Origin of the sequence: Bacteroides sp. AR29, from assembly GCF_900217715.1 — a bacterium.
Classification (GTDB): Bacteria; Bacteroidota; Bacteroidia; order Bacteroidales; family Bacteroidaceae; genus Bacteroides; species Bacteroides uniformis.
The window spans coordinates 1-57,671 of the sequence record NZ_OBMS01000015.1; the positions used below are offsets into that span (position 1 = coordinate 1).

At 47.8% G+C, this 57,671-nt stretch carries 46 protein-coding genes, 1 pseudogene and 1 riboswitch; of the genes and pseudogenes, 21 read left to right on the forward strand and 26 right to left on the reverse strand.

Going from position 1 to position 57,671, the window contains the following annotated elements:
* Positions 1-282 (forward strand): transposase (locus CSD97_RS10850; protein ID WP_143272418.1); only part of this gene is annotated, 282 nt, incomplete at its 5' end.
* Positions 283-297: 15 nt separating this feature from the next.
* Here the strand turns inward: CSD97_RS10850 and CSD97_RS10855 are convergent.
* The 4 genes and pseudogenes from CSD97_RS10855 to CSD97_RS10875 form a co-directional block, all read right to left on the reverse strand.
* Positions 298-801, reverse strand: a pseudogene (locus CSD97_RS10855) (AraC family transcriptional regulator); the annotation flags it as partial.
* A 139-nt stretch (positions 802-940) separates the two neighbouring features.
* Positions 941-2,317 carry an MATE family efflux transporter gene (locus tag CSD97_RS10860; RefSeq protein WP_098032381.1) on the reverse strand — a complete coding sequence of 459 codons (1,377 nt, stop codon included), beginning with the start codon at positions 2,315-2,317 and terminating at the stop codon, positions 941-943.
* 636 nt (positions 2,318-2,953) lie between these two features.
* Positions 2,954-3,163: a winged helix-turn-helix domain-containing protein gene (locus tag CSD97_RS10870; RefSeq protein ID WP_098032383.1), complete on the reverse strand. Its 210-nt coding sequence runs from the start codon at positions 3,161-3,163 to the stop codon at positions 2,954-2,956.
* Positions 3,164-3,397: 234 nt separating this feature from the next.
* The gene (locus CSD97_RS10875; RefSeq protein ID WP_098032384.1) at positions 3,398-3,847 is read right to left on the reverse strand and encodes a hypothetical protein; all 450 of its coding nucleotides are present in this window, start codon (positions 3,845-3,847) and stop codon (positions 3,398-3,400) included.
* Positions 3,848-3,974: 127 nt separating this feature from the next.
* Here CSD97_RS10875 and CSD97_RS10880 point away from each other — a divergent pair, with 127 nt between their 5' ends.
* Positions 3,975-4,790 carry a helix-turn-helix transcriptional regulator gene (locus tag CSD97_RS10880; RefSeq protein WP_098032385.1) on the forward strand — a complete coding sequence of 272 codons (816 nt, stop codon included), beginning with the start codon at positions 3,975-3,977 and terminating at the stop codon, positions 4,788-4,790.
* A 76-nt stretch (positions 4,791-4,866) separates the two neighbouring features.
* Positions 4,867-5,274, forward strand: a complete 408-nt coding sequence (locus CSD97_RS10885; RefSeq protein WP_005835009.1) for a pyridoxamine 5'-phosphate oxidase family protein — start codon at positions 4,867-4,869, stop codon at positions 5,272-5,274.
* A 48-nt stretch (positions 5,275-5,322) separates the two neighbouring features.
* Here the strand turns inward: CSD97_RS10885 and CSD97_RS10890 are convergent, their stop codons facing one another.
* Complete coding sequence (locus CSD97_RS10890) at positions 5,323-5,865, reverse strand: hypothetical protein (protein WP_005835008.1); 543 nt, start codon at positions 5,863-5,865, stop codon at positions 5,323-5,325.
* Positions 5,866-5,994: 129 nt separating this feature from the next.
* On the opposite strand from CSD97_RS10890, the gene CSD97_RS10895 reads away from it, so the two are divergent.
* Positions 5,995-6,237: a hypothetical protein gene (locus CSD97_RS10895; protein WP_005828479.1), complete on the forward strand. Its 243-nt coding sequence runs from the start codon at positions 5,995-5,997 to the stop codon at positions 6,235-6,237.
* Positions 6,238-6,362: 125 nt separating this feature from the next.
* Here CSD97_RS10895 and CSD97_RS10900 read toward each other — a convergent pair whose 3' ends face one another.
* Positions 6,363-7,214: a mechanosensitive ion channel domain-containing protein gene (locus CSD97_RS10900; RefSeq protein ID WP_009037240.1), complete on the reverse strand. Its 852-nt coding sequence runs from the start codon at positions 7,212-7,214 to the stop codon at positions 6,363-6,365.
* Positions 7,215-7,337: 123 nt separating this feature from the next.
* Positions 7,338-7,434, forward strand: a riboswitch (TPP riboswitch).
* Positions 7,435-7,467: 33 nt separating this feature from the next.
* On the opposite strand from CSD97_RS10900, the gene CSD97_RS10905 reads away from it, so the two are divergent.
* The 3 genes from CSD97_RS10905 to CSD97_RS10915 are packed head-to-tail and all read left to right on the forward strand — an operon-like array spanning position 7,468 to position 11,115.
* Positions 7,468-9,780: a TonB-dependent receptor gene (locus tag CSD97_RS10905; protein ID WP_005834991.1), complete on the forward strand. Its 2,313-nt coding sequence runs from the start codon at positions 7,468-7,470 to the stop codon at positions 9,778-9,780.
* Positions 9,780-10,430 (forward strand): nicotinamide riboside transporter PnuC, encoded by a 651-nt coding sequence (gene pnuC / locus CSD97_RS10910; RefSeq protein ID WP_005834990.1) that lies wholly within the window; start codon positions 9,780-9,782, stop codon positions 10,428-10,430. The genes CSD97_RS10905 and pnuC overlap by 1 nt, the downstream gene beginning before the upstream one ends.
* Positions 10,431-10,437: 7 nt before the next feature.
* Positions 10,438-11,115 carry a thiamine diphosphokinase gene (locus CSD97_RS10915; RefSeq protein WP_005828487.1) on the forward strand — a complete coding sequence of 226 codons (678 nt, stop codon included), beginning with the start codon at positions 10,438-10,440 and terminating at the stop codon, positions 11,113-11,115.
* Here CSD97_RS10915 and CSD97_RS10920 read toward each other — a convergent pair.
* On the reverse strand, positions 11,075-11,983 hold the full coding sequence (locus tag CSD97_RS10920) for a DMT family transporter (protein WP_034525647.1): 909 nt from the start codon (positions 11,981-11,983) through the stop codon (positions 11,075-11,077). The genes CSD97_RS10915 and CSD97_RS10920 overlap by 41 nt on opposite strands.
* A 69-nt stretch (positions 11,984-12,052) precedes the next feature.
* Here CSD97_RS10920 and CSD97_RS10925 point away from each other — a divergent pair, with 69 nt between their 5' ends.
* Together CSD97_RS10925 and CSD97_RS10930 are read left to right on the forward strand one after the other, a co-directional pair.
* Positions 12,053-12,220, forward strand: a complete 168-nt coding sequence (locus CSD97_RS10925) for a hypothetical protein (protein WP_165860120.1) — start codon at positions 12,053-12,055, stop codon at positions 12,218-12,220.
* Positions 12,205-12,528 (forward strand): type II toxin-antitoxin system RelE/ParE family toxin, encoded by a 324-nt coding sequence (locus tag CSD97_RS10930; protein ID WP_005828493.1) that lies wholly within the window; start codon positions 12,205-12,207, stop codon positions 12,526-12,528. Before CSD97_RS10925 ends, CSD97_RS10930 begins: the two co-directional genes overlap by 16 nt.
* Positions 12,529-13,013: 485 nt before the next feature.
* Here CSD97_RS10930 and thrC read toward each other — a convergent pair whose 3' ends face one another.
* From thrC to thrA, 3 genes are all read right to left on the reverse strand, one after another.
* Entirely contained in the window at positions 13,014-14,315 is a 1,302-nt protein-coding gene (gene thrC, locus CSD97_RS10935; RefSeq protein WP_005834984.1) for a threonine synthase, read from the reverse strand.
* Positions 14,316-14,385: 70 nt separating this feature from the next.
* Positions 14,386-15,645: a cofactor-independent phosphoglycerate mutase gene (locus tag CSD97_RS10940; RefSeq protein WP_008665992.1), complete on the reverse strand. Its 1,260-nt coding sequence runs from the start codon at positions 15,643-15,645 to the stop codon at positions 14,386-14,388.
* 21 nt (positions 15,646-15,666) lie between these two features.
* Positions 15,667-18,099, reverse strand: a complete 2,433-nt coding sequence (thrA, locus tag CSD97_RS10945; protein WP_005828504.1) for a bifunctional aspartate kinase/homoserine dehydrogenase I — start codon at positions 18,097-18,099, stop codon at positions 15,667-15,669.
* A gap of 448 nt (positions 18,100-18,547) precedes the next feature.
* Here thrA and CSD97_RS10955 point away from each other — a divergent pair, with 448 nt between their 5' ends.
* Entirely contained in the window at positions 18,548-19,585 is a 1,038-nt protein-coding gene (locus tag CSD97_RS10955; RefSeq protein ID WP_005834979.1) for an asparaginase, read from the forward strand.
* A gap of 10 nt (positions 19,586-19,595) precedes the next feature.
* Here the strand turns inward: CSD97_RS10955 and CSD97_RS10960 are convergent, their stop codons facing one another.
* Positions 19,596-20,138, reverse strand: a complete 543-nt coding sequence (locus CSD97_RS10960) for a carbonic anhydrase (protein WP_005834976.1) — start codon at positions 20,136-20,138, stop codon at positions 19,596-19,598.
* A gap of 121 nt (positions 20,139-20,259) precedes the next feature.
* Between CSD97_RS10960 and radA the strand changes: the two genes are divergently transcribed.
* The 5 genes from radA (at position 20,260) to CSD97_RS10985 (ending at position 30,763) form a co-directional block, all read left to right on the forward strand.
* Positions 20,260-21,627, forward strand: coding sequence for a DNA repair protein RadA (gene radA / locus CSD97_RS10965; RefSeq protein ID WP_005834974.1), 1,368 nt, complete (start codon positions 20,260-20,262; stop codon positions 21,625-21,627).
* Between the two features lie 5 nt (positions 21,628-21,632).
* Complete coding sequence (locus tag CSD97_RS10970) at positions 21,633-23,255, forward strand: FAD-dependent protein (protein WP_098032386.1); 1,623 nt, start codon at positions 21,633-21,635, stop codon at positions 23,253-23,255.
* Between the two features lie 93 nt (positions 23,256-23,348).
* Positions 23,349-27,341, forward strand: coding sequence for a two-component regulator propeller domain-containing protein (locus tag CSD97_RS10975; RefSeq protein WP_098032387.1), 3,993 nt, complete (start codon positions 23,349-23,351; stop codon positions 27,339-27,341).
* Positions 27,342-27,430: 89 nt separating this feature from the next.
* Complete coding sequence (locus CSD97_RS10980) at positions 27,431-28,042, forward strand: LuxR C-terminal-related transcriptional regulator (RefSeq protein WP_005828517.1); 612 nt, start codon at positions 27,431-27,433, stop codon at positions 28,040-28,042.
* A 264-nt stretch (positions 28,043-28,306) separates the two neighbouring features.
* Positions 28,307-30,763 (forward strand): TonB-dependent receptor, encoded by a 2,457-nt coding sequence (locus CSD97_RS10985; RefSeq protein WP_098032388.1) that lies wholly within the window; start codon positions 28,307-28,309, stop codon positions 30,761-30,763.
* 112 nt (positions 30,764-30,875) lie between these two features.
* Here the strand turns inward: CSD97_RS10985 and CSD97_RS10990 are convergent, their stop codons facing one another.
* The 5 genes from CSD97_RS10990 to metA all read right to left on the reverse strand — a co-directional run bounded on the left by CSD97_RS10990 (position 30,876) and on the right by metA (position 35,538).
* Positions 30,876-31,238 carry a type II toxin-antitoxin system VapC family toxin gene (locus CSD97_RS10990; protein WP_005834963.1) on the reverse strand — a complete coding sequence of 121 codons (363 nt, stop codon included), beginning with the start codon at positions 31,236-31,238 and terminating at the stop codon, positions 30,876-30,878.
* A gap of 37 nt (positions 31,239-31,275) precedes the next feature.
* Positions 31,276-31,563, reverse strand: a complete 288-nt coding sequence (locus CSD97_RS10995) for a hypothetical protein (protein WP_005828523.1) — start codon at positions 31,561-31,563, stop codon at positions 31,276-31,278.
* A gap of 76 nt (positions 31,564-31,639) precedes the next feature.
* Positions 31,640-32,695, reverse strand: coding sequence for a hypothetical protein (locus CSD97_RS11000; protein ID WP_005828525.1), 1,056 nt, complete (start codon positions 32,693-32,695; stop codon positions 31,640-31,642).
* A 41-nt stretch (positions 32,696-32,736) separates the two neighbouring features.
* Positions 32,737-34,602, reverse strand: a complete 1,866-nt coding sequence (locus tag CSD97_RS11005; protein ID WP_098032389.1) for a U32 family peptidase — start codon at positions 34,600-34,602, stop codon at positions 32,737-32,739.
* 18 nt (positions 34,603-34,620) lie between these two features.
* A complete protein-coding gene (gene metA / locus CSD97_RS11010; RefSeq protein ID WP_005828529.1) occupies positions 34,621-35,538 on the reverse strand; it encodes a homoserine O-succinyltransferase in 918 nt (305 codons plus the stop codon).
* Positions 35,539-35,878: 340 nt separating this feature from the next.
* Here metA and CSD97_RS11015 point away from each other — a divergent pair, with 340 nt between their 5' ends.
* The 5 genes from CSD97_RS11015 to CSD97_RS11035 all read left to right on the forward strand — a co-directional run bounded on the left by CSD97_RS11015 (position 35,879) and on the right by CSD97_RS11035 (position 41,929).
* A complete protein-coding gene (locus CSD97_RS11015; RefSeq protein WP_098032390.1) occupies positions 35,879-37,786 on the forward strand; it encodes a fimbrillin family protein in 1,908 nt (635 codons plus the stop codon).
* 91 nt (positions 37,787-37,877) lie between these two features.
* A complete protein-coding gene (metF, locus tag CSD97_RS11020) occupies positions 37,878-38,831 on the forward strand; it encodes a methylenetetrahydrofolate reductase [NAD(P)H] (RefSeq protein ID WP_005834956.1) in 954 nt (317 codons plus the stop codon).
* Between the two features lie 72 nt (positions 38,832-38,903).
* Positions 38,904-40,031, forward strand: a complete 1,128-nt coding sequence (holB, locus tag CSD97_RS11025) for a DNA polymerase III subunit delta' (RefSeq protein WP_005834952.1) — start codon at positions 38,904-38,906, stop codon at positions 40,029-40,031.
* A gap of 58 nt (positions 40,032-40,089) precedes the next feature.
* Positions 40,090-41,466, forward strand: a complete 1,377-nt coding sequence (gene ricT, locus CSD97_RS11030; protein ID WP_005834950.1) for a regulatory iron-sulfur-containing complex subunit RicT — start codon at positions 40,090-40,092, stop codon at positions 41,464-41,466.
* Positions 41,444-41,929 carry a gliding motility lipoprotein GldH gene (locus CSD97_RS11035; protein ID WP_034523064.1) on the forward strand — a complete coding sequence of 162 codons (486 nt, stop codon included), beginning with the start codon at positions 41,444-41,446 and terminating at the stop codon, positions 41,927-41,929. The genes ricT and CSD97_RS11035 overlap by 23 nt, the downstream gene beginning before the upstream one ends.
* 317 nt (positions 41,930-42,246) lie before the next feature.
* On the opposite strand, the gene rodA is transcribed toward CSD97_RS11035, so the two are convergent.
* The 9 genes from rodA to CSD97_RS11080 all read right to left on the reverse strand — a co-directional run bounded on the left by rodA (position 42,247) and on the right by CSD97_RS11080 (position 55,584).
* Positions 42,247-43,704: a rod shape-determining protein RodA gene (gene rodA, locus CSD97_RS11040; RefSeq protein WP_098032391.1), complete on the reverse strand. Its 1,458-nt coding sequence runs from the start codon at positions 43,702-43,704 to the stop codon at positions 42,247-42,249.
* Between the two features lie 84 nt (positions 43,705-43,788).
* On the reverse strand, positions 43,789-45,657 hold the full coding sequence (gene mrdA, locus CSD97_RS11045; RefSeq protein WP_034523063.1) for a penicillin-binding protein 2: 1,869 nt from the start codon (positions 45,655-45,657) through the stop codon (positions 43,789-43,791).
* Between the two features lie 19 nt (positions 45,658-45,676).
* Positions 45,677-46,180 (reverse strand): rod shape-determining protein MreD, encoded by a 504-nt coding sequence (gene mreD, locus CSD97_RS11050; protein ID WP_005828540.1) that lies wholly within the window; start codon positions 46,178-46,180, stop codon positions 45,677-45,679.
* Between the two features lie 106 nt (positions 46,181-46,286).
* Positions 46,287-47,132 carry a rod shape-determining protein MreC gene (mreC, locus tag CSD97_RS11055; RefSeq protein ID WP_005828542.1) on the reverse strand — a complete coding sequence of 282 codons (846 nt, stop codon included), beginning with the start codon at positions 47,130-47,132 and terminating at the stop codon, positions 46,287-46,289.
* Positions 47,132-48,154 carry a rod shape-determining protein gene (locus CSD97_RS11060; protein ID WP_005828544.1) on the reverse strand — a complete coding sequence of 341 codons (1,023 nt, stop codon included), beginning with the start codon at positions 48,152-48,154 and terminating at the stop codon, positions 47,132-47,134. The genes mreC and CSD97_RS11060 overlap by 1 nt, the downstream gene beginning before the upstream one ends.
* A gap of 129 nt (positions 48,155-48,283) precedes the next feature.
* Positions 48,284-49,807 carry a bifunctional phosphoribosylaminoimidazolecarboxamide formyltransferase/IMP cyclohydrolase gene (gene purH, locus CSD97_RS11065; protein WP_009037258.1) on the reverse strand — a complete coding sequence of 508 codons (1,524 nt, stop codon included), beginning with the start codon at positions 49,805-49,807 and terminating at the stop codon, positions 48,284-48,286.
* Between the two features lie 160 nt (positions 49,808-49,967).
* The gene (locus CSD97_RS11070) at positions 49,968-52,004 is read right to left on the reverse strand and encodes a M13 family metallopeptidase (protein WP_061412075.1); all 2,037 of its coding nucleotides are present in this window, start codon (positions 52,002-52,004) and stop codon (positions 49,968-49,970) included.
* Between the two features lie 20 nt (positions 52,005-52,024).
* Positions 52,025-53,986 carry a ribosomal protection-like ABC-F family protein gene (gene abc-f, locus CSD97_RS11075; RefSeq protein ID WP_008665967.1) on the reverse strand — a complete coding sequence of 654 codons (1,962 nt, stop codon included), beginning with the start codon at positions 53,984-53,986 and terminating at the stop codon, positions 52,025-52,027.
* A 104-nt stretch (positions 53,987-54,090) separates the two neighbouring features.
* Positions 54,091-55,584 (reverse strand): ATP-binding protein, encoded by a 1,494-nt coding sequence (locus tag CSD97_RS11080; RefSeq protein WP_005828554.1) that lies wholly within the window; start codon positions 55,582-55,584, stop codon positions 54,091-54,093.
* Positions 55,585-55,804: 220 nt separating this feature from the next.
* Between CSD97_RS11080 and CSD97_RS11085 the strand changes: the two genes are divergently transcribed.
* Positions 55,805-56,653, forward strand: coding sequence for a helix-turn-helix domain-containing protein (locus CSD97_RS11085; RefSeq protein WP_057097266.1), 849 nt, complete (start codon positions 55,805-55,807; stop codon positions 56,651-56,653).
* A gap of 74 nt (positions 56,654-56,727) precedes the next feature.
* On the opposite strand, the gene CSD97_RS11090 is transcribed toward CSD97_RS11085, so the two are convergent.
* Entirely contained in the window at positions 56,728-57,504 is a 777-nt protein-coding gene (locus CSD97_RS11090) for a class I SAM-dependent methyltransferase (protein WP_057097267.1), read from the reverse strand.
* Positions 57,505-57,671 lie beyond the last annotated feature (167 nt).

Below are 57,671 nucleotides of genomic sequence, written 5' to 3' on the forward strand. Positions count from 1 at the left end.
AAATTCCCAAGACTCTGCAAGATACTTGCTGACGGAGGTTATCAAGGGGATTTGGCTATGTGGACAAAACAAAAGTTCGGATGGGACTTGGAGGTTGTACTCAGACCCAAAGAAAACCCCAGAAAATTCAATGTAGTACCTAAACGATGGATTGTTGAAAGGACTTTCTCATGGTTGGAAAACTATAGAAGGCTCACTATTGATTACGAATTCCTGACGGAAACGGCAGAAGCAATGGTAACGGTGGCATTTATACAAATACTCCTTAAGAGATTTTTCTAAGCATTTCAAAACAAATTCTAAGAAATGTATCAATTTACTCCATACTGTTTCATAAGGTTCTTCCTCTCCGTACTTACCCCATATACGGATATATACTAAATTTAATCCCTCGAAATTGTAGACTTCAGAATGCAATTCGCACTCCTTTCCATCATGTTCGCACTCTTTTAATCGCATCCTTAATCTGCTGATATATGTTTTGGGAGAGATACCAAATTGTTTCTTAAATGCTTTGGAGAACGATTGCGGATTATCGTAGCCGACTAACCCAGCCAAATTCTGTAAACTCATGTCTTCAGTTTGCATATATAGTACAGCTCGTTCTACTCGTTGCCTCGCCACATAAGAGTATAATGGTTCATCCAAAGCAGAACTCATCATACGGAGCAATTGCCGTTGAGACATATTTACTATGTCGGCTATTACATTCAATTGCAATGGCTGATGCAGATTAAAATTTATGTAATCAATTACTTGATTGACTTTCTGTTTGTATATATTTTCAGTGCTACTTTTCATCTATAACGATATAATTTGCAAATATATAGAGTTCATACAAATGTATGATTGTCCAATCTCGCCAATTTTAGAAATCTTTGGTTACGGTTTTAGGAGGTTATGTCAAAACGTTGGCACAACCTCGTTTTTTTAAAGGCATCTACGACGTAATGAGTTGGCTGGAAACTTTATAAGCATACCGATGCTTCAGAACAAAAAGCAGAATCACAATGATTGTCAAAGCCTCCGAGAGTGGCATTGCCAACCAGATTCCCGACACACCCAAGAACTTCGGCAACAGAATAAAACTCGGAATAAGGAAAACAAAGCCACGCAACAAAGCAAAAATCGTAGCCGGCTTTATTCTTTCAACACTCTGAAAATAACCTACCACAGCAATATTCACAATGAAAAAGACAAAGCCGCTTGCAAAATAGGGGAAACCGTGTATCGCTATCTTCGCCGCTTCACTGTCAAGACTGATGAAAAGACCGACCAGCAGATAAGGATAAACAGTGAATGCCACCGTTGCAACCACACCGCAGACCACAGCCGTCAGCAACGCAATACGTTCCGCCGCCATCACTCTTTCCTTGTAGCCCAGTCCGAAATTATAGCTGATAATAGGTTGGGCAGATTGTGCAATAGCATTACCTACCATGAAAACAAAAGGAATATAATAGCACGCTATACCGAATGCCCCTACGCCATCGTCCCCCAGATAGGACATAAATGCCTGGTTCCCGACGAACATAAGAACAGCAAGCGTCGCCTCTCCCAATAAGGCAGAAGAACCGATACGGCACTGGTAACCAATATTCCGCACGGAAAGCCGCAGGCTCTTGACACTCCATTTGAGTGGTTGTAAACGCAAATGCCGAGCATAAAACAGTAGATAGACCATCGCCACCAGTCCGCCGGCCATGATGCTGATGGAAGTGGCAAATGCCGCTCCCATGACTCCCCAGCCAAAAGGAGAGATAAACAGCCAGTCGAGCACCACATTGATTACAGCCGTAATCAGGCTGCACACCATAGCCAGCTTTGGAACACCGTCCAGACGAATGACGAACAGCGACACCGTTATCCATATCTGAAAGACCCATGACGGAACAAACCACAGCAGATAATCCGCCACCATAGGCAACAGATGTTCGGAAGAGCCGAGCATCCGGGCTGTTTCTGCCGGAAAAGCCATCATCAAAACAGAGGGTATCAAAGCTACAATCGTTACAAACAGTAATGCTTGTGTCACATTCAACCGAGCAGACTTGCTTTTGCCTCTCGACAATTGGATAGAAGCGACCACAGAACACCCGGCACCAACCATAAGCCCGATTCCCGTAAAAAGCATCAGTAAAGGGACACAGATATTTACGGCCGCAATCCCGTCGCTACCTACTCCATGCCCGACAAATATCCCGTCAATCGCTGTTACGGCCGACATACTGAGCATACCCAGCAACGTAGGAACAAAATATTTCCGAAACAATGTAAACACATTCAGTGTACTCAAATCAATTGCATCTCTTTTCATGTTCAACTATATTTATAGGTTATTGTCTTGCACAAAAGCAAAAAAATGCCGGATAAAATGATTGGTTTTACCCAGTCATCTTATCCGGCATTTTTACAGCCCTCCGATGAGGATTACAAAACTCTTTTGGTTTTCTAATTCGCGTGCAAAGGTGGGACTTATTTTTCAAGTATCCAAATACTCATGATTTCTTTCACTGAAAAAGCAGCAAAACATGAACATTATCCACTACCATATCACTCTTTTGAAGGTAAACACACAGCCAATGAAAGACAGTCTATCAGTCTTTCATTGCTCTAACATAGGCTGTCAATACACTGAATAAATGATAGTTAGGCATGCGCACTATTGTGGTACGACTTCTCCACAAGCATGAAAAAGCCGTACCACAATAGTGAAGAAACTGCATCACAACCGTGCACAATAGTCATTAATAAGCTTTTAGTAGAAGAAAGAGCTGTTCTTTGCGGAAAGAAGACCAGCCATTTGCACAAGAAAAAACAGCATGCAAGCAAAGTTTGCCTACATACTTGCATAGCGTCTGCTTACATATCGTAAAACGCGGTATAACAAACAATTAGAAAGCGCCATGCAAGCATGTAAGCAAAATGTGTGGTAAACCTATTGTATATCTTTTCATTTTGCGACGACTCCATAGTAAACCATGTTATCAATACGCTTCTGATAAATCTGGTTATTCTGCAGCAGATACCCCAAGGCCAAACACAAATCCACATCCCTGAACTTCGTCAGTTTCTGTAATTCAAAGATTGTACACTTCTTAAGATTGCACAGAATGGAATATACCATTTTCATATTATTGGTCGCCTTCTCAATACTCTTCATATTATTATCTTATTATTAGTTCCTTTCTTAAAATGATATCCTATATTATCTACTCAAATATAAGATAAAGACAGAGCAATGACAAACATTGCCCATTCTTTTCATTTCAGATAACATTCTTTGAACTACATATACCTAAAATCTGCAAAAAATATAGAACTTTATAAATATCAGCACTTTATAGAAAGGTATATTCACATTATACTATATCCGGGAACGATTATGCTGGTATAATCAAGGTACTATTATATGCTTGCCTTCGGGAGTGACTACTACCGAGCCCATTTTGATGTAATGTTTCCCTTCCGGCGAAACTATTACCTTTGTTTCGCTACTCTTGTCGGAAGATTCTTTTTTCTCATTCATGAAACTCTTGTCCCGCGAAGTGGTAACCGGATAAGTATCCTCCAGATAGCTCTTCATTTCGTCCACTTTTCCGTCTTTGAACCACACCTTGACAGCCGACCACCCCGCAGGAGTATAAGCACGGAATGTCCAAGCCTCTCCCTCCTTATTCAAATCTCTAAATGCAGGCTCTCCTAAAATGGTACACACCTCTTTAAAGCTCATACCACGTTCAATGCTGCTCAACTGCTTATAATCAAACCCGTAGCTCTCATAAATGCCACAGCCCATCACCAAGACAGCGAATAACAAGCCTAAAACAACTGACATCTTTTTCATAATAGAAAGTTTTAGTATTTATCCATACAGCAAATGTAGTATGATAAAAACCTCCTTTTCCGTGATTCTCTCTATTTATACATAGGGATTTCCCTATCTTCGAAGTTTATTCCTATCTTTACAACCTATGTACAAAGAATATCATCCCAGCCCCCTGCTCTCCCCCTATATTGGCAAATATTGGGAGTTTAAAGGACAACCCGGATACGGCATGCATATCAATATCCTGCCTGACGGATGCACTGACTTTATATTCACGTTGGGTGAAGCCCCTAAGGCCGTACACGACAGCCTCGTTATGCAGCCCTACCATGCCTACTTCATTGGAGCCATGACCAAATATTCCGAATTGGTGACCCATACGGTAACAGTCCATATGCTGGGAATCCGTTTTCTGCCTTGCGGAATACTTCGCTTCATGGACCTCCCTTTGCAGGAGCTCACCAACTTACGGTTAAACGCCGATGAGCTTACAAGCCTCTTTACCCACTCTTTTGCAGAGAGACTGGGCGAACTGGGAACCATTCAAGAGCACCTGGTCTTTATTGAAAACTTCCTGCTTCAAGCCTTATGCCGATACAGTCCAAAAGCAGAACGGAGCATGCTGTTCGCCATACAGCAAATCAATCGATGCAAGGGTGACTTGTCACTCCTCCGGTTAGCGGAGGAGACTTGCCTATGCCAACGCCATTTCGAACGGAAATTCAAGCAGCACACCGGACTTACACCCAAAGAGTACAGTCGGATTATGAAGTTCAAACATGCTGTAGACTTGTTGCGAAGTACCTCTTTCGACAATCTGCTGTCCGTTGCCATCAAAGCAGGATATTATGATGTTTCCCATCTCTCAAAAGAAATCAAAAAGATGTCCGGCAACGCGCCAAGCCAGCTTCTCACCTCCGCTCCATTGGAAGAAGGGACTTTGAGTTATGTGAAAACATAAAAGTCGATTTTTTACAATAGCTCTTCCTATTACCATGCCTATATTTGCAGCAATCAAATCAATAAAAACATCCAATATGGCAACATTAATCGAGAAAGCAGCAGAAATCTTGGCAAGATGCGAAACCGTCGTCATCACTTCCATCAACCAAGAGGGATATCCCCGCCCCGTTCCAATGAGCAACATCAAGTCGGAAGGGGCCACAACCGTATGGTTGGCGACCGGCAAAGACAGTCTTAAAACAAAGGAGTTTGCAGCCAATCCGAAAGCAGGTTTGTGCTTTCAGGAAAAAGGAAACAGCGTAGTGCTCACCGGTGAGGTGGAGATTATAGAAGACGAAGCCACCAAGCAGGAAATGTGGCAAGAGTGGTTCAGCGCACACTTCAGCAAAGGCCCGACAGATCCCAATTATGTATTACTGAAATTCAAAGGACACCATGCCACCATTTGGATTGACGGACATTTTGTACGCAGAAATCTTTAAGAAGAGCATTCAGTTCCTCATCTGATGTCTTGCATGGGGGGATGAAAACTATAGCCCCTTCGTTATCACCGGCAATCCGAAACCTCCTTTCTGCAAAGTCAGAACTTTCGGTTTGCCTTTTCGTGCTTTGTTGTATGTGGCTGTGGAAACATGCAAGGTCTCTATCGCTCCATCCTCGAAAGCCACCTTTAAGTAATACTCCTTACGTACTCCGTCCGACACATAACGATGCTTGCCTACTTTACGTCTCTTTTCATGTTCTTTTATCAGCTTCTCAAGTACGGTGACCGTCACCTCCTTTGTCGAAGCAGGAGCCGCCATCTGATAATTCCCTACCAGAAAAAGCGAACAACTGATGACACCCACGCACACCACATGACACAATATATTCACTGCCTTTTGCTCCATCGTTGTCAGCCATATCCATTTTTTATATAGAGGAAGTGTAACGACTGCCACCACAAGTCCTACCCCTACGGGTATCCACACAGCAGCCAACGTATCTTCATAGATGTTATATCCGATGCAGCCCAAAGCTACGACCAGTACAAACATCAGAAAACGGAGTATTTTTATAAACAGTTCTTTCATTGCCGCGCTTATATTTTTGGCAAATATAAAAAGAAATATCGTTCGGTCGACTGTCAAGTCTGTTCAATCTACATGAACTAACTTGCTTGATAGAATGTTATAACTACAATAACTAAAACAGAAAATATCATGGAAAAGAGCTTAATTCATAGTAATGAACTGCATTTTATCAGTAAGAAACGCATTCATCAAGCAGTAGAGAAAATGGTTGAGTCATTGGATTTGGCTGCGGGTTCCACAACCGGCTTCAACATCTATGCAGTAGTGGAGAGCTATTTCACGGATTTGGAAAAACGAAAAGAAATCAATCAGCTGCTCAACCTGGAGCAAGATGTCTGCGAAGAAATAGAGGCAGAATTAAGTTATAAATAAATTACGGAGTTACCGACTACTATTAAGTTACGGGCTACAAGTGTCCTGCAGTATGATAATGCAGGACACTTGTAGCCCGTAACTTATAGTAGCTGATAGCCAGTAAATTGAAACTTGTAGCCCACTCAGTCTTTCGCCTGATGCACCGTCAACTGCGGGAATGGGAAGTCGATACCTTCCTCGTTGAATACGGAGTAAATCTTCTTGTTCATATCAAAATAAACGCCCCAGTAGTCTCCGCTCTTCACCCAAACACGGATAACTACATTCACGCTGCTGGCATCCAAGGCATGGAGAGCTACAAACGGTTCGGGAGTATTCAGAATACGGCTGTCTTCGGAGATGATACGACGCACGGTGCTTTCTACCTTGTCATAATTCTCACCATATTCCACACCAATCACCCAATCCACGCGACGGGTGTCCTCGCGGCTGTAATTGGTCACGGTGCCACTGCTCAACGCACCGTTAGGGATATAGATTACCTTATTGTCGGCTGTGGTCAGAATCGTATGGAAGATTTGAATCTCACGTACCGTTCCGGACACTCCCTGGCTTTCAATCCAGTCGCCTACCTTGAAAGGACGGAACAACAGTACAATCAATCCACCCGCAAAGTTCTGCAAGTTTCCGGAAAGTGCCATACCGATAGCCACACCGGCAGATGCCAACAAAGCTGCAAATGAAGTAGTTTCCACTCCCAATTTGCCGATAACGGCAATAATCAGCAGAATGGTCAGCAAGATATTGACTAAACTTTTCACAAAGCTCTGGATACTGGCATCCACATGTCTTTTTGCCAATAACCTCGCCAGCATTTTCCTAAGAAAGGAAATCAAGAACCGTCCTACCACAAAGATGATGACAGCTCCAATAATACGTCCACCGGCACTTACGCCCCAATCTATCAATTGCTGAAGGAATATCTGCAGTTTGCTGAAACCATCGTCAGCAACTTGGGCAGCAAAGGCTGCCATGAATAAAGATGATAACATAACTATACTCTTTTTTTAAAATTAATGCTGCAAAATTAACAAATAACTCTGACTTTCGTTCACTTAACTTGCCACTTTCGACGAAAACTCCTACCTTTGCTCCCGATTTCAACTAAGGGGTGCCCTAATACGACGGGCTGAGATCATACCCATTAACCTGATCCGGGTAATGCCGGCGGAGGGAAAAGAAGAAAAGTTCCCCTTTTCTGTATTCATCTAAACGAAACAATTGCAAATGAAGAGACATGCAATGGCGACCTGCCTCCTTATGGCAGCACTGGGTGTCTGTGCGCAGACACAAGAGCAAGACAGTCTGCGGGTGATAAACCTGCAGGAAGTGGAAGTCATCTCCACACGTGCCACAAACAGCACACCGGTGGCATTCACCAATATAGGCAAAGAACAACTGAAAAAACAGAATTTCGGACAAGACCTGCCGTATCTGTTGAGTATGACACCCTCCGCCATTACTACCAGCGACGCCGGTGCCGGGGTGGGTTACACCACACTGAGAGTCCGCGGAACAGATGGCACACGCATCAACGTCACCGCTAACGGTATTCCCATCAACGATGCGGAAAGCCACACGGTATTCTGGGTCAACCTGCCGGATTTCGCCTCCTCCGTCAAGGATATGCAGGTGCAACGCGGAGCTGGTACCTCAACGAACGGTGCAGGAGCTTTCGGTGCCAGCATCAACATGCAGACGGGTGATTTCTCCATGAAACCCTATGCAGAATTCAACGGTTCCTACGGCTCCTTCCATACGCACAAGGAGACGGTGAAAGTGGGAACGGGACTCATCAACAATCATTGGTCGTTCGACGCGCGGCTCTCCAACATCAGTACAGACGGATATATAGACCGGGCGTCTGTGGGACTGAACTCCTATTACCTGCAAGGAGGGTACTACAATGACAACACCTCTATCAAGCTGATAACCTTTGCCGGCAAAGAGCGCACTTACCACGCATGGAACTATGCCAGCAAGGAAGAGATGGAACGTTACGGACGGCGTTATAATTCCTGCGGATTCATGTACGCCACCGACCGGGACGGCCATGTATACAACAAAGAATATTATAAAGACGACAACGGCGAGAAGCATTACCTCACGGACGAAGGAGGTGCACTGCATTTCTATGACGACCAGACCGACAACTATACGCAAAAGAATTACCAGCTGCTATTCAACCACAATTTCACCCCACAATGGAACCTGAATATCGGCCTGCACTACACCAAAGGCGACGGATACTATCAAGAATATAAAGGTGAACGCTCGTTAGCAGAGTACGGCATGTCTCCTTTCGAATACAATGGCGGCAAGGTAGAAGTAAGCGACCTTATCCGCAAGAAGGCAATGGACAACTGGTTTGGCGGTGGAATCTTCTCCGTAAGCTACAAAGCCGACCGTCTGCATGCCTCGCTAGGCGGTGCACTGAACCGCTATGACGGCGACCACTTCGGAAAAGTGCTTTGGGTAAAGAACTATATCGGCGAACTGAACCCCGACCACGACTACTACCGCAACAACGCCACAAAGAACGACGGAAATATTTATCTGAAAGTCAATTATGAACTGGTAAGCGGCCTCAGCGCCTACCTCGACCTGCAATACCGCCACATCAACTACAAGATAAACGGACTGAACGACAAGTACAACTGGACTGCCGCCACTCCGGGAATGCAAAAATTGGACATTGACGAAGATTTCGACTTCTTCAACCCGAAAGCCGGACTGTCCTGGCAAATCGACCGCAACCACCGCCTATACGGTTCGTTCAGCGTAGCCCATAAAGAACCTACGCGCAACAACTACACCGACGGCTACTTCACCGAACATCCCAAGGCTGAGCGTTTGTTCGACTACGAACTGGGATATACCTTCGCCAACTCATGGATCCATGCGGGTGCCAACTTCTACTATATGGACTATAAAGACCAGCTGGTACTGACGGGAGAGCTGAACGAGATAGGCGAAGCCATGGCCAGCAACGTGCCCGACAGCTACCGTACGGGTATTGAACTGATGGCTGGCATCAAACTGGACTGCGGCTTGCAATGGGACATCAATGCCACACTCAGCAAGAACCGTGTGCAGAACTTTACCGAGACACTTTTTGAAAACGAGGAGGCTGGGTCGGAAGCATGGGTCATCAAACACGGGGATACCCCCATCGCATTCTCTCCCGACTTCATACTGAACAACCGCTTCGGCTATACGTTCAAGGGATTCGAGGCCTCGTTGCAGTCACAATATATCAGCAAGCAATACATGAGTAACGCCAAGCGAGAGGAGTGCACACTGGATGCTTATTTCGTAAGCAACCTGAATCTGTCCTATACCTTCAAGTTGCCTAAAGTAAAGTCGGTAACCGTAGGGTGCACCATCTACAATCTGTTCAATGAAGAATACGAAAACAACGGATACGCAGGCAGCGGATACTATCACGACGACAACGGAGGAAAAGTCCGTTACAACTATGCCGGCTACGCTGCCCAGGCGGGAACGAATGTATTGGGACATATAGCAATCAATTTCTGATGGAACATACTCTTGAGATTATAGGCACTGTGGTCGGGATTCTCTATCTCTGGTTGGAGTACCGGGCAAGCATTTATCTTTGGATAGCGGGCATCATTATGCCTGCCGTCTATATTTTTGTCTACTATGATGCGGGGCTGTATGCAGACTTCGGCATCAACATCTATTATCTGGGTGCTGCCATCTACGGCTGGATGATGTGGAAGTACGGAGCATTTCTGCGCCGGACTATCTTGCGGCGGAAAGGTGCAGGACAGAAAGGAGAGGACACAAGAACAGAAGAACAAAAACTGGAACTTCCTATCACCCATATGCCGGCGCGCTACTTGCTGCCGCTTACCGCCGTATTCATCGCCGCTCTGCTTGGCATTGCCTGGATATTGATAAACTTCACGGACAGCAATGTGCCCTGGCTGGACTCCTTCACCACCGCACTGAGCATAGCCGGCATGTGGATGCTGGCACGGAAATATGTAGAGCAATGGTGGGCATGGATTGCGGTAGATGCCGTTAGCGCCGGACTGTACATCTACAAAGGACTTGATTTTACAGCCGGACTATATGCCCTTTACACAATTATAGCTATCTTTGGCTACTTCAAATGGAGGAAAATGATGAACAAGGATGAAGGATTAGAGATTAGGGATTAAGAAAGACATGAAAGACGAACTATCAACGAGCAACGAGCAATTATTAACTATTGATGCCGTAGTTTTGGCGAATGGGGAATATCCTGCAAGTCCCCTACCTTTAAAGATATTGGCGGAAGCGCCTTACGTGGTTTGTTGCGACGGCGGAGCGGACGAATACATCCGCCGGGGCCATACTCCCGACGTAATCATCGGCGACGGTGACTCCCTCAGTGATGAAAACCGCCGGAAGTTCGGACATATCCTACACCGTATCAGCGACCAGGAGACCAACGACCAGACTAAAGCCGTCAACTTCCTGCTGGCGAAAGGCAAACGCCGTATCGCCATCATCGGTGCCACGGGCAAACGTGAAGACCATACACTGGGAAATATCAGCCTGCTCATCGACTATCTCCGTGCCGGAGCCGATGTACGTACCTATACCGATTACGGCATCTTCATCCCCTGCCGGGGTACCCGCACCTTCCCAAGCCATCCCGGACAGCAAGTATCCATCATCAACTTCACTGCACACGGTCTGCATGGCAAAGGACTGGTCTATCCCCTCAGCGATTTCACCAACTGGTGGCAAGGCACACTCAACGAATGCACCAGTACAGAATTCACCATCGAGGCGGAAGGGGAATACCTGGTATTCGTCACTACTTCTTCGCTTCCGCCACTTCAACAAAGTACACGCTGATACAAATCATGGCAATGGCAGCGGCTTGCGTCCAACTGAAACGGTCTTGCCCCAAGGTGAGGGAAACAACGGTAGTCACCACCAGTATCAGATAGCTGTACATGGCTACAACCGTCGTCTTGAGATACTTCAAGCCCACCGGAACCAGAAAGTAACTGAGGTAAGTAGGGAAAACCAGCACAAACGCCAACACCGCCCACGGCACCCAGTGCCACTTCCCATGCAAGGCATCCGTAAGCAAGGGTGCATCCCAGCCTATAATGGACGACACAATCAATCCCGTTACTGCCGCACCGCCAAAGATGTACTTCATCATCGTCACTACCCCGACCTCTTCCAGCAGTTTCTTGCTCACAATCAGGTAAACGGCAAAGACCAGCGAGCTCACCATGCAGAGCATGTTGCCCGTAAACGCATCGTGCGCCAGGTCATCACTGCCTTGCGTAAGGATGCACAACAACGCACCGCCAAAACCCAGCGCTATGCCGATTATCTTCATCAGCGTAGCCTTTTCGTGCAGGAAAAAGACAGATATCAGAAAGACCCAAATGGGCTGCATGGAGTTGAAGATGGCACTGGAAACCGGAGTCGTCTTACTGATGCCCAGCAGATAGCAGAACATGAACCCGTAGAGTCCGAAAGCTCCCAGACAGAACAGCCCTATCCGCTGCCGCCTTGTGACCGGTGCCTCCTTTACAAACCAGCTTGTTATCCAAAATGCCACGGCAGCAAAGACACAACGCACCGTGACACCTGTCAATGCACCCAGCCACAAAGGGAGCAGAAATTTCAATCCATTCATATTCAACCCCGCCATGACGCGCGATGCAACCATACTGAGATTGGCTTCCAGTTTCTTATCTTTCATCAGCTTCGTATTTTTCCCCTCAAACAATTCATTACTTTGAAATGTTTTAAGGAAAAAGGAGATAACGTTATGGCAAAAGTTAAAGAAGAGCAATCGTCCCAGCAAACAAAGCAAGTCCTCGCATTCTCCACCCGGCTACGCCATGACCTTAAGAAAGCCTGCCGGCAACTGGATGAGGGAGAAGGACAAGAGGATGTCACAATCAGTAAGGAGGTGGAAGCATGGCTAAACAAATAATCTGGTCGCCACTTGCCAAAGAAGCTCTGAAGGACCTGCTGATTTCCTCGCAAGAAAGAGATGGCAACAAACGGTGTGGCGGGGCTCTGTACACCTTGTTCCAAAATGCATTGTACCGTGTCACGCTGAATCCGTTTATCGGACAGCCCACCGAAGCAGAGAACATACGGTACATCATTCCGCATCCCGACTATACGCTTCTTTACCGGCACAGTCTCCGGAAGATTGAAGTGCTTGTGCTATGGAACAACCATCATAAGTTGGGCAGCATGATAAACATCATCCGGGAAGAACCCGATACAGAATAAAGCAGCCAATCTTGTCAAGAGCAGATTTATGGAAGATTAACGGAACAGACGCATGATCGTCCGTTCATATAGCCGGAACAAACCATGTATCCGTCCCGAACATATCATCCGTTTATCCTCGACACACCATCTGTCAGCGCTGAACATATCATCCGAAAGCTCGGAGCTTTTCATCCGAAACATCCGGACTTTTCGTCAAAAACATCCGAGCTTTTCGTCAAAACCGCCGGGATTTTCCAAGCAAATGCCCACCATTCCGCTTGCTGAAGTGGAGGATTAAATCTGCAAAGCACTGGTTTAGGAGAGTAGACCCTAAGGTTTGGCAAATGAAGTGACGGAAGAACACAACAAAAAAGGAGAAGCGATGCCTCTCCTTTTATGCTAATTTAAAATTGAATCTGAACTAAGATTGCAGTTACAAAGATACAACATCCGAAAGGCAATGTCAAGTAATCCGGTGTTTTTCTTTACTGACGTCCCATTCTTTATACATGCATCAGATATTGCTTGAAGTCCGCAAAGTCCTTCGACATTGGCAGGCTCTTCTTCTCGCCGCGCATAAAGGCCTGAAGCTTGGCAGGTATTTCTACGGCTTCACCGATAATCTTCTCCACTGTATCCTTGAACTTCGCCGGATGGGCCGTTTCCAAGAATACGCCCGTTTCGCCGGGTTTCAGTCCTTCGGCCAGGGCCCGGAAGCCGCAGGCTCCGTGCGGGTCGAGCAGGTAATGGTCCTTCTTCCACACTTCCCGCATGGTTTCGGCAATCTGCTCGTCGGTATAAGTGGCACCGCTGATTTCGGCAGAGATGGCGGCATGGCTGCCTCCGTAAAGGTCGAGTACGCGGGCAAAGTTGCTCGGGTCGCCCACATCCATCGCGTTAGCAATGGTAGCGATACTGGGACGCGGTGTATAAACACCCGTCTGCAAATATTGGAAGAAGATATCATTGCGGTTGTTGGAAGCGATAAAGCGTTCCACAGGTAGTCCCATACGCTTGCCGAAGAGGCCGGCAGTGATATTGCCGAAGTTACCACTGGGTACACAAATGACGGCATTGTCTCCCTTACCGGCACGCTTCAGTTGAGCATAGGCATAAAAGTAATAGAATGCCTGCGGCAAGAAACGCGCCACGTTGATGGAATTGGCGCTGGTCAGTTGCAGGTGCTCGTTGAGTTCCCCGTCCATAAAAGCGGATTTAACCAGAGCCTGGCAATCGTCGAACGTGCCATCGACCTCAATGGCCGTGATATTCTGCCCTAAGGTAGTAAACTGTTTCTCCTGGATTTCACTGACTTTTCCCTTCGGGTAGAGCACATAGACGTGTATGCCTTCCACACCGAGGAAACCATTGGCAACAGCACTCCCCGTATCACCGGAAGTAGCAACGAGAACATTGACTTGCTTCTTGCCCTCTTTCTTGATAAAGTATCCCAGCAAACGCGCCATGAAGCGACCGCCCACATCCTTAAAGGCAAGCGTCGGACCATGGAACAGCTCAAGCGAATAAATATTCTCCGTCACCCGGACCAGAGGGACATCGAAACTGAGTGTGTCATAAACAATCTGTTTCAGCGTATCGGCAGAAACATCCTCGCCAAAGAAAGCATCTGCCACGCGATAGGCTATCTCCTGAAAGCTGAGTGTATCGATGCTATCGTAAAACTCTTGTGGCAGAGTTTTGATTGTAAAGGGCATGAAAAGCCCCTTGTCTGCGGCAAGCCCCTTTACCACGGCCTCTTCAAGAGTGGCTTCGGGGGCTTGTTTGTTGGTGCTATAATATTTCATTGCGGTATTTTTTTATTCACCACAGAGTCTCACAGAATTCTCTATAAATAAAACCCCGTGAAACTCTGTGTTACTCTGTGGTGGAACTCATAAATTCATTAATAAACTCGTCTTCTTTCATCAGTCCGTAACTGCCTTCGCAGGCTGCCACTTCATCAAATGTCCGTACTTCGTCAGCCTCGATACCCGGATGCCAAATGAGGAACGGGATAGGTTCGGCCGTATGCGTACGGAGTTCGCAGGGAGTGGGATGGTCGGGCAATACGGAGATAGCAACGGGTTCCTCCCAATCCTTCACAGCCTCGTAGATAGGACCTACGGCACGGCTGTCCAGATTCTCAATCGTCATAATCTTCAAGGGGACATTTCCTTCGTGACCGGCCTCATCACTGGCCTCGATATGCAGGTAGACAAAATCATCCGTCCGCAATGCATCAAGGGCGGCAGCCACCTTATTCTCATAGTTGGTATCATAAAGCCCTGTCGCACCTTCTACGGTGATGCGCCGCAATCCGGCATAGTAGCCGATGCCGTTAATCAAATCCACGGCAGAAATCACAGCACCACGCTTCACCTGCGGGAACTTGTCTGAAAGGCGCTCCATCTGCGGACGATAACCGGGACTCCACGGCCAGATGCTATTGGCAGGGTCCTTACCCTCGGCCTTCCGCTTCATGTTGACCGGATGGTTTTCCAGCAACACTTGCGAACGGAGAATCAAATCATTAATCAAATCGGCAGTCTGCTTCGGAGTAAGCTCTGCACCGCCTTCGGGGACCGAAATATTCTCCGTACCCTCCATCGGCTTCACCATCAACGGACGGAAAGGCCTCAAAGGGACATCGTGGGGCGGCGTACAGTCAATGCGCTTGTCCCCTCCTTTTATTACCAGCAGATGGCGGTATTGCACGCCCGTATGGAAATGCACGCGGTCATCACCCAAATGCTCCTGAAGGTATTTTACCAACACATCCGCTTCCTCTGTAGTAATGTGCCCGGCAGAATGATTCTTGATATTGTCTCCCTCGATGCAGATAATGTTGCAGCGCATCGCCATCTCACCCGGCTGCAAGTCCACACCGATACTCGCCGCCTCCAATGGACCGCGGCCTTCGTACACCTTCGGCAGGTTATAGCCCAGAACGGACATATTCGCCACCTCACTGCCGGGATGAAATCCCTCGGCCACCGTCACCAGCCTTCCCACACGTCCCATGCGTGCCAGCTTGTCCATATAGGGAGTTGCAGCCGCCTGCAGCAAGGTTTTGCCTCCCAGAGCCTTCACGGGCCAGTCGGCCATACCATCACCCAATATAATGATGTGTTTCATCTTTCTATATTACGATTTGGATTAAACGTTTGCAATGCTCATAATATCCGCAAATACCCCCGCAGCCGTTACACCCGCACCGGCTCCGTAGCCTTGTATCATCATCGGATATTCCTTATAACGTGCCGTGGTCAGCAGGATGATGTTATTGCTGCCTTCCAGCCCGTAGAACGGATGGTTGGCGCCGACTTCCTGCAAACCGACAGATGCTTTGCCATTTTCCAGTTTGGCTACGAAACGCCAATGCTTGTTCTCGGCTTCCAACACCTTGCGGCGGGCTTCGAAATCGGCATCGAGGCTCGGCACTTTCTTCCAGAAGTCATCCAGGGAGCCTTCAAAGAAGTCATCGGGCACAAAGAGGTTCTTCTCAACATCGCTCTGTTCCAAACAGTAACCGGCCTCGCGTGCCAGAATCACCAGTTTGCGGATAACATCCTTTCCGCTGAGGTCGATACGCGGATCGGGCTCGGAGTAACGTTCCTCCTGCGCCATCTTAATGGTCTTGCTGAAAGGAATGTCGGCACTGATTTTATTGAAGATATAGTTCAACGTACCGCTCAGCACGGCTTCAATCTTCAATATCTTATCACCGCTATGGATAAGGTCGTTAATGGTATTGATGATGGGGAGTCCGGCGCCTACATTGGTTTCAAACAAGTACTTCACACCGCGTTGGCGGGCAATCTGTTTCAGTTCACGGTAGTTCTCGTATTCGGAAGAAGCAGCAATCTTGTTAGCAGCCACTACCGAAACATTGTGCAGCAGCAAGTCCTTGTAAAGGGAAGCCACGCCTGCACTTGCCGTACAGTCCACAAAGACAGAGTTAAAGATGTTCATACCGATAATCTCATTACGCAGCGTTTCCAGAGAGCTGTCCTTTCCCTTCTCCTGCAGTTCTTCACGAAAACGTCCCAAATCGAAACCTTCGCGGCTGAACATGGCTTTGTTTGCATCGGCAATGCCCACTACATTCAGCTGCAGGCCGTTCTCCTGCATCAGCTTCTGGCGCTGGCTGTGGATTTGCTCTATCAAGCTGCCGCCTACGGTTCCTATGCCGCAGATAAAAAGATTCAGTACCTGATATTCCGACAAGAAGAAAGAATCATGGATGACATTCAGCGATTTGCGCAATGATTTGCTGTCCACTACAAACGAGATGTTGGTTTCCGAAGCACCCTGCGCACAAGCAATCACATTGATACCGTTACGCCCCAACGTACCGAACAGCTTTCCGGCAATACCCGGTGTATGCTTCATGTTCTCGCCTACGATGGCCACGGTAGCCAGGTTCTTTTCTGCCTGAATAGGAGAAATTTCTCCCATCTCTATTTCTTTGGCAAACTCCTCGTTCAGCACCTCGCAAGCCAGATCAGCATCCGCATTGCGCACACCGATAGACGTTGAATTCTCCGAAGAAGCCTGGGACACAAGGAACACACTGATGCCATTCTTTGCCAGCGCCTTGAAGATACGGTAGTTCACACCGATGACACCTACCATACCAAGGCCTTGCACTGTAATTAGGCTCGTATCATTGATGGATGAAATACCCTTGATGGCCTTGCTTTGCGGGTCGGAAACCTCTCGCTTGATGACAGTTCCCACACCCTCCGGATTGAAGGTATTCTTCACCAGAATGGGGATATTCTTGTGGCAAACCGGATAGATTGTAGGCGGATAGACCACTTTCGCACCGAAGTTACAAAGCTCCGTAGCTTCCACATAGCTCAATTCATTGATAGTGTATGCCCTGGAAATCACACGCGGGTCAGCTGTCATGAATCCGTCTACATCCGTCCAGATTTCCAGACTGTCGGCATCCAGTGCAGCAGCAATGATTGCCGCCGTATAGTCAGAGCCACCTCTACCCAGGTTCGTTACCTCTCCCGTCATTTTGTCTGTGGAGATAAAACCCGGAACCAATACGCGTTTGGGCAGGCTACTGAATGTCTCGCGCACCAACGAATTTGTCAGCTCCGTATCCAGCACATGCTTGGAATGCTTCTTTTCCGTCTTGATAAACTTGCGTGAGTCAAACCACTCCGCTCCCGTCAACTGGGCAACGATGATAGATGAAAGACGTTCGCCATAGCTCACAATCGTATCGGACGTCTTCTGCGAAAGGTCCTTTATCAGATAAATGCCCTGAAAGATGTCCTTCAGCTCGTTGAGCAGCTCACCAATCTGGCGTTGCAAGGCAACCTGCGCCTCGCCTGCCGGAATCACTTCCTTAATCATTTCCACATGACGATAGACAATCTCCCGGAACTCATTCTCGTAAGAAGCATCACCGGCTGCCGCCATTCTAGAGGTGTTTATCAACTTGTCCGTGATGCCGCCCAATGCGGACACCACCACGATAACCGGTTCATCGACTGCTTCTACAATTCTCTTGACGCTCAAAATACTGTTCACGGAACCTACGGACGTTCCGCCGAATTTCATTACTTTCATTTCTCTTTATATTGTTGAGATGGTTGATACAATGTGTCGGAAACAAGCTGCTACGGCTTGCATTGACTTTAATTAAATGGAAAAACTGCTTGAAAATGGTGTAACACATAGAAACACAAAATACTATCCCTAACCCCTAAGGGTCATGGTCCACATGGATGTGACTGTATGTTGATAGTACTTGTTCATAGTCTCTTGTTTCTATCATTTATGATAAGTGTTGCAAAAGTAACAATAAAAACATTCAATCTATCACTTTTTGCGACTTTTTTGCGATAAAAATACAGAAAGCCTCTAAAAAGGCAAGAAATATGCACAACTTACGGCTTACACTTTCACACTTTCCATACCTTTTTTCTGTATATCCGTTTATTCTTTTCTAACATTTTGCTATCATTCTCAATATATATCATTATATTTGCATGGAAAACATGAAAGAAAAGTGCGCATGAACCCAGAAAACACTTCCGTTTTGCTAATATACACCGGTGGAACTATCGGAATGATAGAGAATGCAGAAACCGGCGCCCTGGAAAGCTTCAACTTCGAGCAGTTGCAGAAACATGTTCCCGAACTTCAGAGATTTGCGTTCCGTATCGACACTTATCAATTCGACCCGCCCATGGATTCCTCGGACATGGACCCCGATGCCTGGCGCAAACTGGTACGCATCATCAGCAACAACTACAACCAATATACAGGCTTCGTCATCCTGCATGGCACAGACACCATGGCCTACACAGCTTCTGCACTCAGCTTCATGCTTGAAGGGCTGAACAAGCCCGTCATCCTAACCGGCTCGCAACTGCCCATTGGCGTGCTCCGCACAGACGGCAAGGAAAACCTGCTGACCAGCATCGAAATAGCCACCGACCGCCACTCCAACGGACAGCCCATCGTACCCGAAGTCTGCATCTTCTTCGAAAACCACCTGATGCGCGGCAACCGTACCACCAAAATGAACGCGGAGAACTTCAATGCTTTCCGTTCCTTCAATTATCCGGTACTCGCTTCCGCCGGTATACATATTAAATATAATAATGTGCAAATTCATACGCACGGCACTCCCCACGAACTGGAGCCTCATTATCTGCTTGATACCAACATCGCCATACTGAAGCTTTTTCCAGGTATTCAGGAAAATGTCGTGGCAGCCATACTTGCCACTAAAGGACTGAAGGCCGTAGTCCTCGAAACCTACGGTTCCGGCAACGCTCCCCGAAAGGAATGGTTTCTACGCCGCCTGCATGATGCCTGCGAACAAGGCATCATCATTGTCAACGTCACCCAATGCAGTGCCGGCACTGTTGAAATGGAGCGCTATGAAACCGGTTACCAACTGATGCAGGCAGGAGTTGTCTGCGGATATGACAGCACAACGGAATCTGCCGTAACCAAGCTGATGTTCCTTCTGGGGCACGATTATCCACCTGCCGAAATACGCGAACTGATGGGACGACCGCTGGCAGGGGAAATTACCGTGTGAAGCACAACTATCACTGCACCGGGGTCAATTCTCCCGTCACAGAATCTATTATGAAACCGCTGACATTGATATCATTCGGTATCAGCGGATGATTGATAATAGCTTCCACCGTACCTTTTACCGATTTCTCCGTATCTTCGAATCCATACAGCCAAGACTCGAAATCCACTCCGCAGAAACGAATCATATCAATCGTCTCCTGCTTGATGCCCCGGGCCTTCATATGCTCTATCATCTGGGCGCTGCTCATGTGGCACGCACCGCAATCGGAGTGGGCAATAACCATCACTTCCGTCACGCCCAACTCGTAAATGGCCACCATCAGGCTACGAATGACACTACCGAACGGATGTGAAATGATTCCACCCGCATTCTTTATCATCTTCACATCGCCGTTCTTGATGCCCAAGGCTGCCGGCAGTAAAGCGGTCAAACGGGTATCCATACAAGAGAGGATGGCAATCTTCTTATCCGGGTATTTATTCGTGATGTATTTCTCATACCCCTTCTCGGCTACAAAACGCTTGTTGTATGCAAGAATATCTTCTATCATGGCTTTTATAACATGTTATTGTTTTCTACTCACAAAAATAAAAAAACTCTATGGGAGTCTGCAAGCCCTGCATCGAAAAATTGTACCTTTGGGCAATCATTTTAGAAGAGAATGCACAACTATGGCTAAAGAGAAGACGGTTTATGTATGCAGCAACTGCGGACAAGACTCTCCCAAATGGGTAGGCAAGTGTCCGTCGTGCGGAATGTGGAACACGTATGTGGAAGAGGTGGTACGGAAAGAAGTGGTGAACAAGCGTCCCGTATCGGGCATAGAGACCGCCAAAGCCAAACCCATAACCCTCCATGAAATTGTAGCCGATGACGAACCGCGCATCGACCTCCATGATGCCGAACTGAACCGGGTACTAGGTGGTGGTCTTGTACAAGGATCTCTTGTTTTGATTGGCGGCGAACCGGGCATCGGGAAATCCACCCTGGTGCTACAAACCGTACTCCGTATACCGGAGAAACGTATCCTCTACGTCTCCGGCGAAGAAAGTACCCGTCAGTTGAAACTGCGTGCCGACCGTTTGACAAGTGCTTCCAGTGATTGCCTCATCGTGTGCGAAACTTCCCTGGAACAGATTTACGTCCATATCAAGAACATCCGCCCGGACATCGTCATCATCGACTCCATACAGACGATTTCTACTGAAACCCTTGAATCGTCGCCGGGAAGCATCGCCCAGGTACGGGAATGCTCCGCCTCCATCCTGCGTTTTGCCAAGGAAACGCATACGGCGGTCATCCTTATCGGGCATATCAATAAGGAAGGAAGCATAGCCGGCCCCAAGGTACTGGAACATATCGTGGATACCGTACTCCAGTTCGAGGGCGACCAGCACTACATGTACCGCATCCTGCGCAGCATCAAGAACCGCTTCGGAAGCACTGCCGAACTGGGTATTTACGAAATGCGGCAAGATGGATTACGGCAGGTGAGCAACCCATCCGAACTGCTGCTGAGCCAAGACCATGAAGGTATGAGCGGCATAGCCATCGCCTCCGCGATAGAAGGCATCAGACCGTTCCTCATCGAGACGCAGGCATTGGTCAGCAGTGCCGTATATGGTAACCCACAACGCTCTGCCACAGGGTTCGACATCCGCCGCATGAATATGCTGCTGGCCGTATTGGAAAAACGTGTAGGCTTCAAACTGGCACAGAAAGATGTATTTCTCAATATTGCCGGCGGATTGAAAGTGAACGACCCGGCAATAGACCTTGCCGTCATCAGCTCTATCCTCTCCAGCAACATGGACACGGCCATAGAGCCGGAGGTGTGCATGGCGGGAGAAATAGGTCTGTCAGGTGAAATCCGTCCAGTGAACCGCATAGAGCAGCGCATCGGAGAAGCAGAGAAACTTGGATTCAAGCGATTCATACTTCCCAAGTATAATATGCAAGGACTGAACACGAAGAAGATTAAAATGGAATTGATACCGGTACGGAAGGTGGAAGAAGCATTCCGTGCCCTATTCGGATAATCATTATGATACAAGAATACCAACTGCGCGTATTGCCCGAAGTAGCGGCAAACGAGCAACGCCTGAAAGAGTACTTAGTACATGAGAAAGGACTGAATACACGGGAGATAACAGCAACGCGCATCTTGAAGCGCAGTATCGATGCCCGCCAACGGACAATCTATATCAACCTCAACGTACGGGCATATCTGAACGAAATGCCGAAAGAGGACGAATATCAACATACCTTATATAATAATGTAGAAGGAAAGCCCCAAGTAGTAGTGGTAGGCGCCGGTCCCGGAGGACTCTTCGCCGCCCTGCGACTGATAGAGCTCGGTCTGCGCCCCGTCATTGTGGAGCGTGGAAAGGACGTACGGGAACGCAAGAAAGACTTGGCGCAAATCAGCCGCCAGCAACTCGTCAACCCGGAGTCCAATTACAGCTTCGGAGAGGGAGGTGCCGGAGCTTACTCGGATGGCAAGCTGTACACACGCAGTAAGAAGCGTGGCAATGTAGACAAGATTCTGAACGTCTTCTGCCAACATGGAGCCTCCACTTCCATTCTGGTAGATGCACATCCGCACATAGGTACAGACAAACTGCCGCGTGTCATCGAAAACATGCGGAACACTATCATCCAGTGTGGTGGCGAAGTCCACTTCGAAACACGCATGGACGCCCTACTCATAGAGAAGGATGAAGTCAAAGGCATTGAAACAAATACCGGCAAGACTTTCCTTGGCCCGGTGATACTTGCCACCGGTCACTCTGCCCGGGACGTATACCGCTGGCTTGCCGCCAACAATGTAGAGATTGAAGCTAAAGGCATTGCCGTAGGCGTACGACTAGAACACCCTGCCACCTTGATAGACCAAATACAATATCACAACCGGAACGGACGGGGAAAATATCTGCCTGCCGCCGAATATAGTTTTGTAAACCAAGTGGACGGACGAGGAGTATATAGCTTTTGCATGTGTCCCGGCGGCTTCGTTGTGCCCGCCGCCAGCGGTCCCGAGCAGATTGTAGTCAACGGGATGAGTCCCAGCAACCGCGGTTCCCGTTGGAGCAATTCGGGAATGGTGGTAGAGCTACGCCCGGAAGACATAGAGCAATTTACTATTGACAATCTACAATTTACAATTTCTATGCAGCACGACAGCACGACTAATTGTCAATTGCCAACCGTCAACTCCCAATTAAGCATGATGTATTTTCAAGAGTATCTGGAGCGCCTCTGCTGGCAACAAGGCAATATGAAGCAGACAGCACCGGCACAGAGAATGGCAGACTTCACTAAGAAAAAACTGAGTTACGACCTGCCGGAAACTTCGTATGCACCGGGACTGGTTTCCTCACCTCTCCACTTCTGGATGCCTTCTTTCATTGCAGAACGCCTGAGCAAAGGTTTCCAGCTATTCGGGAAATACAGCCGTGGTTTCTTGACGAACGAGGCGACAATGATTGGAGTGGAAACCCGTACTTCGGCGCCGGTACGCATAACAAGAGACAAGGAGACACTGCAACATGTACGCGTAAAAGGATTGTTCCCTTGCGGAGAAGGCGCCGGATATGCCGGAGGCATTGTTTCTGCCGGAATTGACGGCGAACGATGTGCGGAAGCGGCAAAGGCATTCTTTGATTAAGCTATAATATTTACATCCAAATTTTGATTTTTCACTTTTTCTCGTTTAATTTGTAAACTATTATCACATATATATTGTTATATTGTATTTATTATGAGGTTCATCATAAACATTGTATGCTTTCTATTCCTTTTGCCTCTCATAGCTACGGCGCAAACATATAAATACATAGGGGTGGAAAACGGATTGAGCAACCGCAGAATCTTCGACATTCAAAAGGATTCGGTAGGTTACATGTGGTTCCTCACCAACGAAGGCATAGACCGGTACAATGGAAAAGACATCAAGCATTATAAATTAATAGAAGAAAACAAAGAGTCAAGTTTCCCCATCCATCTCGGTTGGCTATATTTTGAAGAGAAAGGGAAATTATGGGTCATAGGTAAAGCCGGTCGCATTTTTCAATACAACCAAGAACACGATGTGTTCAACAGAGTATATAAACTGCCCAAGACACCGGTCAATATCAGCTACGGCTATATGGACTGCAATCACAGGATTTGGCTCTGCAGCAGATACAGCATCGCTCTCTACGACACACAAACCGGAGAGGTCCATCAAATGTCCAATGAACTGAAAAGCAGCATTACAAGTATCGAACAAGTGGACAATAACCACTTCTTCATGGGTACCGACAAGGGATTGCGATATGTCAAACTCGAAAATGAGACATTGCAGATTGTCCCTCTTGAACCTCTTGACAAAATCCAGGCCCAAATCAGTTCACTCTATTTCCACCAAGAATCACAAAGACTTTTCATCGGTACTTTTGAAAAAGGAGTCTTTGCCTACGACATACGGCAACAACGGATTATACACTCCAATACGGATTTGAGCGATGTAAACATTGCCCGAATCAAGCCTCTGAACCAGACAGAGCTATTGATAGCGACAGAAGGTATGGGTATACACAAAATCAACATGAACTCGTGTATCTCGGAACCGTACATCGTCTCCAGCTACAAAAGCCACAATGAGATGAACAGCAATAACATCAATGACATTTATATTGATGAAGAAAAGCGGATATGGATAGCCAACTACCCGGAAGGAATTACCATTATAGACAACCGGTACAAAAGCTACAACTGGATAAAGCATTCTATCGGAAACAGACAATCGCTGGTCAACGACCAGGTACACTCTGTCATTGAAGACAGTGACGGAGACCTATGGTTCGGAACAAGTAACGGAATCAGCCTTTATCAATCGAAAACCGGGCAGTGGCATTCATTCCTGAGCTCCTTCGACCATCAACTGAAAAACAAGAATCACATCTTCATTACGCTATGCGAGGTATCACCCGGCATTATTTGGGCAGGAGGATATACTTCGGGAGTATACAAAATAAATAAAAGGACACTCTCGGTAGAATATTTCTCCCCTTACCTGCTCAATCCGGACAACATTCGTCCTGACAAGTATATCCGCGACATCGTAAAAGACTCCAAAGGATATATCTGGTCCGGAGGGTTCTATAATCTGAAGTGCTTCGATTTGTCCCTGAATTCCGTCCGTCTGTATCCCGGAATAAATTCCGTCACCGCCATTACAGAAAAGGATGACGGACACATGTGGATTGGGACAAGTGCCGGACTGTATCTGCTGGACAAAGAGTCGGGTAGATTCCAATATGTCGCCTTGCAGGAAGAGACGACCTACATCAACACACTTTACCAAGCGGAAGACCTCTCTCTATATATAGGAACAAACGGCTCCGGAGTGGTTGTCTACAACGCAAAGGACAGTACGTTCAAGCATTATCACAAGGACAATTGTGCCTTGATTTCAAACAACATCTACACCATACTCCCCGAGTCGGACGGGCATATCCTGATGAGTACCGAAAACGGAATCAGCTGTTTCCACCCTACGGAGAAGACATTCCACAACTGGACTAAAGAGCAAGGGCTGATGTCCTCCTGCTTCAGTGCCTCTTCCGGAACGCTACGCAAGAACAAGGGTTTTGTCTTTGGCAGCACAGACGGAGCCATCGAGTTTCCCGAAGGAACCCGTTTGCCCAAGTACATCTACTCTCCTATGATACTCAGCGATTTTCAGATACTCTATCAGACAGTCTTTCCCGGCAGTCCGAATTCCCCCTTGAAGGAAAACATCAACCAGACAGACCGGTTAAAGCTGAAATATAACCAGAACACTTTTTCCCTCAGTATTTCATCCATCAATTATGACGCGCCGGACAATGTCACTTTCTACTGGAAGCTGGAAGGCTTTTACGATGACTGGAACCGCCTGGGTGAAGAAGGGCATCTCCGCTTCACCAACCTTGCCTCGGGCGATTACAAACTTTACATACGGGCGGTATCCAAGGAAGAGCCTTATCTTTATTTTGAAGAGCGAAGCATCGACATCAGCATTGCGCGCCCCGTCTGGTTCAGTTTTTGGGCCATAGCCTGCTATGTCCTGCTGACAGTACTGATGTCCGTTGTCGGTTTCCGTGTCATGGCACTGAGAAAACAGAAAAAGATATCCGATGAGAAAACCCGTTTCTTTGTCAATACCGCGCATGATATCCGCACGCCATTGACACTGATAAAGGCACCTCTGGAAGAAATGCTTGAAAACAAGACACTGAACGAAGCCGAGACCAACAATATGCACATGGCACTGAGAAATGTCAACTCCCTCCTGCGCATGACTACCAATCTGATAAACTTTGAACGGGCAGAAGTATATTCCCCTCATCTGTACATAGCAGAATATGAATTGAATACTTACATCAAGGAGATATACAACAATTTCCAGACCTATGCCACCATAAAACATATCACTTTCAGATACGAAAGCAATTTCAGCTACATGAATGTATGGTTCGACAAAGAGAAGATGGACTCTATCCTGGAAAATGTCATATCCAATGCTCTGAAGTATACTCCCCAAAATGGCGATATACTCATTTCTGTTTATGACATGAAAAGCTCCTGGAGACTAGAAGTCAAAGATAATGGAATAGGAATTCCCGCCAAAGAACAAAGAAAACTGTTCAAGATGCACTTCCGTGGAACAAATGCCATCAACTCCAAAATAACGGGAAGCGGTATCGGTCTGATGCTGGTGCGGAAGCTGGTAAGCCTGCACAATGGAAAAATATACATTGAGAGCACCGAATGCCAAGGCAGTACTGTCAGAATCATCCTTCCCAAAGAGAAAGAACAGTTCAAGAACTTCACTCTGTCCGTTAAGGATAAGAAGACCTTCTATGAACCGGATGTCCCCACCGTTCCTTTGAAACTTGCCGGAGAACTCCGGACTGAAGACAATGACAAACTGCATCGCATCTTGATTGTAGAAGACAATGACGAGCTGCGCAACTATCTCTTCCAGTCGTTCTCTCCGATTTACAATGTACAAGTATGCAACAACGGCAAGGAAGCGCTGACCATTGTAAAACAATTCTGGCCGGGACTGATTCTTTCCGACATCATGATGCCGGAAATGCGAGGCGACGAATTATGCATCGCCATCAAGAACGATATTGAAACATCCCACATCCCGGTAGTACTGCTGACGGCACTGGGAGATGAAAAGAACATTCTCGAAGGACTCCATATCGATGCGGACGAATATATTGTAAAACCTTTCAGCATAAACATACTGAAAGCCAGCATTGCCAATCTGCTTGCCAACCGCGCATTGCTGCGCAAGAGATATGCGAATTTGGAAATCAATACAGAAGAAGAGCCCTCCACAACTACCACTTGCTCCAACAGTCTCGACTGGAAATTCATGTCGAATGTAAAGAGACATATCGAGGAGAACATGGATAATCCCGATTTCACAGTGGACGTATTGTGCTCGCTCCTGAATATGAGCCGTACCAGTTTCTACAGTAAACTGAAAGCGCTGACCGGCCAGGCACCGGCAGATTTCGTACGGAATATCCGTTTGAAACATGCTACCGAGCTATTGAAAGAAGGGAAATATTCCGTGACTGAAGTAGCAGAAAGAACCGGTTTCTGCGATGGGAAATACTTCCGGGAAGTCTTTAAGAAATATTTCAATGTCAGCCCCAGCCAATATGCGAAAGGAGACACTCCCCGCTCCCCAAAAGGAGAGGGAGAATAGTTCTGCATAGGAGAATTTTTCATTTTGCAGCCCCGCACAGACAAACCCTAAAAAATAATCCGTATTTTTGCAGAAACAAAAAAACGAGAATGACTCCTGAAATAGCAATCGTCGACTCCAACACCCTCTCCTGTCTGGGACTGCAGAACTTGCTGGAGGAAATCATCCCGACAGCCATCATCCGCTCTTTCCGTTCCTTTGGCGAACTGATGGATGATACGCCTGACATGTATGTACATTATTTCATCTCTTCACAGATTTACTTCGAGCATACCGCTTTCTTTCTGGAGCGCAAGCCCAAAACCATTGTGCTGGTCAATGGTGAAACCGTCCCCCAACTGTCGGGCATGCCGACGCTAAACATCTATCAGGACGAACAAAATCTGGCAAAAAACATTCTGCAGCTGCGCCAATACGGAAACCAATACAGACAAAACCACGGAAAGCCGGCACCCGCCAGACACTCGGATATGGCAATAAATACAGCCGCCGGGCACGACCTTTCCGCCCGCGAAATAGAAGTGCTGGTGCTGATTACCAAAGGTCTCATCAACAAGGAGATTGCCGACAAACTGAACATCAGCCTGACCACCGTCATCTCACACCGCAAGAATATCACCGAGAAGCTGGGTATCAAGTCCGTGTCCGGGCTGACTATCTATGCCGTGATGCACGGATATGTGGAAGCGGACAGAATATAATCCTACAACCGGATACATCAGAAGCGAAGTCTTTTCAGAAAAACTTCGCCCCAATTAGTGTGCTAATGTGCTAACATCTAATCGTTCCTCCGTGGGGTAAAAATCGTTCCACCATGGTGGAACGATTTTTACCCCACGGAGGAACGATATTTTCCGCATGATGGAACGATTTAAGATTAGCACTCCAGGAACGAAATCCTAATAAATGAGGATTGTCCCTTCCGCAAGAATCCCTTTACTTTGCAGGCGCTAAAAAACCAGTTTATGAATAGATATAGAATTTTGACCGGTATCTTCTGCCTCCTGGCAACCGGCAACGTACTTGCCGAAGAGGCAGACACCTTGAAAGTGGTGGATGTAGAGGAAATAACCGTCATTGCCGCCCCCAAAGAAAACCGGAAACTGCGCGAGCAGCCCGCCGCCGTCACCCTGCTTTCGCAGCAGGACATGCAGAACGCACAGGTGAACTCCATCAAGAATCTGACATCCGTAGTGCCCAATATGTTTATCCCCGACTACGGCTCGCGACTGACTTCGGCAGTCTATATCCGCGGCATCGGCTCGCGCATCAACACTCCCTCCGTAGGACTTTATGTAGACAATATACCTTATATAGACAAGTCAGCCTTCGACTTCAGCTATGCCGACGTAGAGTGCATCGACGTGCTACGCGGTCCGCAGGGCACGCTCTACGGGCGCAATGCCATGGGCGGATTGATTAAGGTGCACACCAAATCGCCCTTCTCCTACCAGGGGACGGACTTCCGCATGGGGGCAGGTACGTACAATGCCTATAATACCTCGCTGACCCACTATCACCGCCTTTCGGAACGGTTCGCCTTTTCCACCGGAGGTTTTTACGATTATCAAGGAGGATTCTTCCGCAACACGGTGAGGGACGAGAAAGCGGACAAGGGGCAATCGGCAGGCGGACGCATCCGCGCCATCTACCTCCCCTCGGACAACTGGAAGGTGGACCTAAACATCAACTACGAATACAGCGACCAGGGTGGCTACCCGTATTTCTACCAAGGCAGCCTGGCCCCCGAAGCACAGAGCGAGCCGCTGAAGCCCTACATCGGAAAAATCTCCAATAACGCCCGCAGCAACTACTACCGCAACCTGCTGAACACGGGTCTGAACCTGGAATACCAGACACAGCACTTCACGTTGAGCATGGTCACCGGCTACCAGTTTCTAAAGGACTGCATGGACATAGACCAAGACTTCACCGCCAACGACATCTATACCCTGCAACAGAAACAACGCTCCCACGCACTGAGCGAGGAAATCATCTTGAAGAGTAAAAGCGGCAGCCGCTGGCAATGGACCACCGGCGCCTTCGGCTTCTACCAATGGCTGAATACGGAAGCTCCCGTCACTTTCAGGGAAGCCGGAATGGGGATGCTGAACCAGATGTTGGGCAGTGTCATCCCATCGCAAATACAAGTAGAGATGGGACCGTCCATGAGCATGAATATCCTGCCCTCACTGGGCATCAGCAGCCGGACCATGCCCATCGGGGGCAGTTTCGACACTCCGCTGCTGAATGGGGCACTCTTTCATCAATCCACCTTCAGAGATTTATTCGGGCTGAAAGGAGTGTCGTTCACTGCCGGGTTACGCCTGGATTATGAGCGTATGAAGATGGATTACAACTCCGGCACCAGCCTGGACTACAAGGTGGGCATCAAGGGAGAAATGAAGCGGGGCGACGTCGTCATCCGCGAAATAGAGATGATGCCGGAGACGGCGCTGACCGTAGAGTCGCGCTACCAAGGAAACATTGATAAGGATTATCTTCAGCTGTTGCCCAAGTTTGCTTTGCAGTATGACTTTGCGCGAAACAGAGGAAATGTGTATGCAACGGTCAGCAAAGGTTACCGTTCGGGAGGCTACAACGTGCAGATGTTCTCCGACCTGCTGCAATCCAGTTTGAAGAATGACATGATGCGGCAAAGCAAAGAGGCGATTATGCCCAACGTGCCGGATGCCTACAAAGAGCTGGTGGGCAAATACTTCCCCGATGCGGGAGAGAATCCGGATGCAAAATCCGCCACCGTCTACAAGCCCGAACAGACCTGGAACTACGAAATAGGAACACACTTGAATCTGCTGGACGGACGTCTGCATGCCGACGCCGCCATCTTCTGGCTGGAAACCCGCGACCAGCAGATTTCACGCTTCGCCCCAAGCGGACTGGGACGCGAAACGGCAAATGCCGGCAAAAGCCGCAGCCAGGGGGCAGAGGTTGCCTTGACGGCTGCCGTTGCTACGGACTTCACGCTGAATGCAAGTTATGGTTATACCTATGCCACCTTTAAGGATTACATCACCAACGAGAAAGTGAATGGGGAGCTTCAGGAAATCAGCTACAACGGCAAGCACGTACCCTTTGTTCCCAAGCATACCATGAACGTGGGCGGTCAGTACATCTTCCGCATCCGTCCGGGACACTGGCTGGACCGCATCCAGCTGAACGCTAACTACACCGGTGCCGGGCGCATCTACTGGACCGAGAAGAATACCGTGAGCCAAGCCTTCTACGGCACGCTGAACGGACGTATCAGCTTCCAGAAAGGACATGGACAGATTGATTTCTGGGTGCGCAATGCACTGGACAAAGAGTATGCTTCGTTCTATTTTGAGAGTATGGGGAACGGATTTATGCAGAAAGGACGGCCTGTGCAGGCGGGAATAGAGTTGAGGTGCAGGTTCTGATTGGAGAGCTTTGTCCCTCCGAAAGTAAAGGAAAATAGAAACGGTCGTTCGGGTACTTACACATTGCATACCCGAACGACCGTTTCTATGTTTCTATCTGACAGAGGAGAAGTTATCCTCTATGTACCCAGTTTTCAATTTCAATATTAGGTATTCTTTCCAGATGTTTCTTGTTTTCAGTAACCATTATCATTTGGTTAGCCACCGCTGTACATCCTATAAATAAGTCCAAATCCTCAATGGGAGTTCCTTGACTATATAAGGCAGCCTTACTCCAGGCATAACAACATAAAGCCGAGGACAAAGGTATTACCTTGATATCTTGGCAGAAATCAGTAACAAGCTGCAAGTTTCTCTCCACATTATTACTTCGCTCTGCACCGAACAACAACTCTGCTACCGTAACCTCCGAAATGCAACAATGTTCCCAGCCCACCTTTTCAATATGTTCGTCTACTCCAAATTTCTGACGCATGAAGTGAACACAAATATTAGATCAAGCAAATATCGTTTCATTCGTCAAAGGGGCTAAAGTTTTCTTCTTTTCGAGAAAGGCGTGATGCATATATATCATCATTGATTTCATCAGAATCACGATTGTCCTTCCAACTACCGGCATACTTTGCAAGCATACGCTTAGTCAGCAATTTGCTATCTGCCGCTGTCGGAATGGAATGACTATTCTTATTCAAAACCTCCTTCATATATTTTCTGAGGCTCTCCAATGCAGTACTGCTATTGATATTGACTATCTCACGAATCAACTCCAATTTTCCGGCTTCCAACTCCAAACTACTCATAATCAATTCCTCCTTTTAAAAGTTCAACTACAAAGTTACATTTTCCTACTGAATATGGAAAAGTTACAAAGCTTTTTTATTCATTGATAGCTCCGCAATGTGGGCAGACTCCCTTCTCCCTCAGTTTCTGCCCGCATCTGCCGCAACGATAGCGTGAAGCCAGCAGCGAAATGCGAAGCCTTTTGAGGAATACCCATACAAAAGCGGTCAAAAACAAGTATCCGACGTAGATAGATGTAGTCAGGATAAAGAAAAAATAACAGAAGATGCAGCAGGAGGCCAGCCCCAACAGATAGAATACGGCCGCCGCCGGACTTAACTGGCGAAACAAATCGTCGAGTACCGCCAGCAACACCACTATAAACAGCCAGATACCCATCAGAAAAGCAGAAAGCACAAGCGGTACCTTGAACGGCGACAAGGTAGGATTAAAATAGAAGTGTTGCCACGTCTCCGGCGCAAACACTTGTATAGATTCGTAAATAGTGGCACAGAACGCCATCAGCAGACATAGCAACAACGGATAGAGACTGTCTATATCATTAAAGTACACCATCCTCAACTGCTTGCGCCGAAAAGCCCGGAACAGCCAGACTGCCACAAACAAGGCAAAAATAATGATAAAATAAGAGGCATGGGTATCACTGAACAAGTAGATGGCCTGCGAAATGCTGTCTGTAGGAACAAAGGCATGCATCATTTCGGACTCCCGCAACCAACCCTGCACTTCCTGCGAATGGGCAAGCTTCACCCATACACTATCCACACTGTCGGCAGGATGGATGGCGAACTCGGCAACCACCACGCGGTCTCCCCGATAAAGCATATTATAGCAGTCCTTCACGGGCAGACAAGCCAAATTCACAGAATCTGCCAGCACTTCCAGATTGGTATTCCAAGTATAATGCCGCTCAAAAAGATAGGCCAGCGAATCACGCGTCTCCTTAGACAGATGTTCATCTTCAAGATTAGGACGGGAATAATGGCAGGAAACTAAAGCAATGAAGCATGAAAAATAAAGAATGCAGAATAGGAGGGAACGCAGTGAACGCAAAGGATGTTTGTCCCTGCCCGCTTCCCGGTACCGGTCATTTGCCAGCCTTTCATTATGTGCCCGTTCCTCACTCCTCATTTTCAAGTCTTTATTAGTAATTCCTCATTCTTCGTCCTTCATTAAAGCGGCTCTTCATGAGCAATGACTTTCATCTGGCAATTCTTGCAATCAAAAGACAAGCGGAAACGCTTGCCGTCCGTCCCAACCAAATAATAAGGTTCCCTATAAGGAGAATGTCCTTTCTGATAGGTGGGACACCATCCCATACTGAAACGCAGGCAATGTTTGCAGAACATGAGTACAGCATCCGGAACCGCTTGTGCCTCGTAGGCAGGTGCTATAGACGAAAGTCCATGCTCACGGTAAAAACTCCGGGCAGCACTGTTCATCACATTGCCCAGATAGGTCAGTGAAGTAGCAGGGAAAGCATGGCTTGTCGGTTTCCAGACAGCCAACTCACGACGATAAGTAACACGCCGAGCCACAATCAGCCTATCTATCACCTGCCGACGCCAGTCTGCCACCACGGAAGCAGGAAGAAACCAGTTTTCAGAGAGATTGAGCCTGATACCCGACGCCTCTTCTGATAAATGCCCGGCTACCTCGAAAGGGGTATTCCCCAACTTAGCCAGTTGGCTGCGCAGATTATCCGCCTGTGGCGTGCGTGCCGGTTCTTTCGGATAAGGGAAAGAGAGTGTCACGCGGTTATCATCTTCGTCCGCAGCCGTCAGGCTGAAACCGAAAGAAGTATCTGCCAACTCCCAACAAACACCGATTTTGCGTTCGGAGGATTTACGGGTAAGGATACGTTCAAACTCCTGGTCGAAATTGCGATAAAGCCGTGTACGAGGTTTGATGCGAGGCACTTCCCCTGCCGGATAGAGTTTGTTACCGTCCACCCGGTTGATACGGAAACCCTGCAAACGTCCTTGCTCGTCCAAAAAACAGACGCCGTCTCCGTTGTGGAAAGGCTTCACGCCTGCCACCGTAATATATCCACCGCGCTGTTCCTTCAAAGTGCCCATCTCCTCTCCTAAAGATTTGGGCGTATCGAATGAAGTGATTTCCCCTCCCCTGCCTTGTAGGAAGTAATGCGTGAAACCACGGCTGAAGCTCTTGTCCAACTGTGGCTGGAAATCGAAACGGCAGGTGCCCGAAGAAGCACGGGCATATTCCTTGCGACGGGCAAAAATGGCATCGAGCTTCCTACGGTAAGCCGCCGTCACATTCTTCACATAGGTCACATCCTTCAAGCGGCCTTCTATCTTCAGCGAAGTGGCTCCGGCATCCAGCAGTTCTTCCAACACCTCGCTTTGGTTGAGGTCCTTCAAAGAAAGCAGATGCTTATTACGCACAATGGTCTTGCCATCGGCATCTACCAGACTGAAGGGTAAACGGCAGAATTGCGCACATTCCCCCCGGTTGGCACTCCGTCCGAAACAAGCCTGGCTGACATAGCACTGCCCGCTATAACTGACGCAAAGAGCCCCGTGTACAAAGACTTCGAGCGGCACGTCGGGACACGCCTCATGGATACCGCGTATCTCCTGCAAAGAAAGTTCGCGTGCCAACACCACCTGACGGAAACCGGCATCGGCAAGGAAACGTACTTTCTCCGGCGTACGGTTATCCATCTGCGTACTGCCATGCAACGGAATGGGCGGCAAATTCAACCGCGTAATCCCCATATCCTGTACAATCAGTGCATCCACACCGATGCGGTACAGCTCCCAAATCATCCTCTCCGTCTCTTTCAGCTCTTCTTCTTTCAGAATGGTATTGACCGTCACATAGATACGGGCATTATACAGATGGGCATGCTCCACCAAAGCGGCAATATCCTCCAAAGAGTTGACAGCAGCCGCACGCGCACCGAACTTGGGTGCACCGATGTATACCGCATCTGCCCCATGATTCACTGCTTCTATGCCACACTCCAAATTCTTGGCAGGAGCCAGCAGCTCTATTTTACGTTGCTTTATCATCGTTTAGTTACGAGTAACTCACCCTATTTCATTAATATTATACGGCGTCTCCTGATATACAAAATAATTCAGCCAATTGGAGAACAACAGATTGGCATGGGCACGCCAACGCACCAGCACTCCTTTGTCCGGGTCATCGTCCACATAGTAGTTACGGGGTATCTCAATGGGCAGGCCCTTATTCAAGTCACGGCGATACTCTGTATCCAATGTCAGCGGGGAGTATTCCGAATGGCCGGTCACGAAGAACTCACGCCCTCCACGGGCCACCGCCATATATACACCAGCATCCTCCGACTCGGAAAGCAGCGTCAATTCCGGAACCTTCTGTATATCTTCCCGGCGCACTTCCGTGTGGCGGCTATGCGGCACATAGAACATATCATCAAATCCACGGAAAATGGGATGCAACGGTTGCAAGGTACGATGTTCAAAGATACCGAACATCTTCTTATCCAGTGCATACTTCGGCACTCCATAATGATGATAGAGCCCTGCCTGCGCCGCCCAGCAGATGTAGAGCGTAGAGGTGACATGCGTACGCGCCCAGTCGAAGATTTCAGTAATCTCATCCCAATAAGTCACCTCCTCAAAATCCATCTGCTCTACCGGAGCACCGGTGATAATCATGCCATCGTACTTTTCACCGCGCATCTTGTCGAAATCCGTATAAAATGTTTTCATGTGTTCTATCGGAGTGTTCTTGGAAGTATGGCTTTTTATCTTCATGAACGAGATTTCCACCTGAAGCGGAGTATTGGAAAGCAGACGCACCAGGTCCGTTTCCGTTGTAATCTTTAGCGGCATCAAGTTCAGAATCACGATACGCAGCGGACGGATATCCTGCTGGGTTGCCCGGGAATTGTCAATGACAAATATATTCTCCTCTTTCAGCAACTCGATAGCGGGTAGTTTATCGGGTAAATTTAAAGGCATGAGTTTATATCTATGGTTTAACTTATTATTGTCTACGATTTTAGCGTGTAAAGTTAGGCAAAAAATCAGAGTGTGATAAATAAATTATAAAAGTTTTATTGATTTATCCCTCTTCATTTAACACGTTTAATTACATTTGTACCCGAAACCTATTAAAAGTTATTAAAAAATAAGATTAAAAAGCACTGCGGCATCAAGCGTGATACTGATAATTAGCATCCAAAAGCGTAAAAGACTTTTCCATACCGGTTATAGCTCTGCTAAATCCATATTTTTAAGACAAGGTTCATTGAGTATAATTGGGAAAGCGGAAAAACCGTTGCCCCACAATAATAATATAATGAAGAAACTTATTCTTGCAAGAGGAGTCTTGGCTGCCTCTTTATTCTGCTGCATGTCCTTAGGGAATACAGCTTGTGTGAACCGGATTGACGAAGAATCAGAAGCGGAAATCGAGGAAGGGACGACACCTATCACGTTCTCTATCAAAATGGAAAAGGCCAGTACCAAGGTCACAAGCACCGCCTTTGAAAAAGGAGACAGAATGGGCTTGTTTGCAACCACTTCCTCCGGCTCCATCAAGGGAAAACGGTATATTGACAATCTGGCCCTGGAATATACGGAAGGCTCCACACTGGTTCCCAAAAAGACAGTATTCTATCCGGAAGGAGATGTGTCACTGGACTTTATCAGTTACCACCCTTACCAAACCGAAGGGGTAGCTGCCGGTACACCCGTTCTTCCCGTATCTGTGCAGATAGACCAGAGTAATGAGAAAAACCGCGCACAAAGTGACTTCTTGGTAGCTAAAGCGCAAGGAATCACCAGTAAAACCAAATCTGTAACCCTGGAGTTCCAACACAAGCTGTCCAAACTGGCAATCTCTCTGACACCCGACGCAAGCAACTCTGCCAATGATTTGCTGAAAGCCAATCCGCGTATCATCGCAACCGGGCTCAAGACCTCGGCCGATTATAATCTGGAAGACGGGACTTTCAGTAATCTTACGGGGACACAAGACATCATAGCCTCCGGCGAATGGAGCGTCAAAGACAACAAACTTACCGGCAAGGAATTCATCATCATACCCCAAACGATAAATGATGGCAAGCAATCCTTCATTATGGAGTGGAGCGGACGTATATACAGTTGTGCAATACCCGAAGTGGAAATGAGTAGCAGCACGCAATGTATCATTAACATATCAGCCATGCAGAGCAACAGCAACGTACTGAGCAGTTTTGCCGGAAAAATCAAGGAATGGAGCAGCCTCCCTCCCATCGACACCGACAATATGGAAGATTACACTGCCATACATATCTCCGCTCTCTCCTTTTCTCTTTCAAATGTGTACAGAATTTATCACGAAGGGATACCCATTGCAGAAGTCTGCAAGGAATATCTCAAATCAGCGTCATTGACTTCCAGAGCCGTTATAGCCTATCCCATAGGTGAAAATGAAAAGACCGACCTAAGCAATGGAGTCATCCTACAGCTTGCAGACCGTAAAGACACCATCTGCGGAGGAAGAATAAGCTGGAATACAGACGACTATGGATTTACCTACACTAAAGGGGAATATACCGGCATAGACAAGCTCTATATAGACAATAACCATAAGCTACTTCTGGAAAAACCGGAAAACGCCATCAAAGTGAATGTGGCATGCTACACCCTTCGAGACATCAGAAAAGGAGTGTCTACCGAATACCCCATTGTCAAGATTGGAGCCCAATACTGGATGGGTAAAGAGCTCCATGCCACCACCTACCGTGACGGAGCTCCCTTGAAAAAACAGAGTGACTTGGGAACAGACAAAGCCGGATATTACAAGCCGGACAAATATGACATTTATTTTTACAATGGAGAATCCATACTGGCAGGAGAGCTGGCTCCCGAGGGCTGGAAAATTCCATCGGATGCAGACTGGGAACAGCTGAAAAACTACACCGGCAACGATGCCTCCATACTAAAAGCAGGAGAATGGCAGGCAATGGTATCCGGTGAAGTTGCCCCCGTCAACAACCATACCCGGTTCAATGCTTTCCCGGTAGGAATGTGGTACAACAAAGGACACAACAGCCCCAATAAAATGACCGCCTTTTGGAGTTGGGATCATACAAAGCATACCCTTTCGGAAAGCACCATTTATTTTCTCGGCGAAAGCGACGAGTTTGTATCAAGCACTGCCCATGTCACCGGTAAGCCCTACTATAAAGCTCTTTCCATCCGCTGTATAAAAGAATAGCCGGCAATTTCGGCATTTCTCATTTCTTTTTTGTATTTTTGTTCCCAATGTGCAAGATTTTTGCCAATCGGACAAAGATAACGAAAGAGAAATGAGAGTAATCGACCTGATAAACAGTAACGAAAAAACAGCTTTTTCCTTTGAAATATTGCCACCACTGAAAGGTACGGGCATCGAAAAGCTGTATCAAACCATAGATACGTTACGGGAATTCGACCCCAAATACATCAACATCACCACGCACCGCAGCGAGTACGTGTACAAAGACCTCGGCAACGGATTGTTCCAGCGAAACCGCCTGCGCCGCCGCCCCGGCACCGTAGCCGTAGCTGCTGCCATCCAGAACAAGTACAACATCACCATGGTGCCGCACATCCTTTGCAGCGGCTTCACCCGCGAGGAGACGGAGTACGTGCTGCTCGACCTGCAATTCCTCGGCATCACCGACCTGCTGGTGCTTCGTGGCGACAAGGCAAAGCACGAATCCTCTTTTATCCCCGTGGGCAACGGTTACCACCACGCCGTCGAACTACAAGAGCAAATCAACAACTTCAATAAAGGTATTTTTGTGGACGGCTCCGAGATGAAAGTTACCAATACCCCGTTTTCATACGGTGTGGCGTGCTATCCGGAAAAGCATGAAGAAGCCCCCAACATGGATACAGACATCTACTGGCTGAAGAAAAAAATGGAAATGGGTGCAGAGTATGCCGTGACCCAGCTCTTCTACGACAACCGGAAATATTTCGACTTCGTGGAACGTGCCCGTCAAGCCGGTGTCACCATCCCGATTATCCCGGGCATCAAGCCCTTCAAGAAGTTGTCACAACTCAGCATGATACCCAAGACGTTCAAGGTAGATTTGCCCGAGGAACTGACCCAAGAGGTTCTGAAGTGCAACACCGATGCGGAAGCTCAGCAAGTGGGTATCGAATGGTGCGTGCAGCAGTGCAAAGAGCTGATAGCCCATGGCGTCCCAAGCCTCCACTTCTACTCGGTAGGAGCCACAGACAGCATCAGGGAAGTAGCCAAACAAATCTACTAAACAATGGACAATCAACAGTTGACAATTGACAACTGGCAGTGTCACAAGTAATAACTTATAACTAATTAACCCGTGTTCAGTTTCAAGGACATAATAGGCCAAGAGGTAGCCAAACAAAGGCTGATACAAGAAGTGCAGGAAGGACGTATTCCCCACGCACAACTTTTCTGTGGCCCTGCCGGAGTAGGAAAACTCCCATTGGCACTTGCCTATGCCCGCTACATCTGCTGTCCCAACCGGACGGAAACCGATGCCTGCGGTACTTGTCCCTCCTGCGTAAAATGGAACAAGCTGGTGCACCCGGACGTACACTTCGTATACCCTATCGTCAAGAGTGCCAAAGGGAAAAAGGAAGTCTGCGACGACTATATCGCCAACTGGCGGCACCTGCTGCAGAACAGCCCCTACTTCGGACTGAACCATTGGCTGAACGAGATGGATGCCGAAAACGGACAAGCCATCATCTATGCCAAGGAAAGCGACGAGATAACCCGCAAGCTGAGTCTGAAATCCAGTGAAGGAGGTTACAAAGTCACCATCGTATGGCTACCCGAAAAGCTGCATGAAGTATGCGCCAACAAGCTGCTGAAACTGCTGGAAGAGCCACCCGAGAAAACGATATTCCTCCTCATCTCCGAAGCTCCGGAAATGATACTGCCCACCATCCTCAGCCGCACGCAGCGCTTCAACATTCCCAAGATTGAAGAAGCCGACATAGCCGAAGCCCTGCAGCAGAAGTACGGAGTGCAGCCCCGCGACAGCGAGACGATAGCCCATCTGGCAAACGGAGACTTCATCAAAGCATTGGAGACCATCCATCTGAACGAAGAGAACGAACTGTTCTTCAACCTCTTTGTCAGCCTGATGCGACTCTCCTACCAGCGCAAGATACGGGAAATGAAACAATGGAGCGAGCAGCTTGCTGCCATGGGACGCGAACGGCAGAAGAACTTCCTGGACTACTGCCAGCGCATGACCCGCGAGAACTTCATCTACAACCTGCACCGCAAGGAGATGAACTACATGACGCTGCCCGAACAGAACTTCGCCACCCGTTTCGCCCCCTTTGTCAACGAACGGAACGTCATGGGTATCATGGACGAACTAAGTGAAGCGCAACGCCACATCGAGCAGAACGTAAACGCCCGCATGGTGTTTTTCGACTTCTCTCTCAAAATGATTGTTTTATTGAAACAATGAAAAGTGGCAAAATAATGAAATGCAAAGTATCAAATCGTAAATAGTAAATAAATAGATGATGGAATTTAAACTACATAACGGAAGCGGAGGTCTCTGCTGCAAGAGTTGCGGCAGGCAGGACAAGCAACTGAACACCTACGACTGGCTGGCAGACATTCCGGGCAATGCCGATGAGAGCGAGCTGGTAGAGGTTCAGTTCAAGAATACCCGCAAGGGATATTTCCGCAACAGCAACAAGATACCTCTGGAGAAAGGCGACATCGTAGCCGTAGAAGCCACCCCCGGACATGACATCGGCGTGGTGACCCTGACCGGACGTCTCGTGCCGCTACAAATGAAGAAAGCCAATATCAAGTCCGAGGCAGACATCAAACGCATCTACCGCAAGGCGAAGCCTGTGGATATGGAGAAGTACAACGAGGCAAAAGCCCGTGAACACTCCACCATGATACGCTCGCGTCAGATAGCCCTGGACCTCAACCTCAACATGAAGATTGGAGACGTGGAATATCAAGGAGACGGCAACAAGGCCATCTTCTACTACATAGCCGACGAACGTGTGGACTTCCGCCAGCTCATCAAGGTCCTTGCCGACGCCTTCCGCGTGCGCATCGAGATGAAACAGATTGGCGCCCGCCAGGAAGCCGGACGCATTGGTGGCATCGGTCCCTGCGGACGCGAACTCTGCTGCGCCACCTGGATGACCTCCTTCGTGTCGGTATCTACCAGCGCTGCACGCTTCCAGGACATATCACTGAATCCGCAGAAACTTGCCGGACAATGCGCCAAGCTGAAGTGCTGCCTCAACTACGAAGTGGACTGCTACGTGGAAGCACAGAAACGCCTGCCCTCACGCGAGATTACCCTGGAAACCAAAGACGGCGAGTTCTTCTTCTTCAAAGCCGACATTCTGAGCAACCAGATAACCTACTCAAGTGACAAGAACATCCCTGCCAACCTGGTGACCATCAGCGGCAGACGCGCCTTCGAGATTATCGGTTTGAACAAACGTGGCATCAAGCCCGACAGCCTGATAGAAGAAACCCATCGCTCCGAGCCCAAAAAGCCGGTGGACTTGCTGGAACAAGAGAGCCTCACCCGCTTTGACCGCAGCCGGAAAGGCAAGAGTGGCGGTGACGGCAACGGTGGCGAGAACAGCAACAACAGCCGTAACAAGAGAAAGAAAAAGAGTGGAAACGGTCGTCCGCAAGGAGGTGAGCAGCAGGGTGCTCCGCAATCCAACAACCAGAGAGAACAATCCAGGCAAGACCGGCAACCGAGACAGAAACAAGACCGGCAAGCACCCAAACAAGGTGAACAGCAACAAGGCGAACGTCAACAACGGAACAATAACAACCGTCGTCCGCCCCGTAACAATAAGCCCAAACCTCAAGGTGAAAGACCTGCCCAAAATGACAAACCGGCTCAAGAATAGGAATCTCTGCCTGAAAGGTATCATACTACTGTTTGTCGCAAGCCTGCTGAGCGCTTGCGACAAACAGACCGTATACCATTCCTTCCAATCCCTCCCCACCGAAGGCTGGCTGCGCGAAGACACGCTCTCTTTCGACGTGAAGGTCACCGACTCACTGACCTACTACAAACTGTCTTTGGAAGTTCGTAACCGAAGCAACTACCCCTATCAGAATCTACCTCTATCCATCTGCTACACCACCGCAGATTCCATTCCGTCACCCACGGACACCATACAGCTAATCCTCGCGGACAAAGAAGGAATCTGGAAAGGTGACGGCTGGGGAGGTCTCTATCAGACTGCCGTTCCCGCAGGAAGCGTTCGAATCGGCAAACCCGGCACCTACCTCTTTAAAGTGGCCTATACGCTACCGGACGAAAGGCTGCAAGGAATCAATGACATCGGCATCAAACTGAAGAGATAGGAACTCCCTATTGTTCTTTATTACCTTCTTCTAACAACCACCTCAGTCTCCCACTCACGTCTCCTTGAAGCGGAAACGGGCGGGGTATCATAACTTGCCCTCTTACCTCGTAGCGTTACGTCTTTTACGCCAGGATGTAACGACCGTTACACCAGCATGTAAAGGGCGTTACAATATAGCGTAAAAGTCGTTACGATACAGCGTAAAGGACGTTACAATGCGGTGTAACGGCCGTTACATTACGATGTAAACAATGTGTAAATGCAATGTAATGATAATCAAGTCCATTCGTATGTCCCACAAGGAAACGGTCATAACTAAATTCGACGATTACGTCCCGCATCAATCCGCAGAAAGATAAACAGCAAGATTGTGAATCCCCAGAGAGAAGAACCTCCGTAACTGAAGAAAGGCAACGGGATACCGATGACGGGGGTCAGCCCCAGCACCATGCCTATATTGATGAATAGATGGAACAAGAATATACTAAGCACAGAATAACCATACACCCGGCCAAAGGGAGATTGCTGCCGCTCGGCCACGACAATCAGCCGTAAAATAAGAATAAGGAACAGTAACAGTACAGCCGTAGACCCTACGAATCCTTCCTCCTCACCCACGGTGCAAAAAATGAAGTCCGTATCTTGCTCCGGCACATACTTCAGCTTTGTCTGCGTACCATTCAAGAAACCTTTGCCGGTCAGCCCCCCGGAGCCGATGGCTATCTTCGACTGGTTCACGTTATAGCCGGCACCAGCAAGGTCCTCTTCCATACCGAGCACCACCTTGATACGTATCTGTTGATGGGGCTCCAGCACTTTATTGAAGAAGTAGTCGCTGGAGTAGAGGAAACCTATCGAACCCAAAGCAAACAGCCCAATCAGAAAATAAGATAAATGGCGCTCGCTTAAAGAAAGAAAGACAAGATACCCGACAACAAGTGCACAAAGCCCCCACTGCACCCACACCAAGTTGAAGGGTACCACGTATTCCGAAATCAGATAAGCCACGAGCAGCACTCCCAGCGAACTGCCGATAATATTCCGTGTGGGTTCCCAGCGCTTTTTATAAACCCACACCATACCTCCGGCAAAGAGCAGTACCATCAGCAGTACGGCAAATTCTCCGATAGGCGTCGGTGTATCGGCAATCATCACCGCATCAAAACGGATGCCCACCACAAAGTAGGCCACTGCACATATACCCGAGAACAGTACCACGCCCGGCATTCCCTCCCGATAAAGCATCAGGAAAAATGCAGAGTACACCAATGCCGAACCCGTCTCCCGCTGTAGGATAATCAGCAACATGGGGAAGAGAATCAGGAAAGCCAACATAAGGGAGCTTTTCCAATTCTTCATCGTAAACGAGTAGGCGCTCATATACTTGGCAAGCGCCAGCGCCGTGGCAAACTTGGCAAACTCCGCCGGCTGCAAACTGACCGGCCCCAGAATGAGCCACGACCGCGACCCTTTCGTGTCGGGCGCAATGAATATCGTGACAATCAGCAACAGCATCAGCCCTATATATATAAGGTAGGAGAACATGTCATAGAGGGAATCATCCAGCATCAGCAGCACAAACCCCAGCCCGAAGGAACATATAATCCAGACAAACTGCTTGCCGGCACGCGTAGAGAAGTCCAGAAAGTCACGGTCACCATAATCATAACTCGCCCCACAGACACTGAACCAGCCGAATACAATCAGCAGCAGGTAAACGACAATCGTCACCCAGTCCAATGATTTCCATATGCTATCTCTCCTTGTCACCAATTTATTTACGATTTTACGATTTACTATTTACTATTGAAGTCACTCACCGTTCATCCCTAACCCCTAATCCTTAATCCCTAATCATCATCTCTCCTCATCTCCGTAAAGTATCACCCGGTTACTGAATTCTTCCGCCCGTATCTCATTCTCGGGCGACAGCTTTCCATGCAGATACTGGTCCATCATCATGGCACCGATAGGTACGCCATACGTGGCACCGAAACCACCGTTCTCCACATAGACGGCAATGGCTATCTTAGGGTTGTCCATCGGGGCAAAGCCCATAAAGACAGAATGGTCCTTGCCGCGGTTCTGTGCCGTGCCCGTCTTTCCGCAGACCTCCACACCCGGCAGGATGGCTCCCGCCATGCGGCAAGTGGCGCTACCCGTACTTCCGTCTACAGCGGCACGCATGCCTTTCACCACCATTTCATAATATTCGCGGTCGATGGTGGGATAACGGGGATTGCGATAGATGCTGTCCAGTTCATTGTCTTCTATCTCCTTCACGATGTGCGGAGTAATGAAATGCCCCCGGTTGGCAATGGTGGCACCCAGATTGGCTATCTGCAACGGGGTGGCGAGAATCTCTCCCTGCCCGATGGAGATACTAATCACCGTCAGACCGTTCCACGAACCCCGATAGGGCTTGTCGTAGAACTTTGCATTCGGTATCAGTCCACGCTGTTCGCCGGGGAGGTCGGTACCGAGCCGATAGCCGAAGCCCTGCGATACCATGTGGTCTTTCCATACGGTAATGGCATTCTGCGGCGAACCGTATTTTTTATCACCGAACATGCGATACAATCCCCAACAGAAATAGGAATTACAAGAGGTAGCGATGGCAGGAATCAGCGACAGAGGCGAACCATGTCCGTGACATCCCACATGAAGGCCTTTATGATTGAAACCATGCGCACAAGGGAAAGTCGGATAATCTTCGTGGATAATCTCTTCCTGAAGGAAAGTCAGTGCCTGCGCCGTCTTGAAGGTGGAGCCCGGCGGATAAGCTCCCATGATGGCACGGTTCAACAAAGGCTTCCGCTTGTCCATCTGCAGCAGGCGGTGGTTCTTTCCCCGCTGGCGCCCTATCATCAGATGAGGGTCAAAGGTAGGCGAGGAAACCATGCACAGAATCTCACCCGTAGCCGGTTCGATGGCCACAATGGCACCGATTTTGTGTTGAAGCAGCCGTTCGCCCAACATCTGGAGGTCAATGTCGATGCCTAGTGTCAGGTTCTTGCCGGGTACGGAGGAACGGTCCAACTGTCCGTCCATGTAGTGTCCCTGGATGCGCCCGTGAGCGTCACGAAGCAGAATCTCCACCCCCTTCTCTCCACGCAGATACTTTTCATAGGATTTCTCGATGCCTTGCTTGCCTATATAGTCTCCGCGAATATAATAGTCATCGTTCTCAATGTCTTTCTTGGACACTTCGCCGATGTCTCCCAGCAAATGGCCGGCAGAGTTATAGGTATATTGGCGGATAGTACGCCGCTGAATATAGAAACCTGGAAATTTGAACAGCTTCTCCTGAAACACACCGCACTCTTCGGCAGAAAGCTGCGTCATGAACACCTGATGGGTGTATTTGGAATAACCGGGGTTCATCCAGCGGTTCTTGACGTCCTTCATCCGTTTGTCAAACTGCTCACGGGTAATGTTCAAGGCACTGCAAAGGTCGAGTGTATCCAGCTGCGTCACCTCCCGAGGCACAAACGTAATATCATAGGCAGGCTGGTTAAACACGAGCAACTTACCGTTACGGTCGTAGATAGCCCCCCGTGATGGATATTGTATCTTGTTCAGAAAAGCGTTACTGTCCGCGTTCTTCTTGTAGTCATCAGTCATGATTTGCAGGTCGAACAGCCGGAACACGTAAATAAGAACGATGACAATAGCCGCCGCTCCAATTACATATTTCCGCTTTTCCAGTGTATAGTCTTTCATCAATTCCTAATCCTTAATCCCTTTATCCTTTCTTTCTTATTCCCTCAACAGCCATAATGCAGGTCACAGTAAGCAGGGTACTTGCCGCAATTCTCAACAACAGCGTACCAATATGGGCAAAAGAGAAGAATTCGAGGGTAAGCAACAAGCCGTGATGTATCAGCACACTCACAACCAGATATTTCAGGAAAGGAAGAATCCCCATTGTACGGATGGCCGGAACCAGTGTATCCAGCGTGTCACGAGGCACGAACAGCCGCAGGAAAGTGGGGCGCAAGAAAGCCAGCAACACCGTAGCGGCAGCGTTCATCCCCGGTGTGTCGGAAAAGACGTCGACAGCCAGCCCTAAAAAGAATGCCCACAACATCAACGCATTGCGGGGAGTGTCCGACTCAAACTTCAGTATCAAGTAGATATACAGAAATGGAGTGGCATATCCTGCAATATGCACATTGTTCAATATCAGCACCTGCAACAGTACCAAGCCTATGAACCATCCTATTTTATGCAGATAATTAATTAACAACGCTAATGAGTTATAAGTTACGAGTTACAAGTTATTGAGTGTATAAGTTATAAGATATAAAGATGATTAATCCCTAATCCTTAACCCCTAATCCCTAATTTCTTAGTCACTTCTCGTCTGCCCTCGACTCCAATGCCTTTTGTTCATCCTGCCCGTTGCGGGAAATGACGCGCACATTGCTCACCTTTCCAAAGTCCGTAGCCAGCTTTATCTTCAACAGATACGAAAGCCCGTCGTGCGAGTCAGACATGTCATCCACCGTCCCCACCATGACACCTTCTGGAAACACGGTGGAATAGCCGCTGGTCACTACTGTATCTCCCAGATTGAATTCGGCATGCCGGGGCAAATCCTTCAGATAGGCAAAACGGGAATTACCTCCCTCCCACTTCAAATAACCGAAATAATCACTGCCCACAATCTTACAGCTGATGCTTGACTTGCTGTTCAGCAACGGAATGACCAACGAGTAATGGGGAGAGGTCTTATACACAATACCCACCACGCCATTGGCATCTACAACTCCCATCTCAGGACGGATACCTTCTGTTGTTCCACGGTCTAAAGTGATATAATTGTCAGCCTTGTTCAAGCTGTTCTTTATGACATTCGCCTTGAATATCTGATACTCCGTAGGAGCAAGCCGTTCCATGCTGTACAACCTGGCGGAGTCCAATCCTTTCTCCTTCAAGACATTTTCCAGAAACGAAAGCCGCTGCTCCAGCCACATGTTGCGGTCGAGCAGGTCTTCGTTGGCCGTCTTCAAGTGGAAATAGGAAGTGATGCCACCCGATATTTCATAAACCTTCCCCGCCACGCCATTGGCAGAGGTGAAATACACACTCTGCTGGTAATGATTAAAGCGAAATAATAAAATAAAACTGGCAACCTCTAACAGAAGAAAGAGGAACCAGTAATTATATTTAATGAGAAAGTTTAATAAATTTCGCATTACCGCATCAAGAATGAGAAGCGGTCAACGTTCTTCAATGCCACGCCCGTACCTTTGGCAACGGCATGCAAGGGGTCTTCCGCAATGTGGAACGGTATGTTTATTTTATCAGTCAGACGCTTATCCAGTCCACGAAGCAATGCACCGCCACCGGCAAGATAGATACCGTTGTGAACGATGTCGGCATACAATTCGGGAGGCGTATTTTCCAATGCGCTCAAGATGGCTGTCTCAATCTTAGAGATAGACTTCTCCAAGCAATGCGCCACTTCCTGATAGCATACCGGCACTTCCATGGGCAATGCCGTGATGCGGTTCGGACCATGAACGATATAGTCTTCAGGAGCATCCTCACCGAGTTCCGTCAAGGCAGCACCCACATTAATCTTAATACGCTCAGCCATACGCTCGCTGACCTTCACGTTGTGCTGGCGGCTCATGTATTCCTGAATATCGGCAGTCAAGTCGTCACCGGCAATGCGGATGGAGTTGTTACTTACGATACCTCCCAAAGAGATAACGGCAATTTCCGTAGAACCACCACCTATGTCAACAATCATGTTGCCTTCGGGAGCCTCTACATCGATACCGATACCGATGGCAGCAGCCATCGGCTCGAAAATCAAATAAACGTCGCGCCCGCCGGCATGCTCGGCAGAGTCGCGCACGGCACGCAGCTCCACTTCGGTACTGCCCGAAGGAACCCCGATTACCATGCGGAGTGACGGAGAGAAGAGACGGTTACGGTTGTTCACCATCTTGATAAGTCCGCGTATCATCTGCTCGCAGGCATAGAAGTCGGCAATCACACCGTCGCGCAACGGACGGATGGTACGTATGTTTTCGTGGGTCTTTTCGTGCATCATCTTTGCCTTGTCACCCACGGCAATCATCTTATCGGTACGACGGTCCAAAGCCACCACCGAAGGCTCATCCACCACAATCTTGCCATTCGTGGTGATGATGGTATTGGCTGTGCCAAGGTCCATCGCTATTTCTTGTGTAAAGGAGAATAATCCCATTAATATTTACGATTTAACTATTTACGATTTACGATTGATATTCCTCTTGTTTACAATTTGAGATTCAGACTTACGATGTAACTTCAATCGTAAATCGTAAATCGTAAATCGTCAAATCGTAAATCCGAATTAGTGTTTAAAGTGACGGAATCCCGTAGTCACCATGGCAATGCCATGCTCGTTGCAATATTCAAACGAGAGTTCATCCTTGATGCTTCCACCCGGCTGGATGACGGCTGTTACGCCTTCATTGCCGGCAATTTCCACGCAGTCGGGGAAAGGGAAGAATGCGTCACTTGCCATTACAGCGCCATTCAAGTCGAAACCGAAGTTTTTGGCTTTCTCGATAGCCTGCTTCAAAGCATCCACACGGCTGGTCTGACCTACACCACTTGCCAACAACTGCTTTCCTTTTGCCAGCACAATGGCATTCGACTTACTGTTCTTCACAATCTTGTTTGCAAAGAGCATATCCTCAATTTCCTGTGCAGTGGGAGCCTTCGTAGTTACAGTCTTCAATTCTTCTGGAGTTTCCACCTTAAGGTCGCGGTCCTGAACCAATACGCCATTCAGCAAAGAACGGAACTGCTTCTTAGGCAGAGCTGCCGGCTTGCGGACCAGGATAATACGGTTCTTCTTCTGACCGAGGATTTCCAACGCATCCACATCATAATCGGGAGCGATAATCACCTCAAAGAAAATTTTATTGATTTCTTCGGCAGCAGCCTTGTCAATCACGGCATTAGTGATGAGCACACCACCAAAAGCGGATACCGGGTCACCGGCAAGCGCATCGTTCCATGCTTCGAGCACAGTGGGACGTGAAGCCAGTCCACAAGCATTATTATGCTTCAGGATAGCGAAAGTCGTATCCTTGAATTCGTCAATCAAGTCAACGGCAGCATTGATGTCGAGCAGGTTGTTATAAGAGATTTCCTTACCGTGAATCTGGTCGAACATAGCATCAATATTGCCATAGAAATAACCTTTCTGATGCGGATTCTCGCCATAGCGTAAAGTCTTCTGGCTGTTGGCAGAACAACGGAAAGCGGAACCTTCCTCGCCATCGAAATAGTTGAAGATGGCAGAATCATAGTGTGAAGACACTCCGAAAGCCTCTTTGGCAAACCAACGGCGTTCTTCGATGGTAGTAGTGGCTCCGTGTTCCATCAGCATGTCGCGGAACGGCTGATATTGTGCTTGCGAAGCGATGATAACCACGTCGTTATAGTTCTTGGCTGCGGCACGAATCAGAGAGATACCGCCTATGTCAATCTTTTCGATGATGGCAGGTTCTTCGGCACCACTGGCAACGGTAGCCTCAAACGGATAGAGGTCAACAATGACGAGGTCTATTTCGGGGATTTCATATTTTTCAATCTGTTGCATGTCTTGCTCCAATCCGCGGCGGCAAAGAATACCTCCAAAAACCTTCGGATGCAAAGTCTTCACGCGTCCGCCCAGGATGGAAGGGTATGTAGTGAGGTCTTCCACTGCCTTGCAGGGATAACCCAGGGATTCTATAAACTGACGTGTTCCACCGGTTGAGAGGAACTCTACACCTTCTTCATGCAGTTTGGTAATGATTTCGTCCAAACCTTCCTTATGGTAAACAGATACCAGAGCTGTTTTGATTCTTTTTGTTTCAGACATGGATTTGCGTATTAAAGTATGCGTATATTAGTATTTGATGCGCAAAGTTACAAATTTTGTTTATTCATACATACATTCATACACAATAAATTAGGTATAATTAAAAAAGGCGGCATCTGTTTCCAGTCTGCCGCCTTTTTTTAAGGGTTATTTTGTTGGTTTACCAAATAGATACACGTTTTTCTACCGGCAAGAACATCGGGTCTTTTTCTGTCACGTTGAATGCCTCATACCAAGCACCGATTTGCGGCAATGCACCGTTTACGCGCCATTCGCCCAATGAGTGCACATCACTTTTTGTGCGGTTCAGCACTTCTTCGGGACGGATATCATTAGCCCATACACCTGCGTATGCCAGGAAGAAACGTTGTTCGGGAGTAAGACCGTCCAGCACCGGCAGCGGATTGGCAGCCGTAGCTTTCTTGAATGCCTGATAAGAAACCTGCAGACCACCGTGGTCGGCAATATTCTCACCCAATGTCATGCGTCCGTTGGCATATACACCCGGAGCAACCTCGATGCTATCAAAGAAGTTTACCATCACCTGGGCACGCTCGTCAAAGTTCTTGGCATCTTCAGCAGTCCACCAGTCTTTCAGGTTACCGTCCTTGTCGTACTGGCGACCCTGGTCGTCGAATCCGTGAGTCATTTCATGACCGATTACCACACCGATGGCACCGTAGTTGAAGGCGTCATCCGCATTCATATCGAAGAAAGGATATTGCAGGATACCGGCGGGGAAACAGATTTCGTTGGTGGTCGGGTTATAGTAAGCGTTGACGGTCTGCGGAGTCATCAGCCATTCGTCCTTATCCACCGGCTTGCCGGCCTTGGCTATCATTTCGGCATGGCTCCACTCGTTGGCACGTTCCATGTTTGCCCAGTAAGAGTCGTTTTTGATTTCCAGTGTGGAGTAGTCTTTCCAAGTGTCGGGATAACCAATCTTCACATGGAAGGTAGCCAGTTTCTCCAGAGCTTTCACCTTAGTGGAATCACCCATCCAGGCAAGATTCTGGATACGTTCGCCCAGGCTTTCCTGCAAGTTCTTCACCAAAGTCACCATACGCTCCTTGGCAGCAGCAGGGAAATATTTCTCCACGTACATCTGACCTACAGCTTCGCCCAGCGCGCTGCTTACAGTGCTTACCGCTCTCTTCCAGCGGGGCTGCATCTCTTGTGTACCGCTCATGGTGCGGCTGTAGAAGTCGAAGTTCTGTTCTGCCATAGCATCGTTCAGCAAGCTTGCGGCAGAATCAATCAATTTCCATTGCAGATAAAGGCTCTGCTGTTCAATGGGCAGCGTATCCAGAATATCGGCAGCAGCTTTCAGTGAAGCGGGCTGGCCTACGATGATTTCCTTCACATCCTTCAAGCCCATGGCAGACAAATAAGCATCCCAATCGAAAGTAGGATAATTCTTCTTCAACTCTTCCATGCTCATCTTGTTATAATTGGCATGCGGGTCACGCAACTCCGTACGAGAGCGGAAAGCCTTGGCAAGACGTGTTTCCACATCCATCACCACCTCCATACCTTTCTTGGCAGTAGCCTCGTCGAAACCAGCCAACTGATACATCTTCTGTACATGTGTACGGAAAGCATCACGAATTTTGGCAGTAGCCTCATCATTCTCCAGATAGTATTCACGTTCGCCCATGCTCAGCCCGGTCTGATAGGTCTGTACAGCATTCATGCTACTGTTCATTTCGTCAGCGCCAACATACAGCACGTTGTAGGCGATGATACCCTTCTTCTGCATATCGCCCAGCAAGGCATAAAGCTCCTTCTTGTCCTTCAAAGCAGCCAGCTGGTCGAGTTCAGCCTTGATGGGGGCTACACCGTCCTTGTTCAGCTTCACGCTGTCCATTACGATTTTGTACAAGTCACCGATTTTTTGTGCCACGCTGCCGGCTTCGTGCTGGGTGGCGGCAAGCTCTTCAATCAGTCCTTGAATCTGCTTGCGGTTGTTTTCTGCAAGGATAGTAAAAGAACCGTACTGTGAGTATTCAGCAGGAATCGGATTGTTCTTCATCCAACCGCCACATGCGTATTGGTAAAAGTCTGTTCCGGGTAGAGCCGTTGTGTCAAGATTGGCGAGCTGGATGCCTGCTGTAAGTTCAGCCTGCTGCTTGCCGGTGTTGCAGGAAGCCGTCATCAGACAGAATGCTGCAATGGGTAACAAATGATTTGCTTTCATAAACATATAAAATATAATAGTTAGTGATTCTCCAACTCTACAGTAGCCGCGTCCCACTCTTCCATCACGCGGTCAAGCTGCTCTTTCAGTTTTTGGTGCTGCTCATAAAGCGACATGTCCGAAGCACCTTCCGGTGTGGCCATCCTGGCCTCAAGAATGGCAATGGCAGCCTCCGTCTGCTCTATCTCCGCTTCACAATCGGCAACGCGACGTTCCAGTTTCTTGAGCTTCTTATTAAGCTCCTTCTGCTCCTCATAAGAGAGTTTGGCTGCCGAGGGTTGAACCGGTTCTGCACCAACATTTCCCGATGCCGCCTTACCGGCAGTGGGCGAAGCGGAAAGTGAAGGGGATTTCTGTAACTCATTCAGGCTCTCTATCTGCTTCTTTTGCAGGAAATCATAAATTCCTCCCAGATGTTCCTTCACCAGTCCGCCACCAAACTCGTACACTTTAGTCGCAAGTCCGTCCAGAAAATCACGGTCATGGCTGACTATTATCACCGTTCCGTCAAAATCGCGGATAGCCTCCTTCAACACATCTTTGGAACGCATGTCAAGATGATTCGTAGGTTCGTCGAGAATCAGGAAATTCACCGGCTCCAACAGCAGTTTTATCATGGCAAGCCGGGTACGCTCTCCACCGCTGAGCACCTTCACCTTTTTATCCGAAGCCTCACCGCCGAACATGAAAGCACCTAGAATATCACGGATTTTGAGGCGGATATCCCCTACGGCCACGCGGTCAATCGTATCGAATACAGTCAGGCTCTCATCCAAAAGCTGTGCCTGGTTCTGGGCAAAATATCCAATCTGCACATTATGTCCCAGTGTAAGCTTACCGGTATAATCCGTAATCTCACCCATAATACACTTTACAAGCGTAGACTTACCTTCGCCGTTCTTACCGACAAAAGCAACCTTCTCTCCTCGGTTGATAGTCAAATTTACATCGTGGAAAACAACGTGCCCACCGTAGGATTTCTCCATATCCTCGCAGATAACGGGATAATTACCGCTACGGCTACTGCAAACAAACTTCAGGCGCAAAGAGGAGTTGTCTTCCTCATCCACTTCGATGCGCTCTATCTTTTCGAGCTGCTTGATGCGGCTCTGCACTTGCACAGCCTTGGTAGCTTTGTACCGGAAACGTTCGATGAAATCTTCCGTATCTTGTATCTGCTTCTGCTGATTCTCGTAAGCACGTAGTTGCTGCTCCCGGCGCTCCTTGCGAAGCACCACAAACTCATCGTATTTCACTTTATAGTCGTAAATGCGTCCACAAGTTATTTCGATGGTACGCGTAGTGACATTGTTCAAAAAGGCGCGGTCGTGGCTGACAAGCACCACCGCATTGGCACGGGTGGAAAGGAAGTTCTCCAACCACTGGATACTCTCGATGTCAAGGTGGTTGGTAGGCTCGTCGAGCAGCAACACATCCGGACGGCGAAGCAACAGCTTGGCAAGCTCTATACGCATACGCCAACCACCGGAAAACTCGCTTGTAGAGCGGTCAAAGTCCTCGCGGCTGAAGCCCAGCCCTTGGAGCGTGCGCTCTATTTCGGCACGGTAGTTGGTGCCGCCCATCATCAGAAAACGTTCGTTTTCGTGAGTGAAGCGGTCAATCAGTTTCTGGTAATCCTCGCTGTCGTAATCGGTACGTTCGGCAAGTTGCCGATTCATGCGTTCGATGCCCGCCTGCATCTCAAAAATATGCTCGAAGGCAAGTTCAGCCTCCTGCATTACGGTGCGCTTGTCACTGAGTATCATCACTTGGGGCAAATACCCGATAGTACATTCGCGGGGAACGGCAACAATGCCGGCAGTGGGCTGCTGAATGCCAGCCAATATCTTGAGCATGGTGGACTTACCGGCACCATTCTTGCCGACAAGAGCTATACGGTCTTTCTTATTGATAACATAAGAGACGTCTTCGAACAGAGGAGTGGCATTAAATTCTACCTTCAGTCCTTCTACAGATATCATAGTGTCAATGAATTTATCGTTCAAGACTGCAAAGGTAGCGATTTTCAACGTTATACAATATCATACGCTCACATAATTACATCAAATATCCAAGAAAGAGAACACTACTCCCGCATTTCCTGCGGAAGGACAATTGCAAAGCGGCTCCCCTTGCCAAGAGTTGAAGCCACTTCTATTTTTCCATGAAACCTTTCAACGATAGTCCTGCAAATGGCCAATCCCAATCCCGTGCCCTGCACAAAAGCATCTCCCTTATAGAAACGTTCAAAAATGTGCGCCAGAACTTCTTCCGACATGCCAGTTCCCGTATCTTCCACAAAGACTTCCAATGTAGCAAAGTCCTTCAGCCTATACCCTATGGTTATGCGTCCTTCAGCAGTGAACTTCACCGCATTATTGATAAGATTGTTGACAACTTGCCCCAAACGCGTAGGATCTGTATAGATAACTGCCGCCCGGTCCGGAAGGTCTAGCAGTAGCTCCACTCCTTTCCGAAGATTCATCTTCTGCGCACTGTAAATGCTTTCCAATATGCCATTTAAAGAAACCTTCTCAAAATGGAATTCCATCGTGTTCGATTCTATCTTGGACAAATCCAGAATATCTGAAATCAACACCATTAACAACTGGCTGTTCTTTTCAATCAAAGACGTAAATTCCATAATCTCCTGCCGCGACAAGTCGGCATCCCCACAAGCCAGTAGTGTAGAGAAGCCCACAATGGCATTTAGTGGCGTACGTATCTCGTGGCTCATATTAGCAAGAAATACGCTCTTCAACTCATCGCTACGTTGCGCTTTCTGCAAAGCCTCGTTCAATTTATTCTCCGTATCCTTGTATTTCTGCGTACTCATGCAAATACCGATGATACGGAACGGCAAATCCGTCAATTGCCCCACATAGGTAGATTGCGCCTCAAACCACTCCCACTTGCCGTCTCCCCTCCGTAGACGGTATTCCACTGGGCGTTCGTACAAATTACCATGCAACTGTAAAGCCAAAGCATCAAACACTCCCTTCCGGTCGTCCGGATGAATCAGAAATGCGAATTCCTCAGGCGTCAGAGTATAGTCACGCGTAGGAATCCCCAAATATTCAAAATAACGCGGTTCTATAATCATCAGATTATGTTCCATGTCGAAAGACCATTGAAATATCTGGGTGCGGCTCAGCGCAATATTCAGCAAATGCTTCTGTGTCCGTTCTTCCAACACATTCCTGAAATAGAGTACAATCCTCACCAATTGTCCATCTTCATGAATTCCCACCATAGCACCTTGTATCAGAAAACTGATACCACTCTTCAATTCACGTATAAAGCAATTGATATCTAAGGGAATAATCCGCACATCCCTCTCCCGAAGTTGCAGCAAAAGGTCTTCTAACACATTCTTTTTATCACATACCACTTCCAATAAGTCAGTGATACGCCGCCCTATCACATACTCATTCAAATGGAGTTCATTCATCACCTGCTGATTCAGACGCCAGATACAATCTTCCAAATCAATCATAATAATGCTGACGGGCCATGAGTTGAACAACTGCTCGGAGATGGCATTTATTATACGTACTTCTTGAGGAACATTCGGATTCATCAGAATTGTTTTATCATACAAGGAGCAAAGTTCGGGCTAAAATGCTTATGCCACAAACAAACCCTTATAAATCAATATTCCGTTTTAGCATGTATATATTCTATTATTCACAACTTTACCTTATTTAACAGAGACAAATTGAGCGTAATATTGATTTTAACTGTTATCTCTGTCATTTATACATTATTATCCCCCATTTTTGTGTCTTAAAATCTCCAACATGAATATATCCGAATTCAATATAAATGCCGAGTTCATTGCCTGCAATCATATCACAACCAATGAACTGAATCCGCTAGTGGAAAAGCCATACCACACCAAGGCCAGTATCTTCGCTCTATGCACCAAAGGAGTTCTGAAAACCATCATAAACCATACTCAATTCAGGGTTGAAGCTAACACCCTCCTAGTTATTCCTCCCGAGACCTTCGTACAATTGCTACACACGTCAGACGATGCTGAAATATATGTCGTCATATTTTCCCAACAACTTATCCAAAGTGCAGGGGCCGGCAAGCTCATGATGGATAAGTTTCACATTATAGGCAAACACTATATTTTTCCTCTATCGAAAACGGACTTCCAGCTTTATGCCGAGTTCATGACCTATTTGTCACACCTCTACCAAAGAACAGAAAGCCCCTCAAGTCTAGTTTCATTGCAAACTCTACTGACCTATCTGTTACAAGGTATATCCGAACTCTGTCCGGAACGCCCTAGAATAAAAGAGACTCCGGGCAGCAGGCATTTCAACCAATACCGCATTTTTATCCGATTGGTACACACAGACTATGTCCGGGAGCATCAAGTGTCCTATTATGCATTGAAAATGAATATGAGACCGGCAGCTCTTTGCCGCCTTGTCAAAAAGGAATCAGGACATACAGCCATGGAAATCATCAACAATACTATCATCATGGATGCCAAAGCACAACTTTGTACCGCCAACACTCCGATAAAGGATATAGCCGTGAGTCTAGGTTTTAATAATGCGGCCTTCTTCAACAAATTCTTTAAACGTCATACGGGAATACCTCCTCAGAAGTTCCGCACATCCTCAAAACAATAAAATCCACTCAAAACACAAAATGCGGATATTCTGCCATGAGAATACCCGCATTCCTCAATAAGAGAAGTCTGCCATCAATCTACCTTCTTAGCAATAAAAAACACATAACCGTAGAATTCCTTATATTTGCCGTATAGTTCATCCTCAATCATTTGGAGTGAGCTGAACTCTTCGGCAATTTTATTACCGGCATATTTCTTACGGAAAATCTCCTGAGCCGCAACCTTTGAAGCAAAGTAATGCTCTGTCCAGCAATTCTCCGGCAGAATGAATGTAGCAACGGGGAGATAACCCGCCTTGTACAACTTGGCTACCTGATTGGGAAGTGTATCCATTTCAGAATAGGCGTCCATCCAGAAGTCATTGATTTCCGCAGGACGTTCGTCCGTAAACCATGAACTCTCGGATACGGCAATATACCCTCCCGGTTTCAGATATTTACGCCACTCCTTCAAGCCACGTTCAAAGCCGATGTTATAGATAGCACCTTCACACCAAATCATATCCAGCTCCTCCTCACCGAAAGGGAGGGCATCCATTGAACCGACAATTCCTTTTACTCTGTCCTGCAAGCCCAACTGCCTTGCATTACGGTTGAAGATGTCAATAAAGCCGGGGAAAAGGTCAATTCCGGTAATCCGCCCCGGCACATGCCCGGCTACTACTATTGTCTGGCCACCCGTTCCACAACCTATATCGGCAATAAGGGATTTATCAGTAAGGCCGTCTACAAAGCTCAATGCCTTCAACGTCGCTTCGGGACTGCCAGGGCCTTGCCGTTCCATATTGGAGAAAAAGTCACAGATTAAACTAAGTTCGAAATCGTGGATGGTTTTATTTTCGTTACTCATTTTCTTACTATATTTTGCATATACGGAAAGTATCACAATACCTTCAGCATAATACGCGGATTAAACTTTAATTATAACAATAGAGAAACACTCTCGAAAGAAGTTATCCGAGAGTAAACGAAAGGGACAATCTGTGCAAGGAACACAGATTGTTTACAAAACCAAAT

Excerpts from the sequence above, each read along its gene's own strand:
- purH (WP_009037258.1), bottom strand. The coding sequence starts at position 49,807 with ATGTCTGAAACAAAAAGAATCAAAACAGCTCTGGTATCTGTTTACCAT.
- CSD97_RS10880 (WP_098032385.1), top strand. The coding sequence starts at position 3,975 with ATGTACAAAGAATATCATCCCAGCCCCCTGCTCTCCCCCTATATTGGC.
- thrA (WP_005828504.1), bottom strand. The coding sequence starts at position 18,099 with ATGAAAGTAATGAAATTCGGCGGAACGTCCGTAGGTTCCGTGAACAGT.
- thrC (WP_005834984.1), bottom strand. The coding sequence starts at position 14,315 with ATGAAATATTATAGCACCAACAAACAAGCCCCCGAAGCCACTCTTGAA.
- ricT (WP_005834950.1), top strand. The coding sequence starts at position 40,090 with ATGGAATTTAAACTACATAACGGAAGCGGAGGTCTCTGCTGCAAGAGT.
- CSD97_RS11090 (WP_057097267.1), bottom strand. The coding sequence starts at position 57,504 with ATGAGTAACGAAAATAAAACCATCCACGATTTCGAACTTAGTTTAATC.
- CSD97_RS11015 (WP_098032390.1), top strand. The coding sequence starts at position 35,879 with ATGAAGAAACTTATTCTTGCAAGAGGAGTCTTGGCTGCCTCTTTATTC.
- CSD97_RS10980 (WP_005828517.1), top strand. The coding sequence starts at position 27,431 with ATGACTCCTGAAATAGCAATCGTCGACTCCAACACCCTCTCCTGTCTG.
- metF (WP_005834956.1), top strand. The coding sequence starts at position 37,878 with ATGAGAGTAATCGACCTGATAAACAGTAACGAAAAAACAGCTTTTTCC.
- CSD97_RS10895 (WP_005828479.1), top strand. The coding sequence starts at position 5,995 with ATGGAAAAGAGCTTAATTCATAGTAATGAACTGCATTTTATCAGTAAG.
- CSD97_RS10930 (WP_005828493.1), top strand. The coding sequence starts at position 12,205 with ATGGCTAAACAAATAATCTGGTCGCCACTTGCCAAAGAAGCTCTGAAG.
- abc-f (WP_008665967.1), bottom strand. The coding sequence starts at position 53,986 with ATGATATCTGTAGAAGGACTGAAGGTAGAATTTAATGCCACTCCTCTG.
- CSD97_RS10975 (WP_098032387.1), top strand. The coding sequence starts at position 23,349 with ATGAGGTTCATCATAAACATTGTATGCTTTCTATTCCTTTTGCCTCTC.
- metA (WP_005828529.1), bottom strand. The coding sequence starts at position 35,538 with ATGCCTTTAAATTTACCCGATAAACTACCCGCTATCGAGTTGCTGAAA.
- radA (WP_005834974.1), top strand. The coding sequence starts at position 20,260 with ATGGCTAAAGAGAAGACGGTTTATGTATGCAGCAACTGCGGACAAGAC.
- CSD97_RS11000 (WP_005828525.1), bottom strand. The coding sequence starts at position 32,695 with ATGAGGAGTGAGGAACGGGCACATAATGAAAGGCTGGCAAATGACCGG.
- CSD97_RS11080 (WP_005828554.1), bottom strand. The coding sequence starts at position 55,584 with ATGAATCCGAATGTTCCTCAAGAAGTACGTATAATAAATGCCATCTCC.
- CSD97_RS10995 (WP_005828523.1), bottom strand. The coding sequence starts at position 31,563 with ATGAGTAGTTTGGAGTTGGAAGCCGGAAAATTGGAGTTGATTCGTGAG.
- CSD97_RS10990 (WP_005834963.1), bottom strand. The coding sequence starts at position 31,238 with ATGCGTCAGAAATTTGGAGTAGACGAACATATTGAAAAGGTGGGCTGG.
- mreC (WP_005828542.1), bottom strand. The coding sequence starts at position 47,132 with ATGCGAAATTTATTAAACTTTCTCATTAAATATAATTACTGGTTCCTC.
- CSD97_RS10970 (WP_098032386.1), top strand. The coding sequence starts at position 21,633 with ATGATACAAGAATACCAACTGCGCGTATTGCCCGAAGTAGCGGCAAAC.
- CSD97_RS10915 (WP_005828487.1), top strand. The coding sequence starts at position 10,438 with ATGAAAGACGAACTATCAACGAGCAACGAGCAATTATTAACTATTGAT.
- CSD97_RS10985 (WP_098032388.1), top strand. The coding sequence starts at position 28,307 with ATGAATAGATATAGAATTTTGACCGGTATCTTCTGCCTCCTGGCAACC.
- CSD97_RS10870 (WP_098032383.1), bottom strand. The coding sequence starts at position 3,163 with ATGAAGAGTATTGAGAAGGCGACCAATAATATGAAAATGGTATATTCC.
- CSD97_RS10940 (WP_008665992.1), bottom strand. The coding sequence starts at position 15,645 with ATGAAACACATCATTATATTGGGTGATGGTATGGCCGACTGGCCCGTG.
- CSD97_RS10955 (WP_005834979.1), top strand. The coding sequence starts at position 18,548 with ATGAACCCAGAAAACACTTCCGTTTTGCTAATATACACCGGTGGAACT.
- CSD97_RS10900 (WP_009037240.1), bottom strand. The coding sequence starts at position 7,214 with ATGGCAGCCTTTGCTGCCCAAGTTGCTGACGATGGTTTCAGCAAACTG.
- pnuC (WP_005834990.1), top strand. The coding sequence starts at position 9,780 with ATGGAACATACTCTTGAGATTATAGGCACTGTGGTCGGGATTCTCTAT.
- CSD97_RS10920 (WP_034525647.1), bottom strand. The coding sequence starts at position 11,983 with ATGAAAGATAAGAAACTGGAAGCCAATCTCAGTATGGTTGCATCGCGC.
- CSD97_RS11085 (WP_057097266.1), top strand. The coding sequence starts at position 55,805 with ATGAATATATCCGAATTCAATATAAATGCCGAGTTCATTGCCTGCAAT.
- CSD97_RS11035 (WP_034523064.1), top strand. The coding sequence starts at position 41,444 with ATGACAAACCGGCTCAAGAATAGGAATCTCTGCCTGAAAGGTATCATA.
- CSD97_RS10860 (WP_098032381.1), bottom strand. The coding sequence starts at position 2,317 with ATGAAAAGAGATGCAATTGATTTGAGTACACTGAATGTGTTTACATTG.
- CSD97_RS10905 (WP_005834991.1), top strand. The coding sequence starts at position 7,468 with ATGAAGAGACATGCAATGGCGACCTGCCTCCTTATGGCAGCACTGGGT.
- CSD97_RS10960 (WP_005834976.1), bottom strand. The coding sequence starts at position 20,138 with ATGATAGAAGATATTCTTGCATACAACAAGCGTTTTGTAGCCGAGAAG.
- CSD97_RS10890 (WP_005835008.1), bottom strand. The coding sequence starts at position 5,865 with ATGAAAGAACTGTTTATAAAAATACTCCGTTTTCTGATGTTTGTACTG.
- CSD97_RS10925 (WP_165860120.1), top strand. The coding sequence starts at position 12,053 with ATGGCAAAAGTTAAAGAAGAGCAATCGTCCCAGCAAACAAAGCAAGTC.
- CSD97_RS10875 (WP_098032384.1), bottom strand. The coding sequence starts at position 3,847 with ATGAAAAAGATGTCAGTTGTTTTAGGCTTGTTATTCGCTGTCTTGGTG.
- CSD97_RS10885 (WP_005835009.1), top strand. The coding sequence starts at position 4,867 with ATGGCAACATTAATCGAGAAAGCAGCAGAAATCTTGGCAAGATGCGAA.
- CSD97_RS11060 (WP_005828544.1), bottom strand. The coding sequence starts at position 48,154 with ATGGGATTATTCTCCTTTACACAAGAAATAGCGATGGACCTTGGCACA.
- CSD97_RS11005 (WP_098032389.1), bottom strand. The coding sequence starts at position 34,602 with ATGATAAAGCAACGTAAAATAGAGCTGCTGGCTCCTGCCAAGAATTTG.
- CSD97_RS11070 (WP_061412075.1), bottom strand. The coding sequence starts at position 52,004 with ATGAAAGCAAATCATTTGTTACCCATTGCAGCATTCTGTCTGATGACG.